The organism is Prevotella sp. P6B4 (assembly GCF_000619985.1).
Taxonomy (GTDB): Bacteria; Bacteroidota; Bacteroidia; order Bacteroidales; family Bacteroidaceae; genus Prevotella.
This window is the reverse complement of the sequence record NZ_JHVE01000010.1, coordinates 57,672-115,342: the sequence shown is the minus strand read 5'-3', so window position 1 is coordinate 115,342 and position 57,671 is coordinate 57,672. Positions and strand designations below refer to the sequence as shown.

The 57,671-nt window shown below is 46.4% G+C and carries 54 protein-coding genes and 3 tRNA genes (2 of these 57 cut by a window edge); 24 read left to right on the top strand and 33 right to left on the bottom strand.

Translation table 11 applies throughout. The features are described 5' to 3' along the window. Positions 1–817 carry the 5' end (the start) of an isoleucine--tRNA ligase gene (gene ileS / locus T491_RS0108385; RefSeq protein ID WP_028903497.1) on the bottom strand. It extends 2,744 nt beyond the left edge of the window, so only the first 817 of its 3,561 coding nucleotides appear in the window; it begins with the start codon at positions 815–817; its stop codon lies off the left edge, out of view. Positions 818–1,023: 206 nt separating this feature from the next. On the opposite strand from ileS, the gene T491_RS0108380 reads away from it, so the two are divergent. Continuing rightward, the gene (locus tag T491_RS0108380) at positions 1,024–2,472 is read left to right on the top strand and encodes an anaerobic C4-dicarboxylate transporter (protein ID WP_036915719.1); all 1,449 of its coding nucleotides are present in this window, start codon (positions 1,024–1,026) and stop codon (positions 2,470–2,472) included. A 58-nt stretch (positions 2,473–2,530) separates the two neighbouring features. Here T491_RS0108380 and T491_RS0108375 read toward each other — a convergent pair whose 3' ends face one another. Together T491_RS0108375 and T491_RS0108370 are read right to left on the bottom strand one after the other, a co-directional pair. Further along, a complete protein-coding gene (locus T491_RS0108375; RefSeq protein WP_028903495.1) occupies positions 2,531–4,276 on the bottom strand; it encodes a phospho-sugar mutase in 1,746 nt (581 codons plus the stop codon). Between the two features lie 142 nt (positions 4,277–4,418). Next, positions 4,419–5,606, bottom strand: coding sequence for a M48 family metallopeptidase (locus T491_RS0108370; protein ID WP_155950079.1), 1,188 nt, complete (start codon positions 5,604–5,606; stop codon positions 4,419–4,421). Between the two features lie 127 nt (positions 5,607–5,733). On the opposite strand from T491_RS0108370, the gene T491_RS0108365 reads away from it, so the two are divergent. Beyond that, entirely contained in the window at positions 5,734–6,228 is a 495-nt protein-coding gene (locus T491_RS0108365; RefSeq protein ID WP_028903493.1) for a hypothetical protein, read from the top strand. Positions 6,229–6,302: 74 nt separating this feature from the next. Here the strand turns inward: T491_RS0108365 and T491_RS0108360 are convergent, their stop codons facing one another. Next, the gene (locus T491_RS0108360; RefSeq protein WP_028903492.1) at positions 6,303–6,932 is read right to left on the bottom strand and encodes an OmpH family outer membrane protein; all 630 of its coding nucleotides are present in this window, start codon (positions 6,930–6,932) and stop codon (positions 6,303–6,305) included. Positions 6,933–6,964: 32 nt separating this feature from the next. Then, the gene (locus tag T491_RS0108355) at positions 6,965–7,126 is read right to left on the bottom strand and encodes a hypothetical protein (protein WP_369699752.1); all 162 of its coding nucleotides are present in this window, start codon (positions 7,124–7,126) and stop codon (positions 6,965–6,967) included. A gap of 112 nt (positions 7,127–7,238) precedes the next feature. Here T491_RS0108355 and T491_RS0108350 point away from each other — a divergent pair, with 112 nt between their 5' ends. From T491_RS0108350 to T491_RS0108330, 5 genes are all read left to right on the top strand, one after another. Next, entirely contained in the window at positions 7,239–8,699 is a 1,461-nt protein-coding gene (locus T491_RS0108350; protein WP_028903490.1) for an aminoacyl-histidine dipeptidase, read from the top strand. Continuing rightward, complete coding sequence (locus T491_RS0108345; protein ID WP_028903489.1) at positions 8,696–9,064, top strand: hypothetical protein; 369 nt, start codon at positions 8,696–8,698, stop codon at positions 9,062–9,064. Before T491_RS0108350 ends, T491_RS0108345 begins: the two co-directional genes overlap by 4 nt. Positions 9,065–9,174: 110 nt before the next feature. After that, positions 9,175–9,264: transfer RNA gene (locus tag T491_RS0108340), tRNA-Ser, on the top strand. Between the two features lie 33 nt (positions 9,265–9,297). Further along, positions 9,298–9,369, top strand: a tRNA-Glu gene (locus T491_RS0108335). A 64-nt stretch (positions 9,370–9,433) separates the two neighbouring features. After that, positions 9,434–9,505, top strand: a tRNA-Glu gene (locus T491_RS0108330). A 57-nt stretch (positions 9,506–9,562) separates the two neighbouring features. Here T491_RS0108330 and T491_RS0108325 read toward each other — a convergent pair. The 18 genes from T491_RS0108325 to map all read right to left on the bottom strand — a co-directional run bounded on the left by T491_RS0108325 (position 9,563) and on the right by map (position 27,258). Then, positions 9,563–10,780: an S-adenosylmethionine:tRNA ribosyltransferase-isomerase gene (locus T491_RS0108325; RefSeq protein ID WP_028903488.1), complete on the bottom strand. Its 1,218-nt coding sequence runs from the start codon at positions 10,778–10,780 to the stop codon at positions 9,563–9,565. After that, positions 10,777–11,466 (bottom strand): phosphatase PAP2 family protein, encoded by a 690-nt coding sequence (locus T491_RS0108320; RefSeq protein WP_028903487.1) that lies wholly within the window; start codon positions 11,464–11,466, stop codon positions 10,777–10,779. Before T491_RS0108320 ends, T491_RS0108325 begins: the two co-directional genes overlap by 4 nt. After that, positions 11,463–13,979, bottom strand: coding sequence for a BatD family protein (locus T491_RS0108315; protein WP_369699751.1), 2,517 nt, complete (start codon positions 13,977–13,979; stop codon positions 11,463–11,465). The genes T491_RS0108320 and T491_RS0108315 overlap by 4 nt, the downstream gene beginning before the upstream one ends. 98 nt (positions 13,980–14,077) lie before the next feature. Beyond that, positions 14,078–15,781, bottom strand: coding sequence for a VWA domain-containing protein (locus tag T491_RS0108310; RefSeq protein ID WP_028903485.1), 1,704 nt, complete (start codon positions 15,779–15,781; stop codon positions 14,078–14,080). Between the two features lies 1 nt (position 15,782). Then, positions 15,783–16,781: a VWA domain-containing protein gene (locus tag T491_RS0108305; RefSeq protein WP_028903484.1), complete on the bottom strand. Its 999-nt coding sequence runs from the start codon at positions 16,779–16,781 to the stop codon at positions 15,783–15,785. Positions 16,782–16,791: 10 nt separating this feature from the next. Continuing rightward, positions 16,792–17,859, bottom strand: coding sequence for a BatD family protein (locus tag T491_RS0108300; protein WP_028903483.1), 1,068 nt, complete (start codon positions 17,857–17,859; stop codon positions 16,792–16,794). After that, positions 17,859–18,728 (bottom strand): DUF58 domain-containing protein, encoded by an 870-nt coding sequence (locus T491_RS0108295; protein ID WP_028903482.1) that lies wholly within the window; start codon positions 18,726–18,728, stop codon positions 17,859–17,861. Before T491_RS0108295 ends, T491_RS0108300 begins: the two co-directional genes overlap by 1 nt. Further along, complete coding sequence (locus T491_RS0108290) at positions 18,728–19,723, bottom strand: MoxR family ATPase (protein ID WP_028903481.1); 996 nt, start codon at positions 19,721–19,723, stop codon at positions 18,728–18,730. Before T491_RS0108290 ends, T491_RS0108295 begins: the two co-directional genes overlap by 1 nt. 144 nt (positions 19,724–19,867) lie before the next feature. Next, entirely contained in the window at positions 19,868–21,436 is a 1,569-nt protein-coding gene (locus tag T491_RS0108285) for an HU family DNA-binding protein (protein WP_028903480.1), read from the bottom strand. Beyond that, the gene (locus tag T491_RS0108280) at positions 21,436–21,723 is read right to left on the bottom strand and encodes an HU family DNA-binding protein (protein WP_028903479.1); all 288 of its coding nucleotides are present in this window, start codon (positions 21,721–21,723) and stop codon (positions 21,436–21,438) included. Before T491_RS0108280 ends, T491_RS0108285 begins: the two co-directional genes overlap by 1 nt. Further along, positions 21,713–23,026, bottom strand: a complete 1,314-nt coding sequence (gene rimO, locus T491_RS0108275) for a 30S ribosomal protein S12 methylthiotransferase RimO (RefSeq protein ID WP_028903478.1) — start codon at positions 23,024–23,026, stop codon at positions 21,713–21,715. Before rimO ends, T491_RS0108280 begins: the two co-directional genes overlap by 11 nt. Further along, a complete protein-coding gene (gene ftsY, locus T491_RS0108270) occupies positions 23,019–23,972 on the bottom strand; it encodes a signal recognition particle-docking protein FtsY (RefSeq protein ID WP_028903477.1) in 954 nt (317 codons plus the stop codon). Before ftsY ends, rimO begins: the two co-directional genes overlap by 8 nt. Before the next feature lie 104 nt (positions 23,973–24,076). Continuing rightward, positions 24,077–24,235, bottom strand: a complete 159-nt coding sequence (locus tag T491_RS17385) for a DUF4295 domain-containing protein (protein WP_006950479.1) — start codon at positions 24,233–24,235, stop codon at positions 24,077–24,079. A 13-nt stretch (positions 24,236–24,248) separates the two neighbouring features. After that, positions 24,249–24,440 (bottom strand): 50S ribosomal protein L33, encoded by a 192-nt coding sequence (gene rpmG, locus T491_RS0108260; protein WP_028903476.1) that lies wholly within the window; start codon positions 24,438–24,440, stop codon positions 24,249–24,251. Between the two features lie 4 nt (positions 24,441–24,444). Then, the gene (gene rpmB, locus T491_RS0108255) at positions 24,445–24,708 is read right to left on the bottom strand and encodes a 50S ribosomal protein L28 (RefSeq protein ID WP_013063140.1); all 264 of its coding nucleotides are present in this window, start codon (positions 24,706–24,708) and stop codon (positions 24,445–24,447) included. Positions 24,709–24,826: 118 nt separating this feature from the next. Continuing rightward, positions 24,827–25,342 carry a CinA family protein gene (locus T491_RS0108250; protein WP_028903475.1) on the bottom strand — a complete coding sequence of 172 codons (516 nt, stop codon included), beginning with the start codon at positions 25,340–25,342 and terminating at the stop codon, positions 24,827–24,829. A gap of 11 nt (positions 25,343–25,353) precedes the next feature. Beyond that, on the bottom strand, positions 25,354–26,385 hold the full coding sequence (tsaD, locus tag T491_RS0108245; RefSeq protein ID WP_028903474.1) for a tRNA (adenosine(37)-N6)-threonylcarbamoyltransferase complex transferase subunit TsaD: 1,032 nt from the start codon (positions 26,383–26,385) through the stop codon (positions 25,354–25,356). A gap of 6 nt (positions 26,386–26,391) precedes the next feature. Continuing rightward, a complete protein-coding gene (gene map, locus T491_RS0108240) occupies positions 26,392–27,258 on the bottom strand; it encodes a type I methionyl aminopeptidase (RefSeq protein WP_033148776.1) in 867 nt (288 codons plus the stop codon). A 259-nt stretch (positions 27,259–27,517) separates the two neighbouring features. On the opposite strand from map, the gene T491_RS0108235 reads away from it, so the two are divergent. The 14 genes from T491_RS0108235 (at position 27,518) to T491_RS0108170 (ending at position 43,588) form a co-directional block, all read left to right on the top strand. Next, on the top strand, positions 27,518–28,192 hold the full coding sequence (locus T491_RS0108235; RefSeq protein ID WP_028903472.1) for a transcription termination/antitermination NusG family protein: 675 nt from the start codon (positions 27,518–27,520) through the stop codon (positions 28,190–28,192). A gap of 14 nt (positions 28,193–28,206) precedes the next feature. Then, entirely contained in the window at positions 28,207–29,055 is an 849-nt protein-coding gene (locus T491_RS0108230; protein ID WP_036915716.1) for an ABC transporter permease, read from the top strand. Positions 29,056–29,071: 16 nt separating this feature from the next. Further along, positions 29,072–30,352: an ABC transporter ATP-binding protein gene (locus T491_RS16060; RefSeq protein ID WP_051523054.1), complete on the top strand. Its 1,281-nt coding sequence runs from the start codon at positions 29,072–29,074 to the stop codon at positions 30,350–30,352. Next, entirely contained in the window at positions 30,342–31,445 is a 1,104-nt protein-coding gene (locus T491_RS0108220; RefSeq protein ID WP_028903470.1) for an acyltransferase, read from the top strand. The genes T491_RS16060 and T491_RS0108220 overlap by 11 nt, the downstream gene beginning before the upstream one ends. 72 nt (positions 31,446–31,517) lie before the next feature. Further along, positions 31,518–32,396, top strand: a complete 879-nt coding sequence (locus T491_RS17025) for a glycosyltransferase family A protein (RefSeq protein WP_197018833.1) — start codon at positions 31,518–31,520, stop codon at positions 32,394–32,396. Next, positions 32,378–33,352 (top strand): glycosyltransferase family 2 protein, encoded by a 975-nt coding sequence (locus tag T491_RS17020; protein WP_051523052.1) that lies wholly within the window; start codon positions 32,378–32,380, stop codon positions 33,350–33,352. The genes T491_RS17025 and T491_RS17020 overlap by 19 nt, the downstream gene beginning before the upstream one ends. Continuing rightward, positions 33,334–34,308 carry a glycosyltransferase family 2 protein gene (locus T491_RS17015; protein WP_051523051.1) on the top strand — a complete coding sequence of 325 codons (975 nt, stop codon included), beginning with the start codon at positions 33,334–33,336 and terminating at the stop codon, positions 34,306–34,308. The genes T491_RS17020 and T491_RS17015 overlap by 19 nt, the downstream gene beginning before the upstream one ends. After that, positions 34,290–35,264 (top strand): glycosyltransferase family 2 protein, encoded by a 975-nt coding sequence (locus T491_RS17010; protein ID WP_051523050.1) that lies wholly within the window; start codon positions 34,290–34,292, stop codon positions 35,262–35,264. The genes T491_RS17015 and T491_RS17010 overlap by 19 nt, the downstream gene beginning before the upstream one ends. A gap of 33 nt (positions 35,265–35,297) precedes the next feature. After that, a complete protein-coding gene (locus T491_RS0108195; RefSeq protein WP_028903469.1) occupies positions 35,298–36,308 on the top strand; it encodes a glycosyltransferase family 2 protein in 1,011 nt (336 codons plus the stop codon). A gap of 237 nt (positions 36,309–36,545) precedes the next feature. After that, entirely contained in the window at positions 36,546–37,592 is a 1,047-nt protein-coding gene (locus T491_RS17005; RefSeq protein WP_051523049.1) for a glycosyltransferase family 2 protein, read from the top strand. A gap of 290 nt (positions 37,593–37,882) precedes the next feature. Continuing rightward, the gene (locus tag T491_RS0108185; protein WP_197018832.1) at positions 37,883–39,013 is read left to right on the top strand and encodes a CDP-glycerol glycerophosphotransferase family protein; all 1,131 of its coding nucleotides are present in this window, start codon (positions 37,883–37,885) and stop codon (positions 39,011–39,013) included. 5 nt (positions 39,014–39,018) lie between these two features. Continuing rightward, positions 39,019–39,735, top strand: a complete 717-nt coding sequence (locus T491_RS0108180; RefSeq protein WP_028903467.1) for a 2-C-methyl-D-erythritol 4-phosphate cytidylyltransferase — start codon at positions 39,019–39,021, stop codon at positions 39,733–39,735. A 12-nt stretch (positions 39,736–39,747) separates the two neighbouring features. Beyond that, a complete protein-coding gene (locus tag T491_RS0108175; protein WP_036915713.1) occupies positions 39,748–40,809 on the top strand; it encodes an NAD-dependent epimerase/dehydratase family protein in 1,062 nt (353 codons plus the stop codon). A 637-nt stretch (positions 40,810–41,446) separates the two neighbouring features. After that, positions 41,447–43,588, top strand: coding sequence for a VapE domain-containing protein (locus T491_RS0108170; protein ID WP_028903465.1), 2,142 nt, complete (start codon positions 41,447–41,449; stop codon positions 43,586–43,588). Positions 43,589–43,643: 55 nt separating this feature from the next. On the opposite strand, the gene T491_RS0108165 is transcribed toward T491_RS0108170, so the two are convergent. The 6 genes from T491_RS0108165 to T491_RS0108140 form a co-directional block, all read right to left on the bottom strand. Then, complete coding sequence (locus T491_RS0108165; RefSeq protein WP_155950078.1) at positions 43,644–44,159, bottom strand: hypothetical protein; 516 nt, start codon at positions 44,157–44,159, stop codon at positions 43,644–43,646. Between the two features lie 116 nt (positions 44,160–44,275). Then, positions 44,276–44,920 carry an HAD family phosphatase gene (locus tag T491_RS0108160; protein WP_028903463.1) on the bottom strand — a complete coding sequence of 215 codons (645 nt, stop codon included), beginning with the start codon at positions 44,918–44,920 and terminating at the stop codon, positions 44,276–44,278. After that, positions 44,917–46,641 (bottom strand): dipeptidase, encoded by a 1,725-nt coding sequence (locus tag T491_RS0108155; RefSeq protein ID WP_028903462.1) that lies wholly within the window; start codon positions 46,639–46,641, stop codon positions 44,917–44,919. Before T491_RS0108155 ends, T491_RS0108160 begins: the two co-directional genes overlap by 4 nt. Before the next feature lie 15 nt (positions 46,642–46,656). Further along, positions 46,657–47,508 (bottom strand): carboxylating nicotinate-nucleotide diphosphorylase, encoded by an 852-nt coding sequence (gene nadC / locus T491_RS0108150; protein WP_028903461.1) that lies wholly within the window; start codon positions 47,506–47,508, stop codon positions 46,657–46,659. 14 nt (positions 47,509–47,522) lie between these two features. Beyond that, positions 47,523–48,020 (bottom strand): outer membrane beta-barrel protein, encoded by a 498-nt coding sequence (locus T491_RS0108145; protein WP_081773306.1) that lies wholly within the window; start codon positions 48,018–48,020, stop codon positions 47,523–47,525. Between the two features lie 14 nt (positions 48,021–48,034). Beyond that, positions 48,035–49,486, bottom strand: coding sequence for a carbon starvation protein A (locus T491_RS0108140; protein WP_028903459.1), 1,452 nt, complete (start codon positions 49,484–49,486; stop codon positions 48,035–48,037). Between the two features lie 147 nt (positions 49,487–49,633). Here T491_RS0108140 and T491_RS0108135 point away from each other — a divergent pair, with 147 nt between their 5' ends. The 3 genes from T491_RS0108135 (at position 49,634) to T491_RS0108125 (ending at position 53,997) form a co-directional block, all read left to right on the top strand. Next, positions 49,634–51,061 carry a glycoside hydrolase family 10 protein gene (locus T491_RS0108135; RefSeq protein WP_231480219.1) on the top strand — a complete coding sequence of 476 codons (1,428 nt, stop codon included), beginning with the start codon at positions 49,634–49,636 and terminating at the stop codon, positions 51,059–51,061. 79 nt (positions 51,062–51,140) lie between these two features. Continuing rightward, positions 51,141–52,394: a mannonate dehydratase gene (uxuA, locus tag T491_RS0108130; RefSeq protein WP_013064172.1), complete on the top strand. Its 1,254-nt coding sequence runs from the start codon at positions 51,141–51,143 to the stop codon at positions 52,392–52,394. Between the two features lie 16 nt (positions 52,395–52,410). Continuing rightward, complete coding sequence (locus tag T491_RS0108125) at positions 52,411–53,997, top strand: mannitol dehydrogenase family protein (RefSeq protein WP_028903457.1); 1,587 nt, start codon at positions 52,411–52,413, stop codon at positions 53,995–53,997. Positions 53,998–54,047: 50 nt separating this feature from the next. Here T491_RS0108125 and T491_RS0108120 read toward each other — a convergent pair whose 3' ends face one another. The 4 genes in view from T491_RS0108120 to leuD are tightly spaced (at most 3 nt apart) and all read right to left on the bottom strand, a layout consistent with a single transcriptional unit that may run on beyond the window. Then, on the bottom strand, positions 54,048–54,716 hold the full coding sequence (locus T491_RS0108120) for a tetratricopeptide repeat protein (protein WP_036915710.1): 669 nt from the start codon (positions 54,714–54,716) through the stop codon (positions 54,048–54,050). After that, entirely contained in the window at positions 54,709–55,770 is a 1,062-nt protein-coding gene (leuB, locus tag T491_RS0108115) for a 3-isopropylmalate dehydrogenase (protein WP_028903455.1), read from the bottom strand. The genes T491_RS0108120 and leuB overlap by 8 nt, the downstream gene beginning before the upstream one ends. Positions 55,771–55,773: 3 nt before the next feature. Then, complete coding sequence (locus T491_RS0108110) at positions 55,774–57,348, bottom strand: alpha-isopropylmalate synthase regulatory domain-containing protein (RefSeq protein ID WP_028903454.1); 1,575 nt, start codon at positions 57,346–57,348, stop codon at positions 55,774–55,776. Beyond that, positions 57,327–57,671, bottom strand: partial view of a 3-isopropylmalate dehydratase small subunit gene (gene leuD, locus T491_RS0108105; protein WP_028903453.1) — the 3' portion only. The gene runs 252 nt beyond the window's last position; only the last 345 of its 597 coding nucleotides appear in the window; its start codon lies beyond the right edge, outside the window; its stop codon occupies positions 57,327–57,329. Before leuD ends, T491_RS0108110 begins: the two co-directional genes overlap by 22 nt.

Sequence of the window (57,671 nt, the reverse complement as noted above, 5' to 3'; positions counted from 1 at the left end):
TCTCGCCATTATAGGCATTGTATGTCTGTACAGCTACGTAATCAATCTTCGGTCCTACGCAAAGTGCAGTGTTCGAAGGCAATGTCCAAGGAGTGGTTGTCCAGGCTACGAAGTAAGCCTCACCCCACTTGGTCCACTCTTCCTTAGGATTGAGAGCCTTGAACAGGGCAGTAACAGTGGTATCCTTCACATCGCGATAGCAACCTGGCTGGTTCAGCTCGTGTGAGCTCAGACCAGTACCTGCACCTGGCGAATATGGCTGGATGGTGTAACCCTTGTAAAGCAAGCCCTTCTTATAGAACTGCTGCAACAGCCACCACAGTGTCTCGATGTATTTGTTGTCGTAGGTAATGTAAGGATTATCCAAATCAACGAAATAACCCATCTTCTCTGTGAGGTCGCGCCACTCCTGTGTGAACATCATCACATTCTCGCGGCACTTCTTATTGTAATCCTCGGTTGAGATGTACTTTTCTGATGCTTTATTATCGATATCCGCCTTGGTAATACCCAACTCCTTCTCGACGCCCAACTCTACAGGCAGTCCGTGAGTATCCCAACCAGCCTTACGCTTCACCTGATAACCCTTCATGGTCTTATAACGGTTGAAGGTATCCTTAATGGTACGCGCCAACACATGGTGAATACCAGGGTGTCCATTTGCAGAGGGAGGTCCCTCAAAGAATACAAACTGAGGACATCCCTCACGCTCATCTACCGAGCGCCAGAATACATTCTTCTCACGCCACATCTCCAGGATATCATTGTTAACCTGGGTCAGATTCAAGCCGTTATGTTCTGCAAACTTCTTTGCCATATTCTAACTTTTTTAGCTTCTATTTTTTAACCTTTATTATTTAGCGTGCAAAGGTAGTGATTTTATCTGACCTGACCAAAGAAATAAATAATTTTAAGATTTACATATCAAAAAATGCAGAAAAATTTCTCTTTTCTATTTTTTTTCAGTATATTTGCCCTCAGAATTCCAATAATAGCAACTTAAAACAGTTTATTTATTAACGTATGATTACCTTTTCAATGATTTTGCAGCTCTGTATCGTACTCGGTGCACTGTGGGTAGGCTCTCGTTATGGCAGTTTGGCATTGGGAGCAATTTCAGGAATCGGTTTGGCCATTCTCGTGTTCGGGTTCGGATTGAAACCCGGCTCACCTCCAACCGACGTTATTTACATCATCATCGCAGCTGTAACATGTGCTGGCATCATGCAGGCTTCAGGCGGTATGGACTGGCTGATACAGATAGCAGAGAAGATGCTGCGCAAGCATCCCGACCACATCACGTTCTTCGCGCCATTGTGTACATTCTTCCTCACCGTATTGGTAGGAACAGGTCACGTGGTTTACACACTGATGCCTATTATCTGCGACATCGCGCTGAAGAAAGGTATCCGCCCGGAACGCCCCTGTGGTGTTGCTTCGATCGCCTCACAGGTAGGTATCACCTGTTCGCCTATCGCAGCAGCTGTCGTGGCATTCGTCACCATCTCTAATGCCAACCACTTCGACATTACGATTCCACGCGTGCTGATGGTCAGCATTCCTGCTTGTGTCTGCGGACTGATTGCTGCTGCAGCTGCTTCCTATCATCGTGGTCTCGACCTCGATAAAGATCCAGAATTCCAGAAAAAGATTGCTGATCCTATTCAGCGAGAGTATATCTATGGCTCTAATGCCACAACACTCGACAAGGAGATCCCACAGTCGGCCAAGAATGCTGTATTCATCTTCCTGGGTGCGCTGGCTATCATCGTCATGTTTGCTGCCCTCCCCGACCTATTACCATCATATCCTACGGTAAAGGCTGTTAAGGGTGCTGGCGATCTGACACTTGTAAGTGGCGTTACCATCTCTGCCTCAACGCTGGCTAAGGCAGGTGTTGTAGCCGAGGGATTCACAGAGAAAGGCATGGTTGACCTGAAGATGAACCTGGTGATCCAGATTGTCATGATTTCTGCTGCCGCCCTGATGATCATATTCTGTAAAGCCCAACCCAAAAAGGCTGTAGCTGGTCCTGTATGGCAATCGGGTATGGTAGCCGTTGTGGCCATCTACGGCATCGCCTGGCTGGCTGATACCTACTTCTCAAATTACATGAGCGAGATGCAGGCTATGCTGGCTGATATCGTAAAAGAATATCCATGGAGTATTGCTTTTGTATTCTTCCTGGTGTCTGTGCTCATCAACTCGCAGGGAGCTGTAGTGGTAGCCATGTTACCATTGGCATATAAGCTGGGAATCCCCGGACCTGTCCTGTTAGGTGTACTGCCCGCTGTTTACGGTTACTTCTTTATCCCTAACTACCCATCGGATATCGCCACCGTCAACTTCGACCGCTCGGGTACTACGGTAATCGGTAAATACCTGTTGAACCACTCGTTCATGATGCCTGGTTTGATCAGCGTATTCACCTCTACGATAGTAGCTTATCTGCTTTCAATGATATTCTACTAAAAGGCATAAAAATAGCCCTCGCCAATGTGACGAGGGCTTCTTTTTTTATGTATAAGCTTTAAAGATTCAAGCTCTTCTTCAGGGCCTCGATCTTCTCTTCAGCAGCCTTGCAGCAGCGCTCGTAATCGGCAGCATCCTTAAAGCTAGCATCCTTCACCTCGGTGTAGAACTTAATCTTTGGCTCGGTACCTGAAGGACGAACCGATACCTTTGTACCATCCTCACAGAACCACTGCAGAACGTTGCTGGTGTCAGGCATATTCAGCTTCTCAACACTACCGTCGGCCTTCTTAGCCTCGAGTGTCTTGTAGTCCTTCCACAGGCAAACCTTGCTACCACCCAGCTCCTTTGGAGGATTAGCGCGGAAGTCGGTCATCATCTGCTTAATCTCATCGGCACCGGTCTTACCAGGACGAACCACATTGATGGTTACCTCCTTAGAGAATCCGTACTCCTTGTAGATGTTCATCAGCAGGTCGTACAGAGTCATACCGTTGTCGCGAGCCCAAGCTGCAATCTCACAAATCAAGCAGATAGATGCTGGAGAATCCTTATCGCGAACCTTATCGAATGGCAGGAATCCGAAGCTCTCCTCACCACCACCGATATACTTCTTCACGCCCTCAGAGATGCGGATCTCGTTGGCAATCCACTTAAAGCCTGTATAGCAGTCGCGATACTCTACACCGTTCTTCTTAGCAATCTCAGCAATAACCTCGGTAGTAACAATGGTCTTTACCAGGAACTCGTTACCCTTCAGCTGGCCGAGCTTCTTCTTGTTGGCAATGATGTACCATGAGAACATCATACAGGTCTGGTTACCATTCAGGATCTCCCACTCACCCTTAGCATTGCGGCAAACAATAGCCAAGCGGTCGGCATCCGGGTCAGAAGCGATGACCAGGTCGGCATTCAGGCGTGTACCCAACTTCATACCAAGAGTCATAGCCTCAGCATTCTCTGGGTTAGGACTAACTACTGTTGGGAAATTACCATCGATAACCATCTGCTCGGGAACCACATGGATATTCTGGAAGCCCCATGAACGCAGTGCCTCAGGAATGATTACACGACCAGTACCGTGCATAGGGCTGTAAACGATGTTCAGATCCTTCTGGCGCAGGATAACATCCTGATCTACCATAGCCTCCTTAACAGCCTGCAGGTAATCCCAGTCCATCTCACCACCAATGATGTCGATAAGTTCCTTGTTGCCTTCGAACTTAACATCCTCGATCCTAACCTTGTTCACCTCGTCGATGATACCCTTATCGTGTGGAGCCAGCACCTGAGCACCATCGTCCCAGTAAGCCTTGTATCCATTATATTCGCGAGGATTGTGTGAGGCTGTTACGTTAACACCTGCCTGACAGCCAAGCTGACGGATGGCGAATGAAATCTCCGGTGTTGGACGCAGACTCTCAAACAGATAAACCTTAATGCCATTAGCTGAGAAGATATCAGCTACAGTCTCAGCAAACATACGACCATTGTTACGGCAATCATGACCAACAACAACCGAACTCTGCTTGCCAGGGAATGCCTTCAGGATATAATTGGCAAAACCCTGTGTAGCCATACCTACAATGTACTTATTCATACGGTTGGTACCAGCACCCATGATACCACGAAGGCCACCTGTACCAAACTCCAGATTCTGATAGAAAGCATCAATCAGCGCAGTCTTGTCAGCATTGTCAAGCATTGCCTGTACTTCCTTACGTGTCTCCTCATCAAAGGCTGGAGAAAGCCATTCCTTAGCCCGTGCCTCGCACTGAGCAATCAATTGAGAATTGTCTGCCATAGTCTTACTTGATTTATCTCTTTAGATTGTTACTTAATTCCATTTTACAAAGATACGCAAAAATACAAAAGGATAGGCGAAAAGCAGAATCTATTTATAGAATCTTAACTTTTCGCCTAACCACATATCACGTTCTATGATGTTACCTACTCTTCAACAGTTTGTCTATCTCATCAAACTGCTTACCCATATTCAGGTTGAAATAAATCCTATAAAGTGCTGGTGCCCATTTATCCACCTCGTCAGGAGCCATCTCACGGTATTTCTCCATATAAGGACGGGCCTTATCATACATTTTCTTTATCTGGTTCTTGTACTTACGTGAGTCCATGCGCTGAGCGATATTCAAGCAAGCGATACCGCCATTATAGTAAATATCTGGCATATCAGGCTGCTGCTGTATCAACTGGTCACTGTACTTCAAACAGTCGCCATACTTTCTCAGATTCAGCATCACTGTGCTCTTGGCAAAAAGGAACAGCTGATTCAGTGTGTCAGTCTTTAACGCCTCGTTAACCACACTATCAGCCATCTGATAGTCGCCACGGCTATTGTAGATATCCATCAGTCGAGGGAAAAAGTAGTTTGAATTGGGATACTTTGAGAATCCCTGCCACAAAGTGGCGATATGCATAGAATCCTCCTCCAATTTATCCCAGGCCTCGGCCATATACTGTAAGGTATACTCAAGTTTGGCTTCATCACGTTGTGCTGTTGATGCATGACGCAATACCAACACAGGATCATCCAGTCGATAGCCACAATATGTAGCCCAGTAGGCCACCTCCCCCATCTTTGGATCCTTGTACATCAGGTCATAGCCCTCGAACAAAGGCTGACGATCACAATCCAGATAGGTTTCGAAAAGACTATACGCCTTTTTGAAATCACCTTTCTTCAGATGATGGGCTCCACCATAATAGATGTTCGGGCGATATGTCAGCATCTTGGCTGCATTCGCCTTGCGATATTCAGGACGGCTCTTGCCATTCTTATCAGGGAGAGCATCCACAGAGTCGAGTTTCTCAGCGACTATAAACATACGCTGAGCCAGATCGAAGAATTTTGTTGTGTCAACCTGCTGCTTGATATACATCTTTTCATTGATGGCCAGATACTGTTTTTCTACAGCCTGCAACCATATATCATAGATACGGGTATTCCGACGATTGGCAGAATCCTTCAGCAAATCGGTCATCAGTGTCTCCGCTTGCTCAATATTTTTACCACTCTTCAATATCGTTCGTGCATCACCAATCTGTTTACGCTGAGCACACATCGTAGTACTCAACATCAGTGCACAAAGGGGCAATATAATTTTTATCTTCATCCAGTTTATACCTAATTATCTGTCTAAGCGGTTGCAAAGGTATAAAAAAAATCCATAAAATATTTGGAAACTACAGATTTTTTAGTTATTTTTGCAACCATAGAATCTACATAGCGCCTTTTGGACAATGAAAAAGAAGTATTTATTATGGGGTTACGCAGTGATTGCGATCTGTAGTATTGTCATCCTGATAACTATTACCATCACATCTGTTGCTGGCATTAAGGCCACACGTAACCGTATGTCGAATCCCGAGAATCGCAGAGCCATTTATGACACTGCAGCTAAAGTTACACGCGACACTGGTCTCAAATTTCCCGACTTTCGCATTCAAGAGCAGAAGGCGGGCGAGTTTATTGCGGATGGTGCCTTGTGGCAAGATACACTGGTTGTTTACTTCTACAAAGGTATCAGCAAAGATGTGTTCCGCTCATTTGAAGAGCGTGCCAAGACAATTTCCGAAACAAACGACACCACCAAAAGTGTACGTATCGACAGTCTGAACTATTACTACCAGGACCGCTATGTAAGCGGATTCCGCTCGTCAGTCATGGTACATATCAACCGCAACTCACAATACGGCGAGATTATCTACGGCAACTGGTCAGACAAAACAAAATAGATTCGTCAGATACAAAAACAAACGAACCCTACTGCCATAGTAAGGGTTCGTTCTTATTATATATGATATTCTAATTATTTCTTATCGTCGGCCTTCTTTGTATCAGCAGCCTTGGTATCAGCAGCAGGTTTAGCAGATGGCTTGTAACGCTTGTTCAGACCATTGATAACATCCTGAGTGATATCATACTTCTTATTCCCCATCAGGATATTGTCACCAGCCTTAGAAAGGATCAGATCAAACTTCTTGTCCTGGTTGTATGCTTTCAGGAAATTCTGAAGAGAATCACGCAAAGCCTCGTTAAATTTAGCAGTCTCCTGAGCCAGCTCTCCCTCAAGACGAGCCTGGAGCTCCTGAAGATCGCGCTGCTGACGCTCAATGGCAGCCTGCTGGCTGGCAGCCTGCTCACGGCTCTGGAAGCCATTGTTATTCAACTTCTGCTGGAAGTTATTTACTGCAGCCTGTAAAGCATTACCCTTCTGATTCAGTGTATTGCGCGCATTGTTACTCTTCTTCTGCAGGGTAACACTGTAGTCCTTGGCAAAATCATACTGAGTCATCAGCGAGTCAACCTCTACATAAGCGATTTTAATACCCTCACCACTTGCAGCAGCAGCGGGTGTTTCATCCATCTTTGGACTCTGGTTGTTGCACGATGCCATCATAGCTGCGATGGCCAGTGCTGAGAAAATGTACTTTTTCATTTCAAATTTTATTGTTTTTGATTAATTCATATCTATCGCTCGGATACAGCATGCCTGCTTTTCGACCGCATCTCACGATCCTGATCCATTACGCAGTGAATACCACGCTCCTTCATTGCTTCTGAATCGTGGATATGCTGTGATGAGAACTCGCCATTGCGCTTGAAAAGCACCTTAACGAGCAAAAATGCCATGCCTATAGCAATTATTAACGTGGTTATGAGTAGAGTCTCAATCATTTTTTATATCTTTGCGGCTGCAAAGTTAAGCATTTTATATCGAAATCAAACAAAAAAAGCATTAATAATGAATAAAAACGATTTAAAACCTGCAGTTGTGTTCGCAGAATTTGCGAAGATTAACGAAATTCCACGCCCTTCTAAGCGCGAGGAGAAGATGATTGAGTATTTGAAACAGTGGGGTGAGAGCCACCAATTGGATACAAAAGTTGACGAGACTGGCAACGTGATTATCCGCAAACCAGCCACCAAGGGCATGGAGAACCGCAAGACTGTTATCCTTCAGAGCCACATGGATATGGTGTGCGATAAACTGGTTGACGTAGAATTCGATTTTGACAAGGATGCCATCAAGACCTATGTAGACGGTGAATGGCTGACTGCCGAAGGAACCACACTGGGTGCCGATGATGGTATAGGTTGCGCCATTGAGTTGGCCATCCTGGCAAGCGATGATATCGAGCATGGCCCTATCGAGTGTGTATTTACCCGTGACGAGGAGACAGGTCTTTCTGGTGCCGAGGGTATGAAAGCAGGATTTATGACAGGCGACTACCTCATCAACCTTGACTCAGAGGATGAGGGCGAGATTTTCGTATCCTGCGCGGGTGGTCGTAACACCACTGCCAAGTTCACCTTCAATCGTCAGCAGCCTGCTGAGGGCAGTTTCTTCATGAAAGCCCAGCTCAAGGGATTGGTTGGCGGACACTCTGGCGACGATATCAACAAGAAGCGCGCCAACGCCATCAAGATTCTGGGTAGATTCCTCTATCAGGAGATGAACCGCTACGAGGGCATCCAACTGGCACAGTTCCATAGTGGAAAGCTGCACAACGCCATTCCACGCGATGGTCAGTTTGTGATTGCCGTACCAAACGAGTTAAAGGAGAATGTAAAAGCCGACTGGAACGTATTTGCAGCTGAAGTTGAAGACGAATTCCACGTTACAGACACACAAATGGTATGGTCGATGGAGAGCACCGATGCTGAGCCTGTGATTGATCCCGCAGTTGCCAAAAACTTTGTATGGGCCTTGCAGGCTGTTGATAATGGTATCTATGCCATCTGTCAGGACGAAGCATTGGGCGGTATGGTCGAGACCTCGTCGAACATTGCCAGCATCCACTCTTCAGAGAAGAACATTGAGATACTGAGCAGTCAGCGCTCTAACGTCATGTCAAACCTCGACAATATGTGCGCCACTATCCGTGCAGCTTTCCAGCTGGCAGGAGCTGAGGCCACTTCGGGCGATGGCTATCCCGCCTGGAAGATGAAAGCGAACTCAGAACTTCAGAAGATTGTACGCGAAAGCTATGTGAAACTGTTTGGCAAGGAGCCCGTAGTTCGTGGAATCCATGCAGGCTTGGAGTGCGGTCTGTTCTCAGAGCGCTACCCACAACTGGATATGGTAAGCTTCGGCCCCACCCTGCGATTTGTACATACTCCTGACGAGCGCCTGCTCATCCCAACCGTACAGATGGTATGGGATCATCTGCTTGATGTTCTTAAAAACATTCCACAGAAATGATCAAGTCTCGCGCGTACATTATTAATATAACTATTTGCTTGGGTGTGCTGTTTCTCGCTTCGTGCGGCAAACAGCACACTGCTGAGCAAACGGTGAAGGATTTTGTTGCCCAGAATATGCAAGAAGGCGTAGAAACTTCTGGTTACGATTTCGCTGATTTGGGCACAACCCGCCACATCAACGACTCACTTGTGACAGAAATGAGGAAAAAAGGTGCTGACTTGTTTAAAAGCGGTATTCAGTATGACAAAGCGCCCCAAGGCGACATGTTCTATCTGAGAATGAGATACTTATATAAGGGTGATACACTACAGAACACCTTTTACTTAGACTCTACCCTAACTCACGTAGTTGCTTTTAAATAACTTTTTTCGAAAAAACTTCCCCAAAAATTTGGTGGATTCGAAAATTAGTCGTACCTTTGCACCCGCAAACAAGGAGATAACCCCAAGGTTTAGAACTCCAAGGTCCTTTTGGAAGGATGGGTGAGTGGCTGAAACCAGCAGTTTGCTAAACTGCCGTACGGGTTCCCGTACCGGGGGTTCGAATCCCCCTCCTTCCGCCAAGGGGAGTCTCTGCGAGTGCATTTTGAAATGTTGGTCGATTCATCTAATGGTTAGGATACAAGATTCTCAATCTTGGCATAGGGGTTCGATTCCCCTATCGACTACATCAACAACTGCTTACATGAGCAGTTATTTTTTTCAAAAATAGCTTGATTGTTCTCGCTGCACGGTCGATTCATCTAATGGTTAGGATACAAGATTCTCAATCTTGGCATAGGGGTTCGATTCCCCTATCGACTACAAAAAAAGAGCTTCCGATTTTTCGGAAGCTTTTTTTGTATCATCATTATTGAATCCCTAAGGAATCAATAACGATGAATCGCCATAGCTCAGGAAACGGAAATCATTTTCCAGAGCATAATCATATATCTTATGCCAGTCGCCCTTGACAAAGGCACTAACCAGTAGTAGTAGAGTCGACTGTGGCTGATGGAAATTGGTTACCAGCATTTTCACGATGTGATAATCATAGCCAGGAGCAATGATAATCTGGGTACTGCTATGCAACACCTCAAGTCCGTGGGCGTCCATCCAAGCACCTAATGCAGTCAGCGAATCTACCGTGCTAACAGTGGTAACAGTATCGTATGGTTCCCACTGGTTGACATGCAAATCCGACTCAGATGCTTCCGGGTTCTGCATCACCTTAAGTCCCATATAATACAAGCTCTCGAGTGTACGAACACTTGTTGTTCCCACAGCAATAGCGCATCCATCGTGAGCAATCAGCTTGCGGATAGTATCGCGGCGTACGGAGATATACTCCGTATGCATCTCGTGGCCCTCTATCTCCTCACTCTTAACAGGCTTGAAGGTACCTGCGCCAACATGCAGTGTCAGTTCCTCACGTTCTATACCATGAGCATCAACAGCAGCCAGTACCTCTGGCGTGAAATGCAGACCTGCAGTAGGAGCAGCCACGCTCCCCTTAATCTTGCTGTAAACAGTCTGATACGTAGTTTTATCACTCTCCTGAGTTTCACGATTCAAATAGGGAGGTATAGGCAGTTCGCCCATAGCGTCGATAATCTCGGCAAACGACACCCCACCCGTCCATTCGAAATCTACTCGATGCGATGTGCCATGAATGGGACCGCGTGTGGCACACACCTCAATCTGCTGCCCCTTCACATCGATGGTGCGACGCAGCGTTCCTTCCTTCCACTTCTTCAAGTTGCCCACCAGACAATACCAGGCACAGCGTTCTGAGGTCTGGAACATCAGCTCATAGTCTGAAGGCGCTGCTGGCTCTAACAAGAACACCTCGATAAGTGCACCTGTATCCTTACGGAAATGCATACGTGCCTGTATCACTTTGGTATTATTAAACACCATCAGAGCGCCCTTGGGCAGATATTCTGGCAGGTTGTAAAACACGTCCTGACTTACTTCGCCCTTGCGATAAACCAGCAGTTTTGAATGATCACGCTGGCTGAGAGGAAACTTGGCAATACGCTCATCGGGCAGCGGATAGTTATAATCATTAATACGAATATGTCGTGGATCTGAATTCATATAATACAAGCTTTAATCAATACAAATGTTAATGTGAAAACAAAAATGGCAACTGGCCAGTTACAATCCTGACGACGGTAGCACGTGGTTGTGTACTGCGAAGGATTGAGATTGCGAGGCGTGTACATACTACGCGTAAGTCGACGATAGAGGAAATAAACGGCTGTACCTACAGTAAATCCCCAGCTGATACCAACCAGGATATCGCCAGGAAAATGAACACCTAAATACATACGGGTCCAACAATTGGTAAGCGACCAGACAATCAATGTTAAAGACAGTCGACGACTGCGAACCAGCCAACCGAAAAAGGTTGCGATGCTCATGGTGTTAGAGGCATGCGCTGAAAAGAAACCATATCTCCCGCCACGATAGCCATCAACAATATCGACCAATGTACCGATCTCCGGATCGTGAGTAGGGCGCCAACGAGCCACCAGAGGCTTAACGATCTCGTCATCAACCGTACCAGCCAGCAACACGCACAACCCTGCGCCACATAACACATACAGTAACCTACGGAAGTTATCGTTGTTCTTCATGACCATATAGAACAATCCCAAATAGAGCGGCACCCAGGTAAGTGCATGGGTGAGCGTACGGACTGCGTGGTCGAGGAACAGCGAATCGCTACCATTGACAGCTAATAAAAGCTGACGGTCGATATCAGAAAGCATCTCTATCATATCATCTCTATCTTCTTACTTTCCAACCATCCTTTCTTACCATCAGCCAAGCGGATTTCGCGCCAGTTCTTCATCGAGCTGTCGGTAATAACCACCTTGGACCCCTCGTGCAGGATAAAGAGATCAGTACCATTCTGGGCTGGTGTACTCTTAACCGTTACCGATGGCGCCACTACAATGGCACTCTGGCGATACAACAACTGCTGACGCTGCTGCCAGGCAAAGATATTGCTGACCACAAACAACGCCAAAAGAGCAAAACCGCCAAAGAATCCCACCTTCTGCATCCACACACGGCCAGAAAAGAGGTAAACCAGGAAGAGACCGATAACCAGTACTAAAGCGACAAGAGCCGTGCGAGCCCATCCATCAACACTCATCAGATTAACCAATGAACGATACCATGTAACGAAAAACATCTCACTTTCAGGCACAATCTTATCAATGGTCTTTGAACGGGCTATCTGCAAGTTAAAGCGGATATCGCCATCACCAGGTGAGAGCAACAAGGCACGTTCGTAATTCAGAACAGCACGTGTGATATTCTCTGTACGATAATAGGCATTACCCAAATTATAGTATATCTCAGCCGAAGCACCATTCTTAAGAAGGCTTTCATAACCTTTGATAGCTTCCTGATAATTACCATTGACATAAGCAGAATCGGCCTCTGCCTTGGTAGCAGCATTGGCAGCCATTGGTGCCAGGAGCAACAGTAAGATAACAGTTGAAACCTTCTTGCCGCCTTTCTTCATGGCCCCTTCAATCTCCTCAATAGCCAAGATGGCCTTATCGTAAACCTTATTCATATTTCCCTTTGGATCACCAGGCGCATAGCGCTCAAATTCACACTCGTCAATAGCACCAATAAACTTATCGATAATAGACTGGTGAACACCACGATCTGCCAGTTTCTGACTGATATTGTCGTGCGAGAGCTGAGCAACAGGAATAGTCAGTTTATCGCCTACATAGCCCCATAGTGCACGGAGCACCTCGTCGTAGAACTCACCAGGTTTGTTATCCGTCATGAGTCGCGAAGCCTTTTTCAGACGCTTCGTTGCCACCTTGTTTGCTTTCTTGCCACGCATCTTTGTAACATTTGCATTATCAATGGCACGCTGGCGGAAAATGATAAACAAAGTCATGAAAACAAGAACCAACGCTACAAGGGTAACCCAATAAGCCGTTGAGCCGAAGAAGAAGTCATCAACAGGATGCTGCTTAACATCGCCCGTCTTAATAAAACGGATATCCTTATTTAGCTCCTGCAAATCTTCCTGACCAGAGAAATCGCTAACCGAGGAAGTGCCAGAACCTTTGTCTACATCCAGATGGAAAGCCTCGCTCTTAACTGTCTCGTAGCGCTTGGTCGTCGTATCAAAATAGGTAAACTCCACAGGTGGCAAATCATATTTGCCCTGATGGCGCGGCACAATCAGGATATCGTAAATCTTCGATCCCTCAATACCTGCTGTCGTCAGTTTGGTTTGCTCAGTAACCTTAGGCTCATACTTATCAAAATCCTTTGGCAGCGTGATAGAAGGCTGCTTGATCAGTTTCAAGTTACCTGTTCCACTCACAATAACACGCAACGTGATAGGATCATTAGCCTTAGTCTCTGTCTTATCGAGCTGAGCCGAAATATTAAACTTACCCACCCCACCAGAGAATGAAGCAGGACGCTGTGGCAGCGGATCAACCTGAATCTCAATGCCAGGCGCTTCGATTTTCTTTTTCACTTCCACATAACCTGAGCCACCATTGAAGAAAGCTTCAAAGGGATCAACATTACGATTCTGCTGGACAACGATTCCCTCAAAGGTAATGGCAGGAATATGTAATTTACCTGTGGTCTGTGGGAACATGACATACTGGCTCCAGGTACAAGTGCGATACGGACGTCCGTTAATCGTCTCGACAGAGAAAGACTTCTGCTGAGGCAGATCAACCTCCTGCGTATAGAAACTCTTCAGATCAGGCATATCGCCACGAAGCTGAGTGAGCTGAACCAACGTATATACCTTATAGGTGAGCAGAATCGGCTCCTGCTCAAACACGCGCTTCTTGTTAGCACTCACCTTAATAAAGAGGTCGCTACCCGAGATACGGCTACCCATGTCGCGCACCTCTTCGCCAGCATTACCGTTCTGATTACGCGAAGAACCTGCGGAACCTGACACCTTGATAGTCAACGTATTAGAAGCAATTTTCTTTCCATCAACTACCACATGAGCTGCAGGAATGGTGAACGAGCCCCCCTTAGTAGCAGCTACAATATAAGTATAGGTGATAGATGAGGTGGAGCTGGTATGACCATTAATCATCTGATAGCTCGACTGCATAGAACGGTTAGGCCCTATGAGCACTTCGAACTCTGATGGGATATTACCAGCACGGAAGTCAGATACATTTTGAGTATTGACCGTATACGACAACCGGAACTGTTCGCCCACCGCTACATGCGAAGGCGCAGATGCAGTAAGAGTTTGAGCCAGCAAACTTAAAGGCAAAAAGGTTAAAAGGTAAAAGGGCAGAACCCATTTCACCCACCTTTGCACCTTATCAAATGTAATATTAATCATTTTTTCGTTCTTACCTTTTTACTTTTTTACCAATTCTTTAATACATTACGACGCTGCGGCTGTTGCTGCTGTTTCTTCATCTTGTCCTGTGTCATCTTCTCATTCTGGATGGCCGCATTCAAGAGTTGTTCTGCATTGTCTTTACTCATCTGAGGTTTCTGCTGCTGTTGCTGCTTGTCGTCTTTCTTATCTTGTTTCTGATCTTTCTGATCATCTTTTTTCTGATCATCCTTCTTTTGATCATCCTTGTTAGGTTGATTCTGCTGCTGTTTCTGGTCTTGCTTCTGTTTCTGATGTTTGCAGAGAACCAGATTGTATCGGGTCTCATCATCATTAGGATTCAAGCGCAAAGCGTTCTTATAGGCTTCAATAGCCTCGCCATACATCTTGTGAGTCTGACAGATAACACCCATATTATGATAGGCTGCCGACTTACGCAACGGACTCGTCTCCATACGGGCCGCCTGTTCAAACTGCTGAACAGCTGCCGAGTCCTTCTTCTGCGCCAACAGCGCGTTTCCAAGGTTATAAGCAGCCTGCGGATTCTTAGGATTCTTCTCAACGGCTTTGCGGTATGATACCTCTGCCTTATCATACTGCCCCAAGCGGAATTGTTTATTACCCTCACGGATATACTGACGATCGGACGTTTGCGCACAAACGGTTGAAGCAACCATCAGCAATAACAGCGTGGCAACAGTCTTCTTCCTCGTCCCAAAGAGCGAGAGACGTTTAATCAAAGGATTGCGACGGTCGAAAATACATATTTCGAGAATCAACAGCAATAAGGCAAGGATAGCTACAGCCTGGAACTGCTCATCAAATTCGCTATAAACAGTACTCGTCGTCTCCTTTTTTGCCAATTTGTCGAGTTCGTTGTCCAACTGATCCTGGGCAGCACTATTATTCTCCACATGGATATAAGCACCACCACCAGCCTGAGCCACTTGACGACACATATCTTCATTCAGTGCCGACATCACCGTGTTGCCTGTATTATCCTTCATATAGTCGCCTGTGCCTGGAATGGGGATAGGAGCTCCGTTAGTAGAACCTACGCCCAACACATAGACACGCATACCAGCATCCTTTGCAGCCTTAGCAGCTTCGAGTGCCCCACCCTCGTGATCCTCACCATCTGTAATCACGATAATAGCTTTTCCTATGCCCTCTTCCTGTGTAAAGCTATGAGAAGCCATATCGATGGCACGGGCGATATCAGTACCCTGAGTAGCCATCATAGATGGATCAATGCTTGAAAGGAACATTTTGGCCGACACATAGTCGCTCGTGATAGGCAACTGCACGAAAGCATCGCCTGCGAAGACGATAAGTCCAATCTTATCATTGGTAAAATGGTCGACCAGATTTTCGACCATCATCTTACTACGATCCAAACGACTTGGCACAATATCTTCAGCCAGCATAGAGTTACTGATATCCATTGCAATAATAGTCTCAATACCAGTACGCTGTTCGTGGTTAATCTTAGTACCGAACTGCGGACGGGCAAGCATGACTACCAGCAATGCCAATGCTCCTTGCAGAATCCAGAACTTGACAGACGGACGGAAACGCGAAACATCGGGCATCAGCTCATGCAATAATCTGGGATCGCCGAACTTGCGCAAGCGCTTCTTTTGATTGCGATATGTCAGAAACCGTATCAGCGCCAATACAGGTATCAGCACTAAGAGATAGAAATATATAGGGTCTGCAAATCTAAACATATTATGGAATCCTCCTAAAGATTGTTATACGAAGTAGAATTTCGAGCAGCAGGGCTAAAACAGCCACAAGCGCAAAAGGCTGATAGGCCTCATAACGCTTGCTAAAGGTCTTAACGTTAAGTTTCGACTTTTCCAACCGATCAATTTCCTTATAGATATTACGAAGTTCCTTGGTATTTGTAGCGCGATAGAAATCACCCTCGGTTGCAGCAGCAATCTCGCTAAGGGTCTTAGTATCTATCTCGACAGGAATGTTAACATACTGCACACCGCCAGCCACAGGCATTGGATAAGGAGCCACCTTATTGGTACCAACACCAATGGTATACACACGGATACCCATGCTTTTGGCAATCTCGGCTGCAGTAGATGGAGAAATATCACCACGGTTATTACTACCATCGGTCAGCAGAATAACCACTCTGCTTTTAGCCTTCGAATCCTTCAGACGGCTCACAGCATTAGCCAATCCCATACCAATAGCAGTTCCGTCCTCAATGAGTCCGCGAGCAGCAATATCTGTACGTACATTCTGCAGCAGATTCAACAGCGATGTGTGATCAGTTGTCATAGGACACTGTGTGAATGACTCGCCTGCAAAGATAACCAATCCGATGTTATCATTAGGACGACCACTGACGAACTCTGAAGCCACCTGCTTGGCAGCTTCAATACGGTTAGGACGCAGATCCTCTGCCAACATACTGGTCGAGACATCCATCGCCAGCATAATATCAATACCCTCAACAGTCTTACTATCCCATGAATTCTGAGTCTGAGGGCGAGCCAGAACCATTACTATCATGACAAATACCAGCAGTCTGAGCAACATAGAAAGCGGCATTAATGTCACCTTCCAACTACGAGGCGCATAGCGAAACACAAAGGTATCGCTCATCCGCAGCGTAGGCTCGGTTTTCTTTCTGTACATCACATACCATATCACATAAGGTATGATGAGCAGAAGTAACAGCAGATATTCTTTATTGACAAATTCCATTTGTTCTGTTTTAATTCAATAACTGATAAAGTGTATATGCCACATATCCGAACAAGACGACACACACCACAGAGATCAACGTGATGACCGTCTTGAGCAGTCGGCGTGACTTCTGTGTACGCTGATCTTCCTCCGAGAGCTGTGGTTTAACCGTTTCTTCCACAGGCTGATTCTCAAGTTTGGTCTGGTTAATGAAATCGATAGCACTCACAAGGTTCTTATCATTCTCATTAATCAGCGTAGAATACTTGGCGAACTTAACCAGATCGGCAGTCATGAACAGCTCGCGCAGTTCGTCGAGAGCCTTCTGGTCCTGCGATGCTGTCAGTCGCTCGATAATCTCGCTACTGGTCATCTCCATGGCATTAAATCCATAGCGCTCTTCGATATACTTACGCAAGGTATCGGTAAGTTTGGTATAGTATTCCTTTGAGTTCTCTGATGCCACCATCTTATCAGCCTTAATCTGCTCAATCTCTTGCATAGCCTTCTGATGAGGCAGTAATCGTTTCACAATGCGGATATGAGTGATGATGGGCTTATTGTCGCGCAGACGAAGATAGAGATAGTAGCACAAAGCCAACAGTACCAGCATCAGCACACTGAGCCAGAAAGGCAGGCTCCACTCACTCCAGAGGAACGGATTATCCTGCACATCCTTAGGTCCAAAGAACTGATCAACCTGAGTGGTATCTACATCAATCGTAAGTACCTTCAAAGCCAGACTCTTACTCTTATACTGCTTGCCATCAACCTTGACAACCATTGGTGGCAGGTAATAAAGGGTATCATCAAACGAGGTTAATGTATAAACCATCGAACGGGCTTCGAAACCATCTCCTGCGTCGCGTTTCTGCTCCTGACAAGAAAGGACTTCCACACCAGGAGTTATCATCTGGGTTGGCTTGAACTGGGGGAATTCAACCTTTGCTGAAGGCTGAACCGTTGTTGTCAACCTCAGATGAGTCTGCTGACCAACAAATATCTGAATCGAGTCAATCTCTGCCTCGATAGACACTTGTGCTGATATCAGCAAAGCATTAGCAATCAGTGATATAAGAAGAAATATTCTTTTCATTAATTACGCTGTTTAAATAGCAATAGCAACGATTTCACGAAGTCCTCGTTGGTGGCTATGCTCACATTGTCCACATTGCTCTTATTAAAAGTATCCAACAACTGCGCTTGTCGTGTCATCCAGTATTTCTGGTAAGCCTGACGCAGTTTTTTGGAACTCGTATCTACATACTGCTCATACCCCGTTTCAGCATCAACAACCTTCATTAGCCCTACATCGGGCAACTCACGGGCACGCTGATCATACACCTGAATAGCAACCACATCATGCTTGCGATTGGCAATCTGCAGCGACTGCAGGAAATCTTCACGCACATAGAAGTCACTAAGAATGAAAGCGGTAGTACGACGTTTTTGTACACTCGACAAGAATTCGATGGCCTGTTTGATGTCAGTACGTGTCGATTCCGGTTTAAAGTCGAGCATCTCACGTATAATATACAGAATATGCTTACGACCTTTCTTCGGTGGAATATACTTCTCAATCTTATCAGAGAAGAAGATGACCCCAATCTTATCGTTGTTCTGAATAGCACTAAAAGCAAGGGTGGCAGCAATCTCTGTCACCATATCACGCTTCATCTGCTTCTGGGTTCCGAAATCGAGCGATCCGCTGACGTCGATGAGCAGCATGACCGTCATCTCACGTTCTTCTTCGAACACCTTGACATAAGGACGATGGAAACGAGCAGTCACATTCCAGTCAATATCTCGCACATCATCACCAAACTGATACTCGCGCACCTCGCTAAAGGCCATTCCCCTACCCTTAAAGGCAGAATGATACTGACCTGCAAAGATGTTAGAGCTCAGACCACGGGTCTTGATCTCGATCTTACGGACTTTCTTTATAATCTCAGAGGTTTCCATTAGGGCACTTCAACCTTATTGATAATCTTTGAAACAATCTCCTCGCTGGTGATATTGCTGGCCTCAGCCTCGTAGGTCAGTCCGATACGATGGCGCAGCACATCATGAGCCACAGCACGAACATCCTCTGGCACCACATAACCACGACGCTTGATGAATGCATAAGCACGAGCAGCCTTGGCCAGATTGATGCTGGCACGTGGCGAACCTCCGAACGAAATCATATCCTTCAGGTCCTTCAAGCCATAGCGCTCAGGATAACGTGTAGCAAATACGATATCAGCAATATACTGCTCAATCTTCTCATCGATATAGACCTCGCGCACTACACTACGAGCTTTCAGAATCTCATCAGCAGTAGTCACAGGTGTCACGGTTGGCATTTCACCAGTGATATTCTCACGGATAATCTTCTTCTCTTCTTCGAGTGAAGGATAGTCGATAACTACCTTCAACATAAAACGGTCTACCTGTGCTTCAGGCAATGGATAGGTACCCTCCTGTTCGATTGGGTTCTGAGTAGCCATCACGAGGAATGGGTTTGGCAAGCTGAAAGTCTGGCTGCCAATAGTAACCTGTTTTTCCTGCATGGCCTCAAGCAGAGCACTCTGCACCTTGGCTGGTGCACGGTTGATTTCATCAGCCAGCACGAAATTAGCGAATACAGGTCCCTTCTTCACCTGGAACTTCTCTTCCTTCTGTGAATAGATCATTGTACCAATGACATCGGCAGGAAGAAGGTCGGGGGTGAACTGGATACGACTGTAGTCTGAGTCAATCAGCTGTGAGAGGGTCTTAATCGCCAGGGTCTTAGCCAGACCAGGAACACCTTCCAACAGAATATGTCCATCACTCAACAAACCAATCAAAAGTGAATCTATCAGATGCTTCTGCCCCACGATGACGCGGTCCATTCCACTTACAAGATTTGTTACAAATGCGCTTTGTTGTTCAATCCGGATATTCAACTCACGGATATCAATAGCTTCTGCCATAATATTTTCTATTTATAAGTTTTCTAAAATTTGACTGCAAAATTACTTTTTTTATAAGACTTGACCACTATTTATGTGTCTAAATAATATTAAAAAAGTTTCCCAAAACCTAAGTTTTAAGAAACTTTTTCATTATTTGCAGATTTAGTTGACTGTTGCAGCCTTCTTTTTCTTTTTCAACTCCAGTTTTGGGATTTTGATTTCCTGTCCCACTTTTAGTGGAGTCGAGGCTTTGATGTTGTTATATACCTCAAGATAGCACTCCATATCTGGACCTAAAATACGGCGCGAAATCTTTACAAGATTCTCACCTTCCTTTACCTTTACCACCTTTTCGGTTCCAATAATACGGTAAGCACCAAGACGCACACGGACATCCATCTCGTCGTACTTATTGTATACAGGTTTGGCCTCTTTTTCTGCCTTGGCCTTGGCATCCGCTTTGGCTTTAGCTTCAGCTGCTGCTTTCTCAGCATCGGCCTTTGCCTTTGCTTTGACTTCGGCTTCTTTTGCCTTTTGCTCTTCTGCCTTCTGCTTTTCTGCAGCCGCCTCCTCTACTGGTGCGGTCTCTTCAGCAGGCGCCTCCTTTACCTTGGCCCCAGCGGCTTCAACCTTAACAACCTCTGCCTTCTGAACATTAATGACTGTGCTCTTTTCAGCAGGCTCTACCAGCTGAGAACAAGGATAATAGCTACCCAGCAGATAACCACCAGCCAATCCAATGATAACAGCAACCAATACTAATAACCACTTAGAAGCGGGATTACCTTTGGTTTCAGGTACCTCCTCTTCAGCAGGCTCATCCTCTTCTGCAGGTTCCTCTTCAGCTGGGGCTTCTTCTGTCTGAGGTTCCTCTTCAACGAGAGGTTGCTCTTCAACAATAGGCTGTTCTTCAACCTCAGGTATATCTTCAACAGCAGGTTCCTCAATTATCTCTGGCTCTGGCTCAACAGTAGGTTGGGCCTCAACAACTGGAGCAGGTTCTGGAACGACCTCAGGTTCTGGAACGACCTCAGGCTCAGTAGCAACATAAGGCTCAATAACCCACTCAGGAACATCCTCCTCAGCAACCTCAGGCTCAGATTCAACTTCCGGTTCTGGCTCAACCACAGGCTCTGGTTCAACCACAGGTTCTGGCTCAACCACAGGTTCTGGCTCAACCACAGGTTCTGGCTCAACCACAGGCTCAGGCTCAGACTCTACCACAGGCTCATCTGGATCACCAAAATCCACAAGCGGCATTGACGAGTGATCATCGCCCATAACCTCCTCTGGCTCAGGCTCAGTCATAGGCTCTGGAGTCACTACCGGCTCTGGCTCAACTACTGGTTCTGATTCTACTTCCTGCTCAGGAGCGTCAGTAGTTGTTGTAGCAAGATCCTCGAAGTCTACACCCTCATTCAGCACCACCGTCTCAAACTGCGAGAACGGCTTGTTAACCAGCTCTTTCAGCAAAGCATCAGGTGTATAGGTTATCTTTCCATGTCCTTCAATAAGCACACGCTCACCTGTATTGACATTTACACTTTCGCGATCTTCCACATCAATAATCTTGAAAGTACCTAATCCTTTAACTTTTACAAGCTTATCGGTTTCAAGATGCTGTTGCACAATATCAAACATAGCGCCCACAAACGCACTTGCTTCGCGCTTATTCAGCTTCTTACGCTCTATCAGCACATTGGCCAACTCCTGCATTGAAATCTTTCCCATCACTCGGTTCCTCCATTCTTAACGCGTTCTTTCCAACTAACATTCGGTTTGAATGTCAGCACTAATTTTGGTGGAACCAACATGCGCTGTCCTGTAGAAGGATTTACCATGATACGCTCCATCTTCTTTTTTACTTCGAATGTGCCGAAAGTGGGAATCAGCACCGAGTCATCATCTTGGAAATGATCACCCATTGCCTCAACAACACAATTCACGAACTGCTGTGTTTCCTCAGCAGTGTAGCCTGTTCGTTGCGCCAATTCTGTGATAAAGTCTTTATTGTTCATATGTTTTAATGATTGTGGTTCCGTATAAATCAAATTCCTCAGAATCCTTTATCAAGACATCGTAGAACTCTCCGATATTCAGCTTTGCCTCAGCTGCGGGTATCAGCACCTCAGGATCAACTTCTGGCGAGCAGAATTCTGTGCGGCCTATATAATAATCGCCCTCACGCCTGTCGATAATCACCTTGAATACCTTTCCTACTTTTTCAGCCTCAAGTTCTGCGCTGATATTCTGCTGGATACGCATGATCTTATCGAGTCGATTCTGCTTCACATCCTCAGGCACGTCGTCCTCGAAGTTGTCAGCCGAATAGGTTCCTTCTTCCTCTGAATAAGCGAAAGCACCCATACGCTCGAAACGAGCCCATTTCACAAATGCCTTGAGCTCCTCGAAATCCTCATCAGTCTCACCTGGGAAACCAACCATCAGGGTCGTTCGGATGTGGATGCCAGGCACCTCTTCACGCATACGGCGCACCAGTTCATAGGTTTCCTCCTTGGTTACGTGTCGACGCATACGGGTCAGCATGTTATCCGACACATGCTGAAGGGCAATGTCGAGATACTTACAAACGTTCTGCTTTTCACGAATCACACGAAGCAGGTCCCATGGGAAATGTGTGGGATAAGCATAGTGCAAGCGAATCCACTCAACACCTGGAATATCGGCCATCTGCTCGATGAGCTCAGCAATATGCTGCTTACCATCCAAGTCAACACCATAATAGGTTAACTCCTGAGCAATGACATTAAACTCCTTGGTACCCTGACTCACCAGATAGCGGACCTCATCCAGGATTTCCTGCATCGGACGGCTCTGATGTTTACCAGTAATCAGAGGAATAGCACAATAGGCGCAATGACGATCACACCCCTCGCTAATCTTGATATAGGCGTAATGACGAGGAGTGGTGATATGACGTTTGCCTTCGCAAACCTTGAAATCCTCACCCTTCAAGTCATTCAATAATTTCTTATAATTGAACTTTCCATACCAGCCGTCGACCTCAGGAATCTCACGTTCCAAGTCGGCCAGATAACGCTCGGAAAGACAACCCATCACAAAAAGTTTCTCGATCCTACCTTCTGTCTTAGCCTGAGCAAACTCCAGGATGGTATTAATGCTCTCTTCCTTCGCATCGTTGATAAAACCACAGGTGTTAACGACTACGATTTCGCCCTGAGGATCATCGCTATCGTGCGTACACTGATAGCCATTAGCCTCCATCAAGCCCATCAGAGTCTCACTATCAACCAGATTCTTAGAGCATCCCAGTGAAATAATATCTATTGTCTTACTCATTGAACAGCGAATCTACAAACTGGCGTTTATTAAACAACTGGAGGTCGGTCATCCCCTCGCCCAGTCCGATATACTTTACAGGAACCTTCAACTGGTCGGAGATACCAATCACGACACCTCCCTTGGCAGTACCATCAAGTTTGGTGATAGCCAGCGAAGTAATCTGGGTAACAGCAGCAAACTGCTTGGCCTGTTCGAAGGCATTCTGACCAGTAGAGCCGTCAAGCACAAGCATCACCTCATCAGGAGCCTCAGGCAGAACCTTCTTCATCACTTCCTTGATTTTCTTCAGCTCGTTCATCAAGCCCACTTTGTTATGCAGACGTCCTGCCGTATCAATCAAAACCACATCGGCTCCGTTAGCCTTCGCACTCGACAGTGTATCGAATGCCACACTGGCAGGATCGCTACCCATCTGCTGCTTGATAACAGGCACGCCTACCCTTTCGCCCCAAATGCACAGCTGCTCTACAGCTGCAGCACGGAAAGTATCGGCAGCGCCAAGATATACTTTCTTACCAGCCTGCTTGAATTGCCAAGCCAGCTTACCGATGGTTGTGGTTTTACCCACACCATTCACGCCAACCACCAGGATAACGTATGGCTTATGGTCGGCAGGCAGATCCCAGTTATCATTATCCTCCGAATGGTTCTCTGCCAACAGATTTGCTATCTCATCACGCAGTATGGCATTCAGTTCAGAAGTACTGACATACTTATCACGAGCCACACGCTCCTCGATGCGCTGAATAATCTTCAATGTGGTGTCAACGCCGACATCACTTGTAATGAGAACTTCTTCCAGATTATCCAAGACATCATCATCCACCTTCGACTTTCCAGCTACAGCACGAGCAAGCTTATCGAAGACGCTTGTCTTAGTTTTCTCCAAGCCCTTATCAAGGGTCTCCTTTTTATCCTTACTAAAAAATCCAAATAAACCCATATTGCAATATTTTCGATTGCAAAGATAGGTATAATTTACGACACAACCAAAAAAAGAGGCTGCAAATTTCTTTGCAGCCTCTCATTTTATATGAATAATGTCAATTAGTTCTTAAAGAAGTCCTTAACGGCCTCGTTTGGAACCATCTGCTCGTCGAAGATGTAAGCACCAGTCTTGGGGCTCTTAACCATCTTGATTACCTTTGTGTAAGCGCGACCATCCTTTGAGCCTTCGTGGAGGGTAGCGACGGTTTTCTTTGCCATACTTCAGTCGTAATTATTTAATCTCCTTGTGAAGAGTCATCTTCTTCAGGATTGGGTTATACTTCATAAGTTCCATACGCTCAGGCGTATTCTTACGATTCTTTGTGGTTACATAACGGCTAGTACCGGGCATACCACTGTTCTTGTGCTCAGTGCACTCCAGAATAACCTGGACGCGATTACCTTTTGCTTTCTTACTTGCCATGATTTTAATCTCCTATCACTTTAATATCCTTCCAGTCTACAAAACCTTTAGCGACAGCCTGCTTCAAGGCAGCATCCAGACCAACTTTGTTAATCATACGAAGACCAGCAGCGCTAATCTTCAACTGAATCCAGCAACCCTCCTCTACATAGTAGAACTTCTTGCTGAAAAGGTTGACATCAAAGCTTCTCTTAGTACGGTGCTTTGAGTGAGACACATTGCAACCTATCTGTGCCTTCTTTCCTGTAATTTGACAAATCTTAGACATTTCTATCTACTTTTTACTTGTGATTTACACTTACTTATTCCAAACAGCGTGCAAAATTACACAATTTTATTGAGATTCAGATAATTACACGACTGGAAAATAAAAGAATTAATAATTTTTAACCTTCTCGCATGGATCTGGGGGCATCTTCTTCCTTCAAGAAGCCCAAAAACATCTCCATAGCACGGTTTGTAGCGATAGCCAGATTAATGTCTCGACCGTAGTCTTCTTCCAGCTTCATGGTAGTCACTCTTTCAGGACTTCCGCAAGCCAACCAGATGGTGCCTACGGGTATCTCTTTGGTACCTCCGGTAGGACCAGCAAAGCCCGTTGCAGCAATCGCATAATCGGTATTCAGTGCCTTACATGCACCCTTTACCATAGCAATCGCAACCTCCTCACACACAGCGGTTTTCTCTTCGAGCAACTGATGGTCAACACCCAGCAGATTCTCCTTAACCTCGTCGATATATGAGATAATACCACCCTTGAAATACTTGGAAGCACCAGGCACAGCAATGATTGCCTCAGCAATACGGCCACCAGTACAACTCTCAGCGGTACTTACAGTCTTTTCTGTTTCCCAGAGGATTTCACTCACCTCCCTACTTGTAATCTTACTTTCAAAATCCATATTTAGTTTTATTACTTAAATGTTACTTTTGAGAATGCAGGCGCATCGATTGAGCAGAACTGCTGGTCCTGATACTTATAATAGCCCACGATACCTATCATGGCAGCGTTATCAGTGGTATAGCTGAACTTGGGAATATAGATGGTCCAGCCATAGCGCTTCTCAGCATCGTAGAACGCATTGCGCAGTCCGTTGTTGGCACTCACGCCACCAGCCACAGCCACATGCTTGATCCCCGTCTGCTTCACAGCCTTCTTCAGCTTCTTCATCAGGATATCCACAATCGTCCACTCTAACGAGGCAGCGATGTCCTCCTTGTGCTTCTCGATGAAGTCAGGATCCTCAGCCACCCACTTCTGCATCGAATAGAGGAACGAGGTCTTCAAGCCCGAGAAACTATAGTCGAGTCCAGGGATATTAGGTTCAGCAAACTGGAAAGCCTTGGGGTTTCCCTGTCGCGCCAATCTATCGATGATTGGGCCACCAGGATAACCAAGTCCCATCACCTTCGAGCACTTATCGATAGCCTCACCAGCCGCATCGTCGATGGTCTGACCCAGCACCTCCATATCGTTATAGGCGTTCACCTTCACAATCTGTGAGTTTCCGCCAGAAACCAGCAGACAGAGGAATGGCAATGGTGGCTGATGCTGATCATCCTCGCTCTCCTTAATGAAATGCGCCATCACATGTCCCTGCAGATGGTTCACGTCAATCATCGGGATACCCAACGAACGGGCAAAACCCTTAGCAAAGCTCACACCAACCAGCAACGAGCCCATCAGTCCCGGACCACGGGTAAAGGCAATCGCCGTCAAGTCCTCTTTGGTAATGCCAGCCTTCTTGATAGCCTGATCAACCACAGGCACCACATTCTGTTGGTGAGCTCTCGATGCCAACTCGGGCACCACCCCACCGTATGCCTCGTGTACAGCCTGCGAAGCTGTGACATTCGACAGCAGAATACCATTCTTCAGGACAGCTGCCGATGTATCATCACACGAGCTCTCTATACCTAATATATATATATCCTTTTCCACCACTATTCACTAATACGTCAGTACTTCAACACCATGTTCTGTCATCACGAGCGTATGCTCCCACTGGGCGCTGGGCAGTTCATCTTCAGTAATCACCTCCCATCCGTATGGATCGTCAGCATCGATAAACACCTTCCAGGTACCCATATTGATCATAGGCTCGATGGTAAACACCATACCGGGCACCAGTAGCATACCAGTGCCACGATGACCATAGTGGTTCACATCGGGCTCCTCGTGGAATTTCAGTCCTACGCCATGTCCAGCCAGATCGCGAACGATACCATAGCCATACTTCTTACAGTGTTTCTCTATCGCATGACCTATATCGCCCACAAAGCTATAAGGCTTAGCAGCCTCCATACCAATCTCCAGACACTCCTTAGCCACACGCACCAGCTGTTCCTTCTCAGGCGATGTCTTGCCGATAATGAACATACGGCTTGCGTCAGCATAGTAGCCATCAAGGATGGTCGTAAAGTCCACATTGATGATATCGCCCTCCTCGAGCACGTCCTCCTCTTTGGGAATGCCGTGGCAAACCACCTCGTTGATAGAGGTACATACACTCATGGGGAATCCTTCGTAATTGAGACAAGCAGGGATGGCGCCAGCGTCCTCGCATACCCTGCGACATATCTGGTCGATCTCCAGTGTGTTCATACCAGCCTTAATTTCCTTGGCCACTGCGTCGAGCACAGCGGTATTTACAACACCCGCCTTGCGGATACCTTCTATCTGTTCTGGGGTTTTAATCAAGTCACGTGTTGGTACCAGCTTACCCTTATTCTCCCAATACATGATGGTTTTATCCATCTCAGTGGGCTCCTGTCCGGGCAAGCAATGCCATCTTCTTTTCTTATTAAATGCACTCATTTCACCTTATTATATATATAATCGGGTGCAAAGGTACTGCAAATTATGCGAATAACCAAATTAATTTGTTATTTTTCTAATTATCGAGGATTGAGAAAGAGCTCTTGTTTCCATCCCAGAATATTATAATCACAATCGATTAACTATATTTAACATGTAAATATAAAAAAATAGTGACTATATTTCATATCTTTGTACTCAAAGTACCAATACAAAGGTTCTGTGTTAGTGCTTTGTGAGATATAATGGATCGTTGGATATGAACGCATTGGATAATGCTAATATCAAGGACGAGAATTGCTCAGGATTTGTCTCCTTTGCCATCCCCGAAGCGAAAAGCTCAAAAACAGGGGTGTCGGTAAGATATGTCCCGTGTGAAGACAAGGCATGGTATGTCCTCCGTATCAAGTATGGGCAGGCACAGGCAGTTGCTGATGCCCTCATTGAGGACGGCACCTATGCCTATTTGGCGAAGGTATGGAAAGACATCAGGCACAAGGAGACGGGCAAGAAGCAAAGAAAGCTATTCCCTTTCATGAACCTTCTTTTTGCCTATATGACGGAGCAAGAAGCAGAAAAGTATGTCAGGCATTCCGAAATGTCGCAATATACCACTTACTATTACAATCATTTCGTTACCGACAAGAACGGCCACAACCCACCGTTGACAGTCCGTTCCAAAGATATGGAACCATTAGTCAGGGTTACCGCTCTGCTCGACGAGCATGTGATGGAAATCGACACCAATACCTGCCGGTTTCTTTCTGACGATTTGGTGCGAATCACCGATGGTCCTTTTAAAGATATAACAGGCCGTGTCGCCCGTATAGCAGGACAAAGGAGGGTGGTCATTACCATCAAAGGCCTTCAATCCGGCTTGACCACCGCTTATATTCCACCTTACTGTCTTGAAAAAATCGAAAACGAAGAATAAGTTTAATCAAATATATGGAGCAACAAGTCTGGACGATGAAGATAAGGCCGCATGAAAAACTGTGGCATATTGATTTCAAGGAAATCTGGCATTACCGCGACCTGATAGAACTGTTCGTCAGGCGCAACATCGTGGTGCAGTATAAGCAGACCATACTGGGGCCGCTTTGGTATCTGATACAACCCATTTTGACCGTTATCATGAATATGGTGGTGTTTGGCGGCATTGCCAAGATGAGCACGGACGGGATGCCACAGGCAATATTTTATATGGCTGGTAATATTTGTTGGTTCTATTTCTCCGACTGTCTGAATCAGACGTCAAACACATTCACAGCCAATCAGAACATGTTTGGCAAGGTCTATTTCCCTCGTATGGTGGTGCCCATCGCTGTGGTGATATCCAATCTGTTGCGATTTGTCATTCAGGTAGGGCTCTTTGTGGCGCTTTATCTCTATTTCTTTATGGCAGGTGCTCCTATAGCCCCCAATTGGGCTATTCTGCTTACGCCCCTATTGGTCATGATGTTAGCAGGTCTTGGTCTTGGCTTTGGCATCCTGATCTCCTCGCTCACCACGAAGTATCGTGATTTTACGATTCTCTTCACTTTTGTTGTCCAGCTCTGGATGTATGCTACGCCTATTGTCTATCCACTCAGCATGGTGGAAGAAGGTACGCTGCGCACACTGATTATGGCCAACCCGATGACCTCCATCATCGAGGCATTCAAGTATGCGACGTTAGGACAGGGCTATTTCTCTTGGTTCGCCTTAGGCTATAGTTTCCTGTTCATGAGTGTGCTGTTGCTATTCAGCGTTGCTATATTTAATAAGGTACAACGTAATTTCATGGATACCGTCTAAAAGTGAATAGTTAATAATGAAAGCTATTGAGTTTAATCACGTAGGCAAGCAGTATCGCTTGGGAGTTGTCTCAACAGGCACGTTTAGTCACGATTTGAACCGCTGGTGGGCCATGAATGTGCTGGGCAAGGACGATCCTTATCTGAAGATTGGCGAGACCAATGTCCGCTCCAAGAAGGGTGAAAGCGATTTTGTCTGGGCACTGAAGGACATTAACTTCAGCGTAGAGCAAGGCGACGTGGTAGGTATCATCGGCAAGAACGGTGCCGGCAAGAGCACCTTGCTGAAACTGCTCTCACGGGTGACGGCCCCTACCGTCGGTGAAATCAATGTCTGTGGACGCATCGCCTCGCTGCTCGAGGTAGGCACAGGCTTCCATCCCGAGATGACAGGCCGAGAGAACATCTATATGAACGGGGCCATCATGGGCATGACGAAGGCAGAGATTACCCGCAAGCTCGACGAGATCATCGACTTCTCCGGCTGCGAACGATATATCGACACCCCCGTCAAGCGCTATTCCTCCGGCATGAAGGTGCGCTTGGGCTTCTCTGTTGCCGCCCATTTAGAGCCGGAAATCCTCGTGGTCGATGAGGTGCTGGCCGTGGGCGATGTCGAGTTTCAGAAGAAAGCCATCGGCAAGATGCAGGATGTATCGAAGGGAGGAGGCCGAACAGTGCTGTTTGTGAGTCATAATATGGCGGCAGTGCAGAAACTCTGCAAAAGAGGTATCCTGCTCGAAGATGGAGCAGTGAAATACTCGGGTGGAATTGAGGACACGATTCGAATGTACATTGACGATGGCACCATACCATCTCAAAGCGTGTTTTTCGATGATTTAGCGACAGCTCCAGGCAATGACAAAGTTCGTATCAAGTCGTTCGAGGTGCTGCCGGTAAAGGGCAACGTAGTGAGTGTCGCATCTGGCATCCATTTCCGCCTGACATTTATGAACTATTTCCCGACATTTCACCTTGATGCTGCTTTCGAGTTGAGAACAGCTGATGAGATTATCATATTCAATAGTGGCAAAGTGGTCAGCCCCCAGCAAGAATCCAAAATTGGTGAATACGTTGTCGAATTCTCTCTGCCGCCATTTATGCTCAATCGAGGTAAGTATTATATGACGATTTGGATGGGAGAGAAAAACAAATATCGTATCTGCGAAAAATATTCCCACCCCTTTATGGTTGAAGACGCTTTCCCCGATGACCCATATTTAGGGAAGCCTCGGCTAGGAATACTTAAAATGGAAATAAACGCTTCGTCACAATTCAGAGAAGTACATGGAAAATAAGCAACAAAAGACTTTCGGAAATCGGATAGCACTTGCAGATTACATTCGCGTGATGGCCTGTCTGACGGTGATGGTTGCCCATGCCTGCGGAAAATTCTTTAATGTAGGGGGGGGAATTCTAATCGCCAACGAAAGCAATCGTTTTTGGGTATCAGTCTATGATGGTTTCTGTCATGTATCCGTACCGCTGTTTATGATGGTTTCAGCATTTCTGTTAGTACCCTTGAAGCCTGGTGTGACGATGAGCCAGTTCTATCGTCGGCGCTTCTTGCGCATCCTGCCGCCCTTCATCTTCTTCCTGCTGCTTTATGCCGTGTTGCCCGCCACGTGGGGAGCTTTTACATGGAGCAAGGCTATATCTCGACTACTGATGTTGCCTTTCAACTTTCCGTCAGGGGCCTATCATCTGTGGTTCATGTACCCGCTCATCGGTATCTACCTCATTATTCCAGTGGTGTCACCTTGGCTCGAAAAGGCCAGTGCCAAAGACGAGTTGATGTTCCTTGGTCTATTCGCCTTCTCGACACTCACCCCCTGGCTGCATCGCTATGTATCGCCTGAACTCTGGGGTGAATGTTACTGGAATCAGTTCTCTGCCCTGTACTATTGCTCTGGGTACTTGGGGTATCTTGTTCTGGCCCACTATATTCGTGTGCATCTGAAGTGGAGTCAGCAGAAGAGACTGTTCATTGGGACGTTTTGCTTCGTACTTGGCACCCTGTTTACCGCATGGTGCGTCTGGTACAAAACCGTGCCCGGCATACATATTGAAAAGTCGGTGCTGAGATGGTCGTCTGATTTCTGCACCCCCGATGTTCTACTTGCCACCTTTGGAGCCTTCCTGTTGTTCACCTGCATCCAGAAGGCTCCCAGTTGGATTACCAGTCTTGCCAAACTGTCCTTCGGCATGTATCTGATGCATGTATTCTTCCTGAGGTCTATAGCAGAATGGATCATTGGTGGCGATGTCGCTCATCCGCTACTGCCTGTATGGTTGGCTATTCCCGTTATTGGCCTGCTAACGTTTCTGTGCTGCGCCGTCGTCACAAAACTCATCTCACTGATTCCTGGTAGTAAATATTTAATCGGTTAACCCAAATAATGAATGTTTATGTCTCCTTTGTTTAGTATTATCATACCTCATAAAGAGATACCGGATCTGCTGATGCGGTGCCTGAAGTCCATCCCTGTATCTGAGGATATTCAGGTGATAGTAGTCGATGACAATAGTGCCGATGCTGACACCTATTTGGAAAGGTATCCAGAGTTGTCGCGCCCCTATCTGGAGTTCATCCCAACGACGAAAGGCGGAGGGGCAGGCTATGCCAGGAATGTGGGACTGGATCGGGCCAAGGGCAAATGGATATTGTTTGCCGATGCGGATGACTTCTTTGTCGATGATATGTATGACATTATCTGCTCATACGTTGATTCAGATGCGGATGTCATATACTTCAAAAACAAATCGGTTCTTTCGGGAAATACGAGTATAGAAGCGAAGCGATGTCCTTGGATAAATAAAAATATCGACAAATATCTGGCTGACGGTGATGAACGGCTCATAAGGGCTGAAATATATGTGCCATGGGGCAAAATGATTAAACTGAATTTGGTTGATAAATACCACATTCGTTTTGAAGAAATAATGTGTTATGAAGATCATTATTGTTCTTTGTTGATTGGTTGTAAAGCATCTGTAATTAAGGTTGTCGATAAAGTCCTTTATGTTATTACTTATCGCCCCAATTCGTTGAGTAAGAGTTTTGAAAACAATATAAACGGGCTAAGGATTAAGGCTGATGTGTACTTTCGTTCGGATAAGCTATTGATACAGTATAACATGTGTAGGGAAAGGCCTGTCGTGAAATATTTGTTGCTGTTACTACAAAAAGACCGGCCTTTATTCAAATATTATCTCAGGAGAATAGATGAAATCTATCCTACAAAGTTGTCAGCATTACGAGATATTAGCAAGAACAAATCCAGAAGGTTCAAAATCAAGTTCTATTTATACTCGTTTTTAGTATGGATAAGGATTCTGTAGGTATTACGACAAATAATAAAACTATGACTCCAACGTTTAGTATCATCATACCTCATAAAGAGATACCGGATCTGCTGATGCGGTGTTTAAAGTCCATACCTGTATCTGAGGATATTCAGGTGATAGTAGTCGATGACAATAGTGCCGATGCTGACACCTACTTGGAAAGGTATCCAGAGTTGTCGCGCCCCTATCTGGAGTTCGTAAGAACGACGAAAGGCGGAGGTGCAGGCTATGCCAGGAATGTGGCTTTGGAGCATGCTGAAGGAAGGTGGATTCTGTTTGCTGACGCAGATGATTTTTTTGTTGATGACCTTAATGAAATCATCTGTTCCTATGTAGGTTCTGAAGCGGATGTGATATACTTCAGGAAGAGGTCGGTGCTCTCAGAAGACATAGGTGTAGAAAACAACAGAAGTTCTTACATCGATAAAATCATTGATCAATATTTGACGGATGGTGATGAATATCCTGTAAGGTTCAAATTGCCTACTCCGTGGGGCAAAATGATCAAAAGGGATTTGCTTGTCAAACACAGCATACGTTTTGACGAAATAGTGTATTCGGCAGATGTGTTTTTCTCCTTGCTCGTTGGTTATTATGCTGAAACCATTAATGTTGTCAACAGAGTCCTTTATGTTGTTACTTATCGCTCTGATTCATTGAGTGCAGATTTTTGTTCTAAACCTGGTGAGTTGGAACAAAGAGCAGAGGTGGCTTTTCGTTGTGACATATTTATGCTTCAAAATGGGTTTTGCAGGGAGCGGATGTCGAGGTATTATTTAACGAAGTTGTATAATCAAGACCGCAAGCTGTTCAAAGAATTCTTTTTTAAACTTGATGAGATTTATCCGTCGAAATGGTCGGCATTACGAGATATTAGCAGGAACAAATCCTGGAGATTTAAAATCAAGTTCTACTTATATTCATTGTTAGTATGGATAAGGATTCGGTAAGTATTACGGGTAATATGCCATTGGTGTGTCCAACGTTTAGTATCATCATACCTCATAAAGAGATACCGGATCTGCTGATGCGGTGCCTGAAGTCCATACCCGTATCTGAGGATATTCAGGTGATTGTGGTGGATGATAACAGTCCAGATGCCGATACATATTTAGAGAGGTATCCAGAACTATCGCGTCCTTATTTGGAGTTTATCAGAACGACAAAAGGTGGAGGCGCTGGCTATGCTCGCAATATAGGATTGGATCATGCAAAGGGTGAATGGCTACTGTTTGCTGATGCCGATGATTTTTATGTGGAAGATATGTATGATATCATTTCTTCAAATGCAAACTCGGAAGCGGATGTCATATATTTCAAGAAAGAATCTGTATATTCAGAAAATATTATCCAAAAAACAGATAGGGATGTTTATATTGATAGAATGATTAATAATTATTATGCGAATGGTGACGAATGGCCTTTAAGATTTATGTATTGTCCTACATGGGGCAAGATGATCAAAAGAGATTTGATTAATAAATTTAACATCCGCTTTGAAGAAATAAGATACTCAAATGATGCGTTTTTCTCTTTGTTTGTAGGATATCATGCTGAAAATATTGAGGTAGTTAATAAAGTCCTTTATGTCTTGACTTCTCGCCCCGATTCGTTAGTGGCTAATTATTGTTCTAAACCAAATGAGTTAAGAATAAGGGCAGAAGTGCATTATCGTTCAGATCTATTTTTGCATCAGCATCAAATGTGTAAGGAAAGGTCCATGAAACAATATTTGGTGCTAATGTTCAATAAAGACCGGAAACTGTTCAAATACTACTTCTTTAAACTTGATGAGATTTATCCATCAAAATTATCGGCATTACGTGATATTAGTAAAAACAGATCCCTAAGGTTTAAAATCAAATTCAGTTTATATTCATTATTGGTATGGACAAGACTCCTGTAAGTATTATGGCAAATTTAAAATCTATGTGTCCTACGTTTAGTATCATCATACCTCATAAAGACATCCCGGATCTGCTGATGCGGTGCCTGAGGTCAATCCCTGTATCTGAGGATATACAGGTGATTGTAGTGGATGATAATAGCCCTGATGTAGATACCTATTTAGAGAGGTATCCTGAATTGTCGCGACCCTATCTGGAATTTATCAGGACGAAAACAGGAGGAGGGGCTGGCTATGCCAGGAATGTAGGATTGGATCATGCCAAAGGAAAATGGATTCTGTTTGCCGATGCGGATGACTTCTTTGTTGAAGATATGCATGACATCATCAGCTCATACGTTGATTCGGAAGCAGATGTCATATACTTCAAAAACAAGGCGGTTCTTTCGGAGAATATAAACATAGAATCAAATCGATGTTCTTGGATGAATAAAAAGATTGATCAATGTTTGAAAGATGGTGATGAATGGCCTGTAAGATTTAAGTTGTTTGTTCCATGGGCCAAAATGGTTAAAAGGGATTTAGTTATTAAATACAATATCCGATTTGACGAAGTAGTGTATTCGGCTGATGTATATTTTTCCATGCTTGTTGGTTATCATGCAGGAATCATCAAGGTTGCAAATATAACCCTATATGTCGTGACTTTTCGTCCCAAATCATTAAGTGCAGAATTTTGCACCAAGCCAGGTGAATTGAAAACAAGGGCAGAAGTGTTTTTCCGAGAAGAAAAATTCTTGATTAGGCATAATATCTGTAGAGTTAGGTCTATGAGAAAATATTTATTGATAATGTTGAAGAGAGACCATTCTTTATTCAAATATTACTTTTATAAATTAGACGAATTATATCCATCAAAACTATTGGCATTGCATGATATAGGAAAAGGTACATCTCTGCTTACCAAGATCAAGTTGTATTTATATTCATTGCTGATATGGGCAAGGGACTTGTGAGTATCTGTTGAAGTAAAGTTATATAAGCGTAAGATGGAAAACGAACTCCTTCACCCGTTTGTCAGCATCATCGTGCCTGTATATAATACGGTGGAATACGTGGAAGAATGTATTCAGTCCATCCTGTCGCAGACCTACGAGAATATAGAACTGATTCTTGTGAATGATGGCAGTACGGACGGCTCTGGTGAAATCTGCAAGAAGTATGAACATTTGCCCAATGTATCGTATTTTGAACAATGCAATTCTGGTGTGGTTGTTTCAAGAAAGCGAGGTGTTAGCGAGGCACATGGCGAGTGGATTATGTTCATGGACTCTGACGACCTTTTGTTGGAAGATGGTGTACAACAAATAATGCTTTTGTCGTCTGGTGTGGATATTGTAATAGGTATACATGAAGGAAATACTTCGTTATTAAAGGCTCCTAATTATTTTGAGTGGGATGAGTATCTTTATGGACTTTATCTTAAAAGAATTCATAGCGCAGTTTGGGCAAAGTTATTTAAAAGAGAACTATTTGAGAATTGTTCGCAGGCTTTTGAATATAAAATTACTAGGGCGGAAGATGCGTTAATGAATTTAGCGATAGGAAGTGTTAATAGGAAAAAAGTCTCAATATGTAGGAATGCTATTTATCAATATAGGAAGCGTGAAAGTTCAGCAACGCACACATTTAAATATTCATTTGACTATTGTGAAAGATTGAGTTTAATTGCTGATTCTTTAGTGAAGGGTTTATTTTCTGCCGATATGGAGTTGAGGGGTGGAATCAATTGGCGAATGTTTTATTATAAAATGGCATTGGCAGAAAATGATTTTCAGGGCGACAATCATCATCCTTTTGTTAAAGGAATAATAAGCCGCATGAATGAAGCGAGGGTGTTGCGTCTGAGTGACAGGATGATATTGTATGTGTCAAATCGACATGCTGTAAGGGCTTGCCTGTTTTTGTCTAAGTTCGTGAGGAGAATAGAAATTCCTTCATTGTTCCTGAAGGTTTTTGATAGACTAAGAAAGAAGATTTTGATAAATGTGTGTCGTTGATTATCAATATCTAGTAAGAGAGCAATTAAGATGTATTCTTTCCAAAAGAAGTTTATCATTAGGATTTAAATCCCTCCATATTTTGCAACGACTTTGTACTCAAGTAGTTTTTTAATGATAAAATAATTGTATGATTTCTTGTTATATTCACGAATTGTTTGTATATTTGAAACCGAGAAGAATAAAAGAGAATAAAGAAGAATAAAGAAGAATAAAGAAGAATAAAATAGAATAAAAATGAATAAAAATCACCAAGAGGAGATTCATACGTTGTTTCATCCGACATTCGGGAATCACCCTCAGCCATTAGTCAGCATCATCGTGCCTGTATATAATACGGCTGAATACGTGGAAGAATGTATTCAGTCCATTCTGGTGCAGACCTATAAGAATATAGAATTGGTTCTTGTGAATGATGGGAGTACGGATGGTTCTGGCGAGATATGCAAGAAATATGAGCTTCTGCCCAATGTAAAATACTACAGCCAAGATAATCATGGGGTAACCTCTGCTAGACGGAAAGGTGTGGTAGAATGTACTGGTGAGTGGATAACATTTATGGATTCAGACGATTACTATATGCGTGATGACGCAATACTTATGCTTGTTTCAGACTCAGAAGGAGTTGACATTGTATTTGGAAGTGCTGGAAAAGGTTATTCAGGACGTTCTGATTTGCCAAGTTTCCTCTCTTATGAAAAATTTCTTGAGATGCAATATGGTAGGGAACTTTCTGCTGGGCCATGGGCAAAATTATATAATAGGAGGCTATTTACTGAAAATACATTGAATGAGTCAAAAAACATCAAAAGAGCACAGGATTATCTGATGAATCTTGAGTTGGCAGTTGAGAATAGAAGGCCCGTGAAATTGTTTAAGAAGTCAGTATATTATCTGAGAGAGCATCCTAAGTCAAGACGTCATACTTTCATTCTAAATCTTGATTATATGTTGTCGCTGACAAAAATGGCAGACAGAATAGTAGAAGGACATCTGCCTCAAAAGATTGTAGAGAAGGCAAAGGCGAAACAAAGACGTTATTTTTTCTATGAAACTATTTCTACTAATGGCTTCCGAAGTAGCGCAAATCATCCGTATGCTATTGAAACAAAGAAATTGCTTAAACAAACCTCCCAACTCACGTTAATGGACAGATGGCTATTGAGCGTCTCTTCTCCTTGGGCTGTGAAGATGGTCTGGAATTTGAAGAAGGTTGCAAGAAGGCTGGAGCATCCCTCGATAATTATATGTGACTTGAAGAGATTGGCTAAAATATTTGCATAAATACTTGTTGGTTTCATGTAATCTTTGTATATTTGCGTCCAAGTATGCTTTCTGCATTGAGCAAAATCGAACGGAAAATGCTTTCTGCATTGAGCAAAAATGGGCAAATAATGCTTTTTGGATAAAGCAAAATATAGGTTTTATACTTTTGCTGTCAAACTAAGTTAGGAATGAATATTAAACAACGGATATGGAAGATGACAAGGCCTGTGCTGAGGCCAGTGGGGGGGGCAATAATTATTGCCTTGTTCTACCTGTTGCGCATATTTCCGATAAAGAAGAATAAGGTTTTGGTTTGTGTTTTAGGTGGCATGTGCTATGACGATAACCAGAAGTATATCATGGAGGAGCTTCATAAGCTTATTCCTGATTTGGATATCGTTTGGGTGAAGGATCCCAAATATGAATACGAACTACCTACATGGATGCGACCAGTTAAATGGCACAGTTGGCAATGGCTGTATGAGCATGCGACGGCTAAGATCTGGACAAACAACTGGTGCGAACCTGATTACTTTGTGAAGCGAAAGGGGCAGTTATACGTGGAAACATGGCATGGGGGACTGGGCATCAAAAAAGTGGAAGGTGATATGATTGGTGAATGTGCGACAGATAGAGCAAAGAACCTCTTCCGGAAGAATGCTTCGGATATGGCGAATGTATATATCTCTAACTCCGACCATCTGTCGGTGATCTATCGCAGGACATTCAATTATCATGGGCCTATCTGGAAATGCGGCTATCCGAAGAACGATATGTTGGTGCAGAATAATCCTGAGGAGGGTATGAAAGCGCGCAAGGACTTAGGCATTCCTTCTGATCATAAAGTGTTGCTCTATGCTCCTACTTGGCGACATCGTTTTAGTCAGGAACAGCACATCGACATGAATGTATATGATTTGGATATACAACGTCTGAAAAAAACGCTGACGAATAAATTTGGTGGCGAGTGGACGATGCTCATCAGATTCCATCCTAAGCTGCGCCTCTATGCCAAGGGCTATCAGGAAACCCATCCTGGGGTGATGGATGTAACGGACTATCAGGATATGCAGCGGCTGCTGATGGCGACGGACGTGATGGTGAGCGACTATTCGAGTTGTATCTTTGATGCAGCTCTGAGGCGGATTCCCTGTTTTACATACGCTACAGACTTCAATCATTATAAATATGAGGAGCGTGGCGTGTATTACGAAATGGAAGAACTACCTTTCCCTTACGCCAAGAACAACGACGAGATGGAGAAAAACGTGAAGGCTTTCGATATGGAGGCCTATCTGAAGAAGTGGGATGCCTTCACCTTGAGAATGGGACTGAACGAAACAGGCCATGCGGCGAAGGACATCGCACAGAAGATGGCAGACTTCCTGAATGGCAAGACGGTGACATGGCAGAATGATTATCCAATAAAAATACCCTAAAAGATATGAACATAGCAGTAATTTTTGCAGGAGGGCAAGGGAACAGACTTAATTATCATAGTCGCCCCAAGCAGTTTTTTGAGTTTCGGGGGAAACCTATCGTAGTCTATACCATCGAGGTGTTTCAGCATATCCAGGAGGTGGATGCCATCGTGGTGGTATGCTTGGAAGACTGGATTCCTTATCTGCGTCGCCAGGTTGAGAATCATGATTTGACAAAAGTAGTAGATATCGTACCTGGTGGCAGCAAAGGACAAGACTCCATTTATCATGGACTGGTATGCGCCAAGCAACATTATCCAGAGGATTCGATGGTGCTGATACACGACGGTGTGCGCCCCTTGGCGATGGAGAAAACCATTATTGAGTGTATTGAAGTGGCCAAGGAGAAAGGAAACTGTATTGTTTGTGTACCAGCGATGGAGACCATCGTCACGAAGAAAGCTGACGGTTCGCTGGAGGTGCCTGATCGCAATAGCGTTCTGATAGCGAGAGCACCACAATGTTTTGTACTGAAAGATGTGCTGGAGGCCCATCAGAAGGCATTGGCAGAGGATAGGCATGATTTTGTGGATACCTGTTCGATGATGAACCATTATGGTTATGAGTTGCATACGATTTTAGGCACGATCGAGAATATCAAGATTACGACACCTGCTGACTACTTTATGTTCAAGGCTATCATAGAATCAAGGGAAGAAAGTGCTGTATTTGGATTTTGAACATTGAAAAGAATGGTTATTATAGAAGATCTGCAGAGGATGAGTGAGGCTCGTCTGCCTTGGCGAGAGCTTGACGGGAAGACTATCCTCGTGACAGGGGCTACAGGTATGTTGGCCTCATATGTCACTTGGCTGTTGCTCTATCTGCATGAGCATGCAGGTATTCATGTCTCTATAGTAGCGCTTTGCAGGAATCGCCAGAAAGCTGAGCAATATTTTGGCTCGTATGTGGGTAAGCCTTATTTCCATTTTCTGATTCAGGATGTTTGCGATCCTATTGCCTATGAGGGGAATGTAGACTACGTATTCCATCTGGCAGGGAACGCCAGTCCGCATTATATCAATACGGATCCTGTGGGCATCATGAAATGCAATCTGCTGGGCACGATGAATGTGCTGGAGTATGCTCGCGATTGTCAGACGAAGAAGGTGATCTTTGCCTCGACACGTGAGGTCTATGGCAAAAACGAGGAGGCAGAACACCTGAATGAACAAGCCTTTGGCACACTCGACCCTTTGGACGACAGATCGTGCTATCCTGAGAGCAAACGGGCTGCAGAGACGTTACTGAAGAGTTATTATCTGCAATATGGTGTGAACTTTAATGCTATTCGTATTGCCCATTCGTATGGCCCTACGATGACACTAGAAAATGACGGAAGGGTGATGGCCGACCTGATGGGCGACGTTGTGGCTGGTCGTGACATTGTGCTGAAAAGCAGTGGTGAGGCTGTTCGGGCGTTCCTTTATATCTCAGATGCCGTCGTAGGTATGTTCACTGTGCTCTTTCATGGCCAAACGGCAAAGGCTTATAACCTCGCTAACGAAACGGAGCCCATCAGTATCAGGAATTTGGCACAACTATTGGTGTCAACAAGCAAGAATACAACGATGCAGGTGGTAGTATCAGAGTGCGAACAGAAAGGCTATTGTGCCTATCGCCGCACAGCTTTAGACACATCAGCCATCCAACAATTAGGCTGGAAACCGATGGTCTCCCTCAAAGCAGGAATTGAGAGGGTGCTACATTACTTTACATCTACTGAAAATCCTCTCCCAATTGGGAGAGGATGAATAAGGCCTACTGCTCCATTAGCCAGTACTTGCTTGCAAAGATAGTACTTTTTTGGTGAATATCAGCATATTTGGAGGAAAAATTGTTTTTCCTGATGGATTTTAGCGAAAATCACTCGAAACTGTTTGGGAGATATTGCCTGAGAAAGAAATACTTTTGGCGCAGGAAATACAAAAATGCTGTTTAATCCTACTAAACCTACATTATCCAACTCTATTACAGATACTTACACTAAAATTTAATCCTACTAATAATCCTACTAAAACCCTACTTTAATCCTACCTTAATCCTACTAAAAAGGAGTAATCCCGGAAAAAGTAAAGCGTAACTTTTGCACCAGTTTCCCGTAAGGTTACTAATAGTTCCCCGTAAGGGAACTGGTAATTCCCACGTTGGGAACTAAAAATTCCCACATTGGGAATAAAATGCGGCAATATTGGTAGGATTAATGTAGTGTATTTGTAGGATTAAAAGTGGATTATTGGTAGGATTGAAAAATCGGTTAAATAATTATAAATCTGATAGTTAAATTGCGTTTGGTAGGATTAAATTGGGCATTTATAAATTCTGCGTTTGGAAAATGATAATTTTTATCGTATATTTGCGCTAAAATCAATCAATAATAACTCTAAAGATATGAAGATTACTTTATTAAAACTATCGAGAAAGAAGGAAGTCATAAACCGTCTGGAGCTGTCGGAAATGGCTGAGATGATCAAAAACAGCCCCATCGCACAAAACGTGTTCAACCTGCGACTGAACTACAAGTTCCTGAAGCCACAGCGGATAAACGACGGACAAATCATGGTGGACGACCAGCAACACACGGTGAATCTGCCCCGTATCCTCTTTGCTGCGGAATGCATGAACTACAAAGAGAAGCAGAAGGGACTGAGGTACAACGGACTGGTAGTGATAGAAGTGAACGGACTGAAGACCTACGAGGAGGCCACAAGCATCCGCAATCAGGCTGCGAGGATGGACGAAACGCTGATGGCCTTTTTAGGCGCATCGGGCATGAGCGTGAAGATAGTGTGCAGAGGTGAGCTGTATGGGGATTACCAGTCGACAAGCACCACGCTGCCACAGCGAGACGAGGAGATCAGACAGTTTCATAAGAACCTGTATGAGACGGCACGCAGGGCTTATCAGAACCAGTTGGGCATCGACATTGCCTACTTGGAGCCTACCGTGGAGCGCACCGTCTATCTGAGTGCCGACCCTGAGATGTACTTCAACCCGGAGGCACGACCATTCAAGGCTGATGCAGACAAACACGACCAGCCAGAGCCTACCAAAATATCGTACGAAAGCGACAGACTGATGCCAGGCCGAACCATCACACGAACGTATCACTTCAACTGGTTGTTCATTCTGCGCGAGGTGCTGGGCGAATACTTCGACCTGCCTGACGAGGAGCGCCAGATGCAGCTGTTGCAGCAGATAGCCCGCAAGTCGCTCGAGCAGGGCATTCCCCTATCCCACGCCCAGGGCATGACGCTGGAGCACCCGCTCTTCCACAACGATCCCGACCTGGTGAAGAGCGTATTCGCCACCACCTACGAGATACCGCTGATGGAGGATTATCGTAAGCAGCACAAAATAAAGCCACTGAAGAGTGTGCCTCAGGAGACGCTACAGACGATGCGAACAGAGATATTCCTGACTGCCAACTACGACATGCGAAAAAACCTGATGACCGGCGTGGCAGAATATCGTATGAAATATGCTGAGGATCAGACCTTCAAACCTCTGACTGAGGAGGTGCGCAACGATATGACCATCGAGGCGCGCGAACAGGGACTGAAGTCGTGGGACCAGGACGTGAACCGCTTTATCGACTCGACCCGCATTGAGCAATACGACCCTGTGAACACCTGGCTCGACCACTTGCCCGAATGGGACGGGCACGACCATATAGCCGACCTAGCAGCCCGCGTGCCAACCACTCAGCCACATTGGCCCAAGTACCTGAGATACTGGCTGACGGGTATGGTGGCGCAATGGCGCGAGAGCGACAAGCAACTGACTGGCAATGCGTTAACACCGCTATTGATAGGTCGCCAAGGCTGTGGAAAGACGCGATTCTGCAAAATCATCCTGCCTCCGGAACTGCGCGACTACTACAATGACAAGCTGAACTTCAAGAACGAGTTCGACCTGAATATCGCGCTGACGATGTTTGCCCTCATCAATCTCGACGAGTTCGACAAGACCACCAAGTCGCAGCAGATTGTGCTGAAATACCTGCTATCGTCGAGCGAAGTGAAATTCCGCCCACCCTACGGCAAGACCATCAAGCTGTTCCGTCGCTACACCTCGTTCATCGGCACCACCAACGAGCAGCAGCCACTGGTAGATCAGACGGGATCGCGACGATTTGTCTGCGTGAGCATACCCAAGGACCAGAATATCGACTATACCGACAATGTGGACCACGAGCAGCTGTTCGCTCAGGCGCTCCACCTATTTAATAATAAGGAGCGCTTCTGGCTGGACGATGAGGAGATCAAGGAGCTGATAGCGGAGAACGAGCCTTTCCAGAAGACCGTGGATCTGGTGGATATGATCGACGACAGCTTTGCCAAGCCCAACGGCAATGAGGGGCGGTGGTGGAAGGCGAGCGAACTGCACGCCTACCTGGATGCGAAATACGCTTACTTCGACGCCAAGGTGAACACGCCCAGAGTGCTTGGCAGAGCGATGAACAACTATAAGTTCGGATTCAAGCGCCGCACTGTCAACGGCATCTCAGAATACTGGCTGCAAGAGAAATAACAAAAGAAATAGCCTCCATCAGCTGGAGGCTATTTCTTTTTGTTTATGCTATCTGTTACTTAATGCGGGGATGTGTGGGGCGAGCCTCAGCGGCAGGGGCATCGATCATACCGCGGGTGTGATAATGAGTGCCTCCCCAGTTGTAATAGTCGGCAGACCTACGAGTAGAATTATGCAACTCGAAGCTTACTTCCTTGTCGCCATCCCAGAAGCGGCCACGGAACCGGTTTGAGGTCAATGAGTAGTTGCGGATCTCTACACGGGCGTTGTCCTCAAAGAGGATATAAACAGTACCGTACTCAACGTACCATGTGAAACGATATACCTCGTAGTCGTTGGGTCCATAGTAGTCGGCCCAGAGACCATTACCTTCTGTATACGAGCTGGGATAACGGAGGAATGTGATTTCTGACTCAACATACGACTCACCAAAATTATCGGCTATCGACATGTTACCTACCCATGTTCCTTCGAGATCGCAGGCGATTTCTTCATCGGTTTCGCAAGAGGTGAACGACAGTGTCATCAATCCCATCATTGCCATCATCAGTGTTGTGTAGAGCTTCTTCATAACTGTACCCTTTCTATTTCTTTTGTTAGACATTCGATTATTTTTTGATATTGCAAAGTTAGATAATTTAGTGTACTCCTACAAAGGAAAATCCATAAACCATGAGGGGGAATTCCCTAAAGTAGAGAGGAAAGTTGGTTAAAGTCCATATACCGATAATCGGATATCTGGATGTCGGACAATGCGCGGATTGACTCTGCCGGATTAGTGGTAGTCAGTCCAACAACCTTCATCTTGGCAGCCTTGCCAGAGCGGAGGCCATTGAAACTATCCTCAAACACGATGCACTCATCGGTTTGAGCACCTAAACGCTCGGCAGCTTTCAGATAGCAATCGGGATCGGGTTTCGAACGCTCGAAATCCTCTGAGGTGAGGATGGCATCGAAAAGCTGCTGGAAGGTTGGTTGATAGCGATACACAGCCTGCATCTTGGGCAGATTAGAGCTGGTGACGACAGCTGTCTTCACGCCATGGGCGTGCAGATCGGCTATCAGGCGCTCGAAGCCTTCGATATAGTCGTAGTGCATCTGGCTCTCGTAGTTGTTCAGGCGCTCAGTGATGATGGGCTGCTCTGAAAGCAAAGGGCCACTGAACCACTGATCATAGATCTGCGTGAGTGTCTGTCCTTTGATTTCGTGCTCCAATCCTGGGCGCTCTGGATGATAGAGACGACACTGAGAACCCCAGAAAACAGTATACTGGGGTTCTGTGTCGAATACTACACCGTCGAGGTCGAAAAGTGCGGCTTTCAATGTGCTCATTTCTTCTCCTCCACTGGTACAAGATATTTATCGCCTGTCTGCTTCAGCAGATCGCGGGCATACTGCTCAGGATAACCAGGACGCTGTACACGAGCGCCATTTCCATAAGGTGAACGCTCGAAAGTACCGTTGGCATCTGTTGGCTTAATGGCCATATCGTTGAACTTCACAATCAGGAAGAAGGCCAGCTTCTGCCAACGGGCAATCATCTCGTCGCCCTTCTTACAGCTGTAATTGGTAAGGTACTGAATGCGCTCCTGGGCTGTGGGCAGAGCGAGCGCTTTAGCCTCAACCTCGGGCTGCAGCTTGTCGTAAGAGGCATCGAGCGAGTCGCGCACCTCCTTGAGTGATGGGAACATCATCGAGTAGCGGGGATAGACCATGTTGCTCACCCAGTTGCATACCCAGAAAGCGTTGTCCATCGAGAAGGTGACATCGTCGACACCCTCCTCGGTAAAGCACTTGGGACGGCGGGTGATGCAAGAGTACATGGGGGTATAGGCCACCATGTTACCATCGTCGTTACCAAACCAGAAGCAAGCACCTACCTCGCGGGGCATCCAGCTACGCATCTGTGAGATGAAGCTCCAAGCGGTCTGCTGGGTTGAGATGGGGCGCTCGTTGAACACCTCCTGCTCGCCCACCTTGAATGAGAGTGGTGATGGACGATAAGGCATCTGGTAGATACCACCACCAATGTTGGTATCGAGGGCGAATGGTGTGCCCTCATAGTGATCGCGCATGGCATCGCGCAGATCCTGAATGGTCACCTTCTTGTTGGGGATAATCCAGAGGGGCATCTCCTTGGCGTTCTGCTCCTTACCGGCTGCGTAAGGCACATACTCAGAGAAATCGTCGGCAAAGCGATTGAAGAAGCTCCATACACGAGCCTCGCAGTAGCGGCGACCAGAGAAATCAGGGGCAGCGTAGGCTGCGTTGTAGCTGAAGTCGGCATCCTTACCATCAAACCAGCCCATGGTGCGTGCGTAGCTCACCACATTGTCTGAGCAGAGCATCAGGTTGGTGATAGGCTTCTTGGCATTGAGCGCATACTTCTTGCTGAACAAGTCCTTCATCTTCACACGGGTGTAGCGACCATCAAGGAACTTAGTGATGCGGCTCTGGTTGGCGTGAGCTGCTACAGCATTATCAGGAATGCGGATAGCCACCCAAACGGTGCGCTCCTTCGACTTTTCGCGATCAGGACCGCAACCCATCATCTCCAGCATCCAGGCCTCGTCCTTATCGGCTACAGAGAAGGTCTCACCCTCAGAGTAGTAACCATACTGCTCTACGAGCGATGTCATAATCTGCAGGGCCTCGCGAGCAGTCTTAGAACGCTGCAGGGCGATGTAGATGAGTGAACCATAGTCGATGACACCTGTTGAGTCGGCCATCTCGTGGCGACCACCAAAGGTAGTCTCACCGATAGTTACCTGCCACTCGTTAGAGTTACCAATCACATTATAGGTCTCGGCAGCCTCAGCTATCTCGCCCAGATACTTGTTGGTATCCCACTCGTACACCTTACGCATATCACCAGGCTGATGCTTGGCAGCGGGATAGTGATAGAGGGGCATAAATGCGCCGTACGAGTCGGCATTATAGGTGACAAACACCGAGCCGTCGGCGCTGGCTTTCTTGCCAACGATAAAGTTTGTACATGCCGATGCACCCATCACGGCCATCAGCGAAATTGCTAGTATCAGTTTTCTTTTCATATACCTTATTATATATTAGTCACAAGCCTTAAACGACATGTCGAGTCCCTTAACAGAGTGTGTGAGCGCACCAACGCTGATGAAATCAACACCCTGCTCAGCATAATCGCGGATGGTGTCGAAGGTGATACCACCACTCGATTCTGTCTCATAACGATGGTTGATAATCTCAACCGCCTTCTTGGTATCGGGCACGCTGAAGTTGTCGAGCATGATACGGTCCACGCCACCATGATCGAGCACCTGCTGCAGCTCGTCGAACGAGCGCACTTCAATCTCAATCTTCAGGTTCAGGCCCTTCTCTTCGAGGTACTTGTGGCAACGGTCGATGGCGTTGGTGATACCACCAGCAAAGTCGACGTGGTTATCCTTCAGCAGGATCATGTCGAACAATCCGATACGGTGATTGCAACCACCACCAATCTTAACGGCCTGCTTCTCGAGCATACGCATACCAGGTGTGGTCTTGCGGGTGTCGAGCACACGGGTATTGGTGCCCTCCAGACGCTTCACATACTTATCGGTCATCGTAGCGATACCACTCATGCGCTGCATGATGTTCAGCATCAGGCGCTCTGTCTGGAGCAGCGAACGAATCTTTCCTGAAACAATCATCGCGATATCACCTTTCTTCACGCGGGTTCCATCCTGCATCAGCACCTCAACCTGCATGGTGGGGTCGAAACGGTGGAACACCTCTTTAGCGATTTCTACACCTGCCAAGATACCATCTTCCTTAATCAGCAGATGGCTCTTACCCATCGCATCCTCAGGGATGCAGCACAGGGTAGTATGGTCGCCATCGCCTATATCTTCGGCAAACGACAGATCTATCAGTCTGTCAACCAATTCATCAACACTTAACATATTTATATTACTAATTAAAAATAAAGTCCAAATCCTATGCGCACTCCGAAACCTGAATAGTTAGAATCCTTGGTACTGTGCTCATAATACACCTCAGGCTCAACAGTCAGTTTGCCTGTCAGGAAGTAAGCATAGCCTACACTCAGCTCAGGACGGAAATCGCTGAAGTCGTCGCACTTGGCATATTTGGCTGTAGCACCTGCGTACAGTCCGCAACTCTCGAAATAATAGCGTAAACCAGCACCCAGCTGTACGACATCAGGCATATCGGTCTGAGCGTCATAGCCCAACTGACCTACCACCATCCAGTCGTCGGCAATCAGATAGCCCGCCTTAGCCTGCAGGTTGAGATTCCAGTCGCTACCCTTATGATAGCTCAGACTGGCGCCTGAGGCCGAAGCTCCTACATAGAACTTACCCTGGCTGAAAACCTTTTCCGAATCGTTCAGATACTGTGCCTGAGCGCCAATTGCCATCATTAAGGCGATGGCTGCCATCATAAGTTTTTTCATAATCATCCGTTTTTTTAGTTTTTATTCTTTTTATACCATAATACAAACCAGGCGATAGCAATTATCAGGCAGACGATGCCGTAGATATAACCATCGTTACCAAGACCTAACATCTGTTTCGAAACGAAGAAGTAGGTAGAGCAAACCGTTGTCATAAACAAGGCAGGAATCAGCGTAAGCCAGAAGCACTTCTTGTTGCGAACCAGATAAACGGTGATGGTCCAGAGCGTGAATACGCTGAGTGCCTGATTGCTCCAGCCGAAGTACTGCCAGATGGTGTTGAAACCATCAGGATTCTCAATCTGCCAGATCAACATCGCGATAGAGCAAGCAAACATGGGGACGCAGATCATCAAACGCTTGGGGATGGGACGTTGGTCCATCTTCAACCACTCGGCCACAATCAGTCGGCCAGAACGGAAAGCTGTATCACCCGAAGTGATAGGCGCAGCGACAACTCCCAGCATTGCAAGGATAGCACCAACCACACCCAGCCAATCGTTGCATACCAAGTTGACAACAGCTGGTGCCGATGTATGGAATCCGCTTGTAGCCTGTTCGATGAGTTCGTAGCCAGGTGCTGGATTACCATAGAAGAACCACGATGATACCGTAGCCCAGATAAGCGCTACAATACCCTCGGTAATCATGGCGCCATAGAAGATAGGACGGCCCATCCTCTCGCTCTTGACGCAGCGCCCCATCAGCGGGCTCTGGGTAGCGTGGAAACCAGAGATAGCACCACAGGCCACCGTGATAAAGAGGGCTGGGAAGATGTTATCCTTCCAGGTATCAGGCTCGGTAGCAGCACCCAAATTATAGAAACTGTTCCAAAGCTCAGGCACTGTGGGCCAATGCAGGAACAGCCACACCATCAGCGCACCTGCCATAAACAGCAGCGAGAAGGCGAAGAGTGGATATACCTTACCAATAATCTTATCGATAGGCAGCATAGTAGCAATGATGTAGTAGCAGAAAATAATGGCTACCCACATCATCGTCTCACCGCCGATAGAATGCAGAATCTCAGCAGGGCTGTAAACAAACACCGTTCCTACCATAATCAGCAGCAGCACGGTGAATACCAACATGATGTTCTTGGTGGTCTTGCCCAGATATTTACCAATCATCTCGGGCAGTCCGGCACCATCGTGGCGCATAGACAGCATACCAGAGAAATAATCGTGAGTAGCGCCGGCAAAGATACAGCCGAACACAATCCACAGATAGGCCACCGGACCAAACTTGGCACCCATGATAGCACCGAAGATAGGTCCTGTTCCAGCAATGTTTAGGAACTGAATCATAAAGATCTTCCACGAGGGCAACACGATGTAATCCAGTCCGTCGGCCTTCGCTACGGCGGGCGTCACACGATCATCTGGGCCAAATACACGCTCTACGAGTTTACCGTAGAACAAGTAGCCCATCACAAGAGCCGCAAGACTCAACACAAACGAAATCATCTTTCTTTAGCTGTTTTTGAATAATTTTTGTGCAAAAGTAGTGTTTTTATTTGAGAAATGGAAAAAATAAGCTAACTTTGCACCAAAATTCGTAAAAAAAGCAGCATTTTGAAGACAATTATACATATTTTCGTGCTTTTAGCACTAGTGCTAAGTACAAAAGCAAACAACCCGAAACATGAAGTCAGAGCCGTCTGGCTGACCACCATCGGTGGCATCGACTGGCCCCACTCCTACTCCTCGGCTAACCAACAGCGTGAACTGATAACGATTCTCGACCAATTGCAATTGGCTGGTATCAATACCGTCATGATTCAGACACGCGTCAGAGCAACCACTATCTTCCCGACAACTATCGAGCCTTGGGACGGATGCATCACGGGACATCCTGGTAAATCGCCAGGCTACGACCCGCTGCAGTTCTGCATCGAAGAATGTCATCGTCGCGGGATGGAGTGCCACGCATGGATTGTTACCATACCCGTTGGCAAATGGAACGGCACTGGTTGTAAACAACTCAGAATCAAATATCCCTCACTCATCCGCAAGATCGGCGATGAAGGATATATGGATCCAGAGAAGCCACAGACGGGTGACTATCTGGCACAATTCTGCGCAGAGGTAACACGACGATACGATGTGGATGGTATTCATCTCGATTATATCCGCTACCCCGAAACCTGGAAGCTGAAAGTGTCGCGTCCACAAGGTAGAGAGTACATTACTAACATCGTCAGGAAGATTAACCATAGGGTTAAAGCATTAAAGCCATGGATTAAGCTATCGTGCTCGCCTATAGGCAAATACGACGACTTGGCTCGCTATCGCAGTTCAGGCTGGAATGCCAATACTACCGTATGCCAGGATGCCCAAGGATGGCTGCGCGACGGACTGATGGACGCCCTCTTTCCGATGATGTATTTCCAAGGTAATAACTTCTACCCTTTCGCGGTTGACTGGCTGGAGCATAGCTATGGACGTATCGTAGCACCAGGACTGGCAGTCTACATGATGCATCCCCATGAGAAGGACTGGGCGCTCGAAGTGGTTACACGCGAGATGAGCGTACTGCGCGAACTTGGCATGGGCTACACCTTCTTCCGCAGTAAGTTCTTTACCGACAACACCAAGGGTATCTACGATTTCACTTACGATTTCAATAGCGTTCCCGCATTGATTCCGCCAATGACTTGGGCGGGCAAACTGGCACCATCGCCTGTAAGTAGGCTGGAACTGAAACGCAGCATGACCGCCGACAGACTCATCTGGCAACAGGCCGTCGACAATTCGGGTGCCGACTACCTATTATATAATGTGTACGCCTCGGAATCGCTGCCGGTAGATATCAGCAATCCTGAGAATCTGATAGCAACCCGCCAGCGCGAGTTAAACATCACCGTGCCCCACAAAGGGCGCACATTATACTATGCCGTTACGGCCATGAACCGCTATGGTATGGAGAGCGAGGCAGTAGCTATACCATCGTCAGCAACAGCCGGTCCAGGCAAACCATTGGATTTTAGAGCGCTGATGATGGGAAATAAGCTAAAAAAATACAAATCTGCAAAGAAATGAACTAAAATAGCAATGCTAATTGCTGAGAAATCACTAATTTTGCAACATTCATTACAACAAATCAAAAATAGAACTAATTATGGAAAGAACATGGAGATGGTTTGGCAAGAAGGACAAGATTACTCTTGCACAACTGAGACAGATTGGTGTTGAGGGCATCGTTACCGCCCTGCACGATGTGCCTCTGGGTGAAGTTTGGACACGCGAGAAGATCCGCGACCTGCGCGAGTACATCGAGAGCTATGGCATGAGATGGAGCGTGGTTGAGAGTCTGCCCGTCGTTGAGACAATCAAATACGGCGGTCCAGATCGCGATCATCAGATCGAAGTCTACAAAGAGAGTCTGCGAAACCTGGCTGCCGAAGGCATCCACTGCATCTGCTACAACTTTATGCCCGTACTCGACTGGGCTCGCACCGACTTGTTCCACGACAATCCCAACGGTGCCACTAACCTCTATTTCAACTATGCCGAATTTGCTTATTTCGACATCTATATCCTAAAGCGTCCAGGCGCTCGTGAAGAATGGGAGAAGTTCCAGTTCCCCGAGGGATGGGGCCAGGGCCGTAGCGTGATTGCCGAGTGTGACGAGCTGGCTAAGACCATGACACCCGAGAAGGACCACAAGCTGGTTGAGAACATTGTGATCAAGACACAGGGATTCGTAAGCGGTAACTTCAGCGAGAACGACGAGGCTCCTGTACAGAAGTTCCGTGAGTTCCTCGACCTCTACAAAGGGATTGACAAAGCTAAGCTGCGTGCCAACATGAAGTACTTCCTCGAGGCCATCATGCCTGTTTGCGAGGAGTGCAACATGAACATGTGCGTACACCCCGACGATCCCCCTATCGAGATTCTCGGCTTGCCACGTATCGTACGTACCGAAGAAGATATCCAGTGGTTCCTCGACGCTGTACCCAACAAGCATAACGGTCTGACATTCTGTGCTGGTTCGCTCTCAGCAGGTGCTTATAATAATGTGGTTGAGCTGGCCAAGAAGTTTGCTTCGCGCACACACTTCGTTCACCTGCGTTCGTGCCACATCTTCCCTAATGGCGACTTCACAGAGGCCTCTCACCTGGGCGGTCGTGCCGACCTGATTGAGCTCTGCCGTATCTTCGAGAAGGAGAATCCCGCTCTGCCAATGCGTGTGGATCACGGTATGACCTTCACCGACGAGCCTGGAGGTATTATGGACGAAAGCAGTCACGGTCATAATGCCGGTTACACCCTTTTGGGCCGTATGTTCGCCCTTGGACAGGTACAAGGTATTCTCGCCACCGTTGATCGCGAGTTAGGCATCGAATACAAGCAGCCTGGATTCTTTGATTAATTAATTTAGCAAAAATATGAAACTTAATGATATTTTTAGCGGTAATTATAATGCCGCAGAGTGGGAAGCCAAGGGCTACCAGCTTCCTAAGTTTGATATCAAGGCTGTACGCGAAAAGACAGCCAAAGAGCCCACATGGGTACACTTCGGTGGCGGAAACATCTTCCGCGCCTTCCCTGCTGCCATCCTGAACGATGCGCTGAACACAGGTAAGTACGACCGTGGTGTCATCGTGGCCGAGACCTTCGACTTCGAGGTGATCGACAAGGCTTACGCCCCATACAACAACCTCTCGCTACTGGTATCGCTGCAAAGCACAGGCACCATCGAGAAGAAGGTGATTGCTTCAGTAACCGAAGCCCTGAAGGCCGACCCACAGTTTGAGGATTGGAACCGCCTGGTAGAAATATTCAAGACCCCAAGTCTACAGATGATTTCGTTCACCATCACCGAGAAAGGTTATACCTACAACGAGGCTGACCTGGCTCGTGGACTGAAGCCACTCTTCGCTATGGGTAAGGTTTGTGCCCTGCTGCTCGAGCGCTTCAACGCCGGACAGTTGCCACTCACCGTTCAGAGTATGGACAACTGCTCGCACAACGGCGACAAGGTGAAGGCTGGTGTATTTGCTTATGCAGAGCGTTGGGTGAACGATGGATTGGTACCCGCTGCCTTCCTCGACTACCTGAAAGATGAGAAGAAGATCACCTTCCCTTGGTCGATGATTGATAAGATTACCCCTCGCCCACACGAGAAGGTGAAGGAAATGTTGGCTGCTGATGGTTTCGATGACAACAACTACATTGAGACTGAAAAGCACACCTTCACCGCTCCATTCGTAAATGCCGAAGAGGTACAGTACCTCGTTATCGAAGATAACTATACCAACGGTCGTCCGCCATTGGATCTGGGTGGCGCACTCTACACCACTCGCGAAACCGTCGATAAGGTTGAGACCATGAAGGTGACTACCTGTCTGAACCCTCTGCACACAGCTATGAGTATCTATGGCTGCATGCTGGGCTATACGCTGATTTCTGCCGAGATGGCCGACGAAGACCTGCGCCCATTCGTTCAGAAGCTGGGTTATATCGAGGCGATGCCAGTAGTAGTTGATCCAGGCGTACTGAACCCCTACGAGTTTATCGGCGCTGTCATCAATCGCCGCTTGCCAAACCCATTCATGCCCGATGCTCCACAGCGTATCGCCATGGATACCAGTCAGAAGCTGCCTATCCGTTTCGGCGAAACCCTGAAGAAGTACATCGCTCGTGGTTTGGATAAGAGCAACCTGGTGCTGATTCCTCTCACTTTGGCTGGTTACGCCCGCTACCTGAAGGGAATCAAGGACGATGGTACAACCTTTGATTGTTCACCCGACCCCATGCTCGAGGAACTGCAGGCTATCGTAGCTCCATTGCAGATTGGTAAGGCCGATCAGGATTGGAGCTGCCTGAAGACTCTCTACAGCCGCAAGGATGTGTTTGGACTTGACCTGTACGAGGCTGGTCTGGGCGAGCAGATTGAGGGAATGGTTAAGGAACTGTTTGCTGGCAATGGTGCCGTTCGTAGCACGCTGCACAAATACGTTTCAGCCCGCTAACAATAAACCCCTAATAATAGAGCCCACCGTATTTGGTGGGCTTTATTATTTTATTTGCACTTATCGTACCATTCACGTAAAGCTGCACGCGGTGTTCCTTGTTTGACAGACTGGTCTAATGCCGCACGGGCCTCTTTCTTACGTCCTAAGCGCAACAGTACATCCACTTTTGATGCCGTAAGATCGGCCTTATTCGGTGCTAAACGTAAAGCTTCGTCCCAATCGTAAAGCGCCGCATCATACTGTTGCAGCTGGGTTTCGAAAGCCGCACGAGCCGCGTAAGCATCGGCACTATCAGGGAACTGCTGAACGGCGCGGTTCAACTCGTCGGCTGCTTCAGTACGGCGCCCCAACAGCTGCAGAACATGGGCCAGCCCCAAGCGCGCTTCGAGATGCTCGGGCTGAATGGCCAGAAAAGCATCGTAATCGGCACGCGCCGCATCGTAATGACGCAGTTGGGTATGACAGAAAGCACGAAAGTAAAGTGCCGCCAGATTACGTTCATCGAGCTTCAGAACAGCCGAGTATTCATCGCGTGCATACTCCCACTGCTGAAGATTGATATTAGCCTCAGCCTTCTTCAGTCGCAGGTCGATATTTCGCGGATGCAGGTTTACTTGCTCTATCAGCACCGATACCGAATCGCGCCACTGTTTGGACGTCTGAGCCGATACGTCCAGCACCGCAAACAAGGCTATCGTCAATAGATATTTACGCATTCTTAATATAGTTTACAATCCACTCTCCTACTTCGCGCGTACCGTATTTCTCGCCACCCTCGACCTGAATCTCAGGTGTACGTACATTAGCATCAAGCGAAGCAGTAACAGCCTGACGGATGAGTGCGCCCTCCTGGTTCAGTCCGAAGTGTTCAAGCAGCATAGCAGCAGAGAGAATCTGAGCGATAGGGTTAGCCAGATTCTGACCAGCAGCCTGAGGCCATGAGCCGTGTACGGGTTCGAACAGTGGTGTATGCACACCTAATGACGATGAAGGCTGCAGTCCCATCGATCCTGTGATACACGAGGTCTCGTCGGTCAGGATATCGCCAAAGGTATTCTCAGTCACAATCACATCGAAATAACGAGGCTCAGTGAGTACACGCATCGAGGCATTGTCGATAAACATGTAATCGGTGGTTACCTCGGGATACTGCGACTCCATCTCCTTGGCAATCTGACGCCACAGGCGACTTGAAGCCAACACATTGGCCTTATCAACGACCGTCAGATGCTTCTTACGGGTCATCGCCATCTCGAAACCTACTTTCAGGATTCTTTCTACTTCCGGACGAGTATAGATATTGGTATCGTAGGCCTTATCATTATCCTGATATTTTGCACCAAAATACATACCACCAGTCAGCTCACGAATCACCACGAAGTCAGCACCCTTCAATAGTTCCTCCTTCAAAGGAGACTTGTGCAGCAGGCAGTCGAATGTAGCTACAGGGCGCACGTTGGCAAACAAGCCCAACTTCTTACGCATGGCCAGCAAACCTGTCTCAGGACGTATCTTAGCGGTAGGATCATTATCGAACTTCAGCGAGCCAACAGCCGCAAACAATACGGCATCGGCCTGCATGCACACCTCGTGGGTGCTATCGGGATAAGGATCGCCCACCTCTTCGATGGCATGAGCGCCACAGATAGCGGGTGTATATTCAAACTCGTGACCGAACTTGGCGGCAATCGCATCCATTACAGCCACACCTTGTTTCATAATCTCTGGGCCTATTCCATCGCCCTCTAATACAGCAATCTTCAGTTTCATATTCTATAATTCATTGTTTTGTTCGTTCTCATAAATGTTCAGCATCTTGAAGGTAGCCTTGATGGCCGCCTCGGTCTGGTCGGCATCCAGTCCGCGTGTGCGCAGAATCTTACCATTGTCGTTCCAGGTGATGACGGTCTGCACCAACGCATCGGTTCGTCCACCAGGAGGAATAGTCACAGCATAGTTCTGCAGAATGGGGAACGTGCGATCGAGATACTTCTTGTAGATGTATCGCAGACTCTTCACGAAGGCATCATACTGACCGTCGCCCGTGGCGCTGGCCTCATACTCGCGTCCGTTAATCTCTACCTTGATATTCGCTCCAGGCTTCAGTCCATAAGCCGTTGATACCACATAGCTTACCAACTTAACCTTATCCTCAGGCGCATCATGTTTCAATACGTCGGAAACAATGAACGGCAGATCTTCCTGCGTCACTATCTCCTTCTTGTCACCTAATTCCGTGATTCGCTGAGTCACACGGCGTGTCTGCTCGGGCGTGAGTTCGAGTCCCAACTCTTCCAGATTCTTGGCAATGTTTGCCTTACCGCTATTCTTACCGAGCGCATACTCACGCTTACGTCCGAATCGTTCAGGTACCAGCGCATTACAGTACAGATTGTCCTTCTTGTCGCCATCGGCATGCACGCCAGCTACCTGAGTAAACACATTGTCGCCGATAATCGGCTGATTAGGCGCAACTGCAATACCGCTATAGCTCTCCACCATACGCGAGATGTCGTTCAGTTTATCCTCACGGATATTGGTTCGGGCATTAAACTGGTCCTTCAGAATTACCTGAACACTCGATAGCGGTGCATTACCACAACGCTCACCCAGTCCGTTCACGGTTACGTGCAAGCCTTTCGCCCCACTCAGCACAGCAGCCAACGAATTTGATACAGCCAGATCGTAATCGTTATGAGCGTGGAAGTCGAAATGTGTATCGGGATAACGCTTCAGCATCTTACGGAAATACTCAATACACTGCAGCGGATTCATGATACCCAAAGTATCGGGCAACATAAAACGACGGATGCCCACATCGCACAGCGCATCCATCAACTGATACACGTAGTACGGCGATTCCTTCATGCCGTTACTCCAATCCTCAAGATACAGATTAACGGTAATGCCCTTTGTGTGGGCATATTTCACCTCGCGATGAATATCCTCAATGTGTTCCTCTGGTGTTTTCTTCAACTGTTGGGTGCAGTGCTTCAGCGAGCCTTTGGCCAACAGATTCACCGTCTTACAACCACAGCCAACCGCCCAGTCGATACTCTTACCGCCATCGATAAAGCCCAGTACCTCTACCCTCTCGAGGGCATCGATACGGGTAGCATAGCGACAAATCATGCTTACCGCCTCACGCTCACCATCCGATACACGTGCCGATGCAACCTCGATACGGTCCACATTCAGATCGTTGAGTAGCATACGGGCCATCATCAGTTTTTCATGAGGCAAGAACGATACGCCACTGGTCTGTTCACCATCGCGTAACGTAGAATCCATGATCTCTACAAACGGCTGAATGCGCTTATACTTATTTACTTGTTCGCTTGTTCCCATGCTTCTGTTTTCTGTTTATTCTCAACCAAGAAGTCGATATCGTCTAATCCGTTCATCAGGCAATGCTTCTTGTAGCCATTGATATCGAAGTGTTCACTGCGACCTGTAGCCTTGTTGGTTACCGTCTGATTTAGCAAATCTACCTCTACTTCGGTCTTGGCATCAGTCGCTATCGAGGCAAAAAGTTCAGCCAAGAAGACTTCGCTCACCACTACGGGCAACACGAAGTTATTCAGTTCATTGTTCTTATGGATATCGGCAAAAAATGAGCTGATGACCACGCGGAAACCATATCCAGCGATAGCCCAAGCTGCATGCTCACG

Excerpts from the sequence above, each read along its gene's own strand:
- T491_RS0108380 (WP_036915719.1), top strand. The coding sequence starts at position 1,024 with ATGATTACCTTTTCAATGATTTTGCAGCTCTGTATCGTACTCGGTGCA.
- T491_RS0108375 (WP_028903495.1), bottom strand. The coding sequence starts at position 4,276 with ATGGCAGACAATTCTCAATTGATTGCTCAGTGCGAGGCACGGGCTAAG.
- T491_RS0108370 (WP_155950079.1), bottom strand. The coding sequence starts at position 5,606 with ATGAAGATAAAAATTATATTGCCCCTTTGTGCACTGATGTTGAGTACT.
- T491_RS0108365 (WP_028903493.1), top strand. The coding sequence starts at position 5,734 with ATGAAAAAGAAGTATTTATTATGGGGTTACGCAGTGATTGCGATCTGT.
- T491_RS0108360 (WP_028903492.1), bottom strand. The coding sequence starts at position 6,932 with ATGAAAAAGTACATTTTCTCAGCACTGGCCATCGCAGCTATGATGGCA.
- T491_RS0108355 (WP_369699752.1), bottom strand. The coding sequence starts at position 7,126 with ATGGCATTTTTGCTCGTTAAGGTGCTTTTCAAGCGCAATGGCGAGTTC.
- T491_RS0108350 (WP_028903490.1), top strand. The coding sequence starts at position 7,239 with ATGAATAAAAACGATTTAAAACCTGCAGTTGTGTTCGCAGAATTTGCG.
- T491_RS0108345 (WP_028903489.1), top strand. The coding sequence starts at position 8,696 with ATGATCAAGTCTCGCGCGTACATTATTAATATAACTATTTGCTTGGGT.
- T491_RS0108325 (WP_028903488.1), bottom strand. The coding sequence starts at position 10,780 with ATGAATTCAGATCCACGACATATTCGTATTAATGATTATAACTATCCG.
- T491_RS0108320 (WP_028903487.1), bottom strand. The coding sequence starts at position 11,466 with ATGATAGAGATGCTTTCTGATATCGACCGTCAGCTTTTATTAGCTGTC.
- T491_RS0108310 (WP_028903485.1), bottom strand. The coding sequence starts at position 15,781 with ATGTTTAGATTTGCAGACCCTATATATTTCTATCTCTTAGTGCTGATA.
- T491_RS0108305 (WP_028903484.1), bottom strand. The coding sequence starts at position 16,781 with ATGGAATTTGTCAATAAAGAATATCTGCTGTTACTTCTGCTCATCATA.
- T491_RS0108300 (WP_028903483.1), bottom strand. The coding sequence starts at position 17,859 with ATGAAAAGAATATTTCTTCTTATATCACTGATTGCTAATGCTTTGCTG.
- T491_RS0108295 (WP_028903482.1), bottom strand. The coding sequence starts at position 18,728 with ATGGAAACCTCTGAGATTATAAAGAAAGTCCGTAAGATCGAGATCAAG.
- T491_RS0108290 (WP_028903481.1), bottom strand. The coding sequence starts at position 19,723 with ATGGCAGAAGCTATTGATATCCGTGAGTTGAATATCCGGATTGAACAA.
- T491_RS0108285 (WP_028903480.1), bottom strand. The coding sequence starts at position 21,436 with ATGGGAAAGATTTCAATGCAGGAGTTGGCCAATGTGCTGATAGAGCGT.
- T491_RS0108280 (WP_028903479.1), bottom strand. The coding sequence starts at position 21,723 with ATGAACAATAAAGACTTTATCACAGAATTGGCGCAACGAACAGGCTAC.
- rimO (WP_028903478.1), bottom strand. The coding sequence starts at position 23,026 with ATGAGTAAGACAATAGATATTATTTCACTGGGATGCTCTAAGAATCTG.
- ftsY (WP_028903477.1), bottom strand. The coding sequence starts at position 23,972 with ATGGGTTTATTTGGATTTTTTAGTAAGGATAAAAAGGAGACCCTTGAT.
- T491_RS17385 (WP_006950479.1), bottom strand. The coding sequence starts at position 24,235 with ATGGCAAAGAAAACCGTCGCTACCCTCCACGAAGGCTCAAAGGATGGT.
- rpmG (WP_028903476.1), bottom strand. The coding sequence starts at position 24,440 with ATGGCAAGTAAGAAAGCAAAAGGTAATCGCGTCCAGGTTATTCTGGAG.
- rpmB (WP_013063140.1), bottom strand. The coding sequence starts at position 24,708 with ATGTCTAAGATTTGTCAAATTACAGGAAAGAAGGCACAGATAGGTTGC.
- T491_RS0108250 (WP_028903475.1), bottom strand. The coding sequence starts at position 25,342 with ATGGATTTTGAAAGTAAGATTACAAGTAGGGAGGTGAGTGAAATCCTC.
- map (WP_033148776.1), bottom strand. The coding sequence starts at position 27,258 with ATGAGTGCATTTAATAAGAAAAGAAGATGGCATTGCTTGCCCGGACAG.
- T491_RS0108235 (WP_028903472.1), top strand. The coding sequence starts at position 27,518 with ATGAACGCATTGGATAATGCTAATATCAAGGACGAGAATTGCTCAGGA.
- T491_RS0108230 (WP_036915716.1), top strand. The coding sequence starts at position 28,207 with ATGGAGCAACAAGTCTGGACGATGAAGATAAGGCCGCATGAAAAACTG.
- T491_RS16060 (WP_051523054.1), top strand. The coding sequence starts at position 29,072 with ATGAAAGCTATTGAGTTTAATCACGTAGGCAAGCAGTATCGCTTGGGA.
- T491_RS0108220 (WP_028903470.1), top strand. The coding sequence starts at position 30,342 with ATGGAAAATAAGCAACAAAAGACTTTCGGAAATCGGATAGCACTTGCA.
- T491_RS17025 (WP_197018833.1), top strand. The coding sequence starts at position 31,518 with ATGCGGTGCCTGAAGTCCATCCCTGTATCTGAGGATATTCAGGTGATA.
- T491_RS17020 (WP_051523052.1), top strand. The coding sequence starts at position 32,378 with ATGGATAAGGATTCTGTAGGTATTACGACAAATAATAAAACTATGACT.
- T491_RS17015 (WP_051523051.1), top strand. The coding sequence starts at position 33,334 with ATGGATAAGGATTCGGTAAGTATTACGGGTAATATGCCATTGGTGTGT.
- T491_RS17010 (WP_051523050.1), top strand. The coding sequence starts at position 34,290 with ATGGACAAGACTCCTGTAAGTATTATGGCAAATTTAAAATCTATGTGT.
- T491_RS0108195 (WP_028903469.1), top strand. The coding sequence starts at position 35,298 with ATGGAAAACGAACTCCTTCACCCGTTTGTCAGCATCATCGTGCCTGTA.
- T491_RS17005 (WP_051523049.1), top strand. The coding sequence starts at position 36,546 with ATGAATAAAAATCACCAAGAGGAGATTCATACGTTGTTTCATCCGACA.
- T491_RS0108180 (WP_028903467.1), top strand. The coding sequence starts at position 39,019 with ATGAACATAGCAGTAATTTTTGCAGGAGGGCAAGGGAACAGACTTAAT.
- T491_RS0108175 (WP_036915713.1), top strand. The coding sequence starts at position 39,748 with ATGGTTATTATAGAAGATCTGCAGAGGATGAGTGAGGCTCGTCTGCCT.
- T491_RS0108170 (WP_028903465.1), top strand. The coding sequence starts at position 41,447 with ATGAAGATTACTTTATTAAAACTATCGAGAAAGAAGGAAGTCATAAAC.
- T491_RS0108165 (WP_155950078.1), bottom strand. The coding sequence starts at position 44,159 with ATGAAGAAGCTCTACACAACACTGATGATGGCAATGATGGGATTGATG.
- T491_RS0108160 (WP_028903463.1), bottom strand. The coding sequence starts at position 44,920 with ATGAGCACATTGAAAGCCGCACTTTTCGACCTCGACGGTGTAGTATTC.
- T491_RS0108155 (WP_028903462.1), bottom strand. The coding sequence starts at position 46,641 with ATGAAAAGAAAACTGATACTAGCAATTTCGCTGATGGCCGTGATGGGT.
- nadC (WP_028903461.1), bottom strand. The coding sequence starts at position 47,508 with ATGTTAAGTGTTGATGAATTGGTTGACAGACTGATAGATCTGTCGTTT.
- T491_RS0108145 (WP_081773306.1), bottom strand. The coding sequence starts at position 48,020 with ATGAAAAAACTTATGATGGCAGCCATCGCCTTAATGATGGCAATTGGC.
- T491_RS0108140 (WP_028903459.1), bottom strand. The coding sequence starts at position 49,486 with ATGATTTCGTTTGTGTTGAGTCTTGCGGCTCTTGTGATGGGCTACTTG.
- uxuA (WP_013064172.1), top strand. The coding sequence starts at position 51,141 with ATGGAAAGAACATGGAGATGGTTTGGCAAGAAGGACAAGATTACTCTT.
- T491_RS0108125 (WP_028903457.1), top strand. The coding sequence starts at position 52,411 with ATGAAACTTAATGATATTTTTAGCGGTAATTATAATGCCGCAGAGTGG.
- T491_RS0108120 (WP_036915710.1), bottom strand. The coding sequence starts at position 54,716 with ATGCGTAAATATCTATTGACGATAGCCTTGTTTGCGGTGCTGGACGTA.
- leuB (WP_028903455.1), bottom strand. The coding sequence starts at position 55,770 with ATGAAACTGAAGATTGCTGTATTAGAGGGCGATGGAATAGGCCCAGAG.
- T491_RS0108110 (WP_028903454.1), bottom strand. The coding sequence starts at position 57,348 with ATGGGAACAAGCGAACAAGTAAATAAGTATAAGCGCATTCAGCCGTTT.